The organism is Stenotrophomonas sp. GD03877 (assembly GCF_029840555.1).
GTDB classification, from domain to species: Bacteria; Pseudomonadota; Gammaproteobacteria; order Xanthomonadales; family Xanthomonadaceae; genus Stenotrophomonas; species Stenotrophomonas geniculata.
Genome location: NZ_JAOCCT010000035.1, coordinates 1 through 57,429 on the forward strand (window position 1 = coordinate 1; position 57,429 = coordinate 57,429).

General features: G+C 67.3%; 47 protein-coding genes. 40 read left to right on the top strand and 7 right to left on the bottom strand.

Annotated features, from left to right (window positions below):
• The 18 genes from N5D20_RS20410 to N5D20_RS20495 form a co-directional block, all read left to right on the top strand.
• On the top strand, nt 1-319 hold a 319-nt coding region (locus N5D20_RS20410; protein ID WP_279947603.1), incomplete at its 5' end, for a molybdopterin-binding protein.
• The gene (gene glp / locus N5D20_RS20415) at nt 319-1,572 is read left to right on the top strand and encodes a gephyrin-like molybdotransferase Glp (protein ID WP_279914586.1); all 1,254 of its coding nucleotides are present in this window, start codon (nt 319-321) and stop codon (nt 1,570-1,572) included. The genes N5D20_RS20410 and glp, both read left to right, overlap by 1 nt.
• Entirely contained in the window at nt 1,572-1,832 is a 261-nt protein-coding gene (locus N5D20_RS20420; protein ID WP_019659891.1) for a MoaD/ThiS family protein, read from the top strand. The genes glp and N5D20_RS20420 overlap by 1 nt, the downstream gene beginning before the upstream one ends.
• Nucleotides 1,833-1,835: 3 nt before the next feature.
• On the top strand, nt 1,836-2,336 hold the full coding sequence (locus N5D20_RS20425) for a molybdenum cofactor biosynthesis protein MoaE (RefSeq protein WP_043396281.1): 501 nt from the start codon (nt 1,836-1,838) through the stop codon (nt 2,334-2,336).
• 36 nt (nt 2,337-2,372) lie between these two features.
• A complete protein-coding gene (locus tag N5D20_RS20430) occupies nt 2,373-2,915 on the top strand; it encodes a molybdenum cofactor guanylyltransferase (protein WP_279914583.1) in 543 nt (180 codons plus the stop codon).
• Nucleotides 2,912-3,277, top strand: coding sequence for a hypothetical protein (locus N5D20_RS20435; protein WP_043396276.1), 366 nt, complete (start codon nt 2,912-2,914; stop codon nt 3,275-3,277). The genes N5D20_RS20430 and N5D20_RS20435 overlap by 4 nt, the downstream gene beginning before the upstream one ends.
• 144 nt (nt 3,278-3,421) lie before the next feature.
• Entirely contained in the window at nt 3,422-4,840 is a 1,419-nt protein-coding gene (locus tag N5D20_RS20440; protein ID WP_019337810.1) for a NarK family nitrate/nitrite MFS transporter, read from the top strand.
• A 72-nt stretch (nt 4,841-4,912) separates the two neighbouring features.
• The gene (locus tag N5D20_RS20445) at nt 4,913-8,656 is read left to right on the top strand and encodes a nitrate reductase subunit alpha (RefSeq protein WP_248853587.1); all 3,744 of its coding nucleotides are present in this window, start codon (nt 4,913-4,915) and stop codon (nt 8,654-8,656) included.
• Nucleotides 8,656-10,200, top strand: coding sequence for a nitrate reductase subunit beta (narH, locus tag N5D20_RS20450; protein WP_279914580.1), 1,545 nt, complete (start codon nt 8,656-8,658; stop codon nt 10,198-10,200). Before N5D20_RS20445 ends, narH begins: the two co-directional genes overlap by 1 nt.
• Nucleotides 10,200-10,880: a nitrate reductase molybdenum cofactor assembly chaperone gene (narJ, locus tag N5D20_RS20455; RefSeq protein ID WP_049409452.1), complete on the top strand. Its 681-nt coding sequence runs from the start codon at nt 10,200-10,202 to the stop codon at nt 10,878-10,880. The genes narH and narJ overlap by 1 nt, the downstream gene beginning before the upstream one ends.
• Complete coding sequence (gene narI, locus N5D20_RS20460; RefSeq protein ID WP_010485313.1) at nt 10,877-11,584, top strand: respiratory nitrate reductase subunit gamma; 708 nt, start codon at nt 10,877-10,879, stop codon at nt 11,582-11,584. Before narJ ends, narI begins: the two co-directional genes overlap by 4 nt.
• Nucleotides 11,585-11,587: 3 nt before the next feature.
• Nucleotides 11,588-12,487 carry a peptidylprolyl isomerase gene (locus N5D20_RS20465; protein WP_019337807.1) on the top strand — a complete coding sequence of 300 codons (900 nt, stop codon included), beginning with the start codon at nt 11,588-11,590 and terminating at the stop codon, nt 12,485-12,487.
• A gap of 23 nt (nt 12,488-12,510) precedes the next feature.
• Nucleotides 12,511-13,842: a nitrate/nitrite transporter gene (locus N5D20_RS20470; protein WP_010485315.1), complete on the top strand. Its 1,332-nt coding sequence runs from the start codon at nt 12,511-12,513 to the stop codon at nt 13,840-13,842.
• Nucleotides 13,843-13,984: 142 nt separating this feature from the next.
• Entirely contained in the window at nt 13,985-15,199 is a 1,215-nt protein-coding gene (locus N5D20_RS20475; RefSeq protein WP_019337806.1) for a coproporphyrinogen III oxidase, read from the top strand.
• A gap of 11 nt (nt 15,200-15,210) precedes the next feature.
• Nucleotides 15,211-15,987, top strand: coding sequence for a helix-turn-helix domain-containing protein (locus N5D20_RS20480; protein ID WP_010485317.1), 777 nt, complete (start codon nt 15,211-15,213; stop codon nt 15,985-15,987).
• 19 nt (nt 15,988-16,006) lie between these two features.
• Nucleotides 16,007-16,750: a molybdate ABC transporter substrate-binding protein gene (gene modA / locus N5D20_RS20485; protein ID WP_279948138.1), complete on the top strand. Its 744-nt coding sequence runs from the start codon at nt 16,007-16,009 to the stop codon at nt 16,748-16,750.
• Nucleotides 16,751-16,753: 3 nt separating this feature from the next.
• On the top strand, nt 16,754-17,437 hold the full coding sequence (gene modB, locus N5D20_RS20490) for a molybdate ABC transporter permease subunit (protein WP_005413347.1): 684 nt from the start codon (nt 16,754-16,756) through the stop codon (nt 17,435-17,437).
• Entirely contained in the window at nt 17,427-18,095 is a 669-nt protein-coding gene (locus N5D20_RS20495; protein ID WP_019659884.1) for an ATP-binding cassette domain-containing protein, read from the top strand. Before modB ends, N5D20_RS20495 begins: the two co-directional genes overlap by 11 nt.
• A gap of 93 nt (nt 18,096-18,188) precedes the next feature.
• Here the strand turns inward: N5D20_RS20495 and N5D20_RS20500 are convergent, their stop codons facing one another.
• The 3 genes from N5D20_RS20500 to N5D20_RS20510 form a co-directional block, all read right to left on the bottom strand.
• Nucleotides 18,189-19,718, bottom strand: a complete 1,530-nt coding sequence (locus tag N5D20_RS20500) for a sulfite reductase flavoprotein subunit alpha (protein WP_279915072.1) — start codon at nt 19,716-19,718, stop codon at nt 18,189-18,191.
• On the bottom strand, nt 19,715-20,143 hold the full coding sequence (locus N5D20_RS20505; protein WP_279915071.1) for a PAS domain-containing protein: 429 nt from the start codon (nt 20,141-20,143) through the stop codon (nt 19,715-19,717). The genes N5D20_RS20500 and N5D20_RS20505 overlap by 4 nt, the downstream gene beginning before the upstream one ends.
• 171 nt (nt 20,144-20,314) lie before the next feature.
• Nucleotides 20,315-21,094 (bottom strand): AzlC family ABC transporter permease, encoded by a 780-nt coding sequence (locus tag N5D20_RS20510; RefSeq protein ID WP_345782002.1) that lies wholly within the window; start codon nt 21,092-21,094, stop codon nt 20,315-20,317.
• On the opposite strand from N5D20_RS20510, the gene N5D20_RS20515 reads away from it, so the two are divergent.
• From N5D20_RS20515 to N5D20_RS20585, 15 genes are all read left to right on the top strand, one after another.
• Nucleotides 21,060-21,524 carry an Lrp/AsnC family transcriptional regulator gene (locus tag N5D20_RS20515; protein ID WP_279915069.1) on the top strand — a complete coding sequence of 155 codons (465 nt, stop codon included), beginning with the start codon at nt 21,060-21,062 and terminating at the stop codon, nt 21,522-21,524. The genes N5D20_RS20510 and N5D20_RS20515 overlap by 35 nt on opposite strands.
• A 452-nt stretch (nt 21,525-21,976) precedes the next feature.
• Entirely contained in the window at nt 21,977-22,657 is a 681-nt protein-coding gene (locus tag N5D20_RS20520; protein ID WP_126560974.1) for an STN domain-containing protein, read from the top strand.
• Between the two features lie 16 nt (nt 22,658-22,673).
• A complete protein-coding gene (locus tag N5D20_RS20525) occupies nt 22,674-23,204 on the top strand; it encodes a sigma-70 family RNA polymerase sigma factor (protein WP_094001013.1) in 531 nt (176 codons plus the stop codon).
• Between the two features lie 69 nt (nt 23,205-23,273).
• A complete protein-coding gene (locus N5D20_RS20530; RefSeq protein ID WP_279915068.1) occupies nt 23,274-24,254 on the top strand; it encodes a DUF4880 domain-containing protein in 981 nt (326 codons plus the stop codon).
• 58 nt (nt 24,255-24,312) lie between these two features.
• Nucleotides 24,313-24,864, top strand: coding sequence for a hypothetical protein (locus tag N5D20_RS20535; RefSeq protein WP_049409471.1), 552 nt, complete (start codon nt 24,313-24,315; stop codon nt 24,862-24,864).
• 144 nt (nt 24,865-25,008) lie between these two features.
• Nucleotides 25,009-25,569, top strand: a complete 561-nt coding sequence (locus tag N5D20_RS20540; protein WP_029550786.1) for a hypothetical protein — start codon at nt 25,009-25,011, stop codon at nt 25,567-25,569.
• Nucleotides 25,570-25,626: 57 nt separating this feature from the next.
• The gene (gene gspG, locus N5D20_RS20545) at nt 25,627-26,064 is read left to right on the top strand and encodes a type II secretion system major pseudopilin GspG (protein WP_019337773.1); all 438 of its coding nucleotides are present in this window, start codon (nt 25,627-25,629) and stop codon (nt 26,062-26,064) included.
• A gap of 9 nt (nt 26,065-26,073) precedes the next feature.
• Nucleotides 26,074-26,979, top strand: a complete 906-nt coding sequence (gspK, locus tag N5D20_RS20550) for a type II secretion system minor pseudopilin GspK (protein ID WP_032955269.1) — start codon at nt 26,074-26,076, stop codon at nt 26,977-26,979.
• The gene (gene gspL, locus N5D20_RS20555; RefSeq protein WP_279915067.1) at nt 26,976-28,139 is read left to right on the top strand and encodes a type II secretion system protein GspL; all 1,164 of its coding nucleotides are present in this window, start codon (nt 26,976-26,978) and stop codon (nt 28,137-28,139) included. The genes gspK and gspL overlap by 4 nt, the downstream gene beginning before the upstream one ends.
• Nucleotides 28,136-28,663, top strand: a complete 528-nt coding sequence (gspM, locus tag N5D20_RS20560) for a type II secretion system protein GspM (RefSeq protein ID WP_019337770.1) — start codon at nt 28,136-28,138, stop codon at nt 28,661-28,663. The genes gspL and gspM overlap by 4 nt, the downstream gene beginning before the upstream one ends.
• Nucleotides 28,660-31,041 carry a type II secretion system secretin GspD gene (gene gspD, locus N5D20_RS20565; RefSeq protein WP_279915066.1) on the top strand — a complete coding sequence of 794 codons (2,382 nt, stop codon included), beginning with the start codon at nt 28,660-28,662 and terminating at the stop codon, nt 31,039-31,041. The genes gspM and gspD overlap by 4 nt, the downstream gene beginning before the upstream one ends.
• Nucleotides 31,038-32,471 carry a type II secretion system ATPase GspE gene (gspE, locus tag N5D20_RS20570; RefSeq protein ID WP_279915065.1) on the top strand — a complete coding sequence of 478 codons (1,434 nt, stop codon included), beginning with the start codon at nt 31,038-31,040 and terminating at the stop codon, nt 32,469-32,471. Before gspD ends, gspE begins: the two co-directional genes overlap by 4 nt.
• Before the next feature lie 7 nt (nt 32,472-32,478).
• Nucleotides 32,479-33,678: a type II secretion system inner membrane protein GspF gene (gene gspF / locus N5D20_RS20575; protein ID WP_279915064.1), complete on the top strand. Its 1,200-nt coding sequence runs from the start codon at nt 32,479-32,481 to the stop codon at nt 33,676-33,678.
• Between the two features lie 254 nt (nt 33,679-33,932).
• Entirely contained in the window at nt 33,933-35,123 is a 1,191-nt protein-coding gene (locus tag N5D20_RS20580) for a substrate-binding domain-containing protein (RefSeq protein WP_010485337.1), read from the top strand.
• A gap of 204 nt (nt 35,124-35,327) precedes the next feature.
• Nucleotides 35,328-47,720 carry a filamentous haemagglutinin family protein gene (locus N5D20_RS20585; RefSeq protein WP_279915063.1) on the top strand — a complete coding sequence of 4,131 codons (12,393 nt, stop codon included), beginning with the start codon at nt 35,328-35,330 and terminating at the stop codon, nt 47,718-47,720.
• Nucleotides 47,721-48,064: 344 nt separating this feature from the next.
• On the opposite strand, the gene N5D20_RS20590 is transcribed toward N5D20_RS20585, so the two are convergent.
• Genes N5D20_RS20590 through gspH form a run of 3 tightly spaced genes read right to left on the bottom strand, consistent with a single transcriptional unit; the run spans nt 48,065 to nt 49,481 of the window.
• Nucleotides 48,065-48,679, bottom strand: a complete 615-nt coding sequence (locus tag N5D20_RS20590; RefSeq protein WP_279915062.1) for a prepilin-type N-terminal cleavage/methylation domain-containing protein — start codon at nt 48,677-48,679, stop codon at nt 48,065-48,067.
• Nucleotides 48,676-49,038, bottom strand: coding sequence for a type II secretion system minor pseudopilin GspI (gspI, locus tag N5D20_RS20595; RefSeq protein WP_049480967.1), 363 nt, complete (start codon nt 49,036-49,038; stop codon nt 48,676-48,678). The genes N5D20_RS20590 and gspI overlap by 4 nt, the downstream gene beginning before the upstream one ends.
• Nucleotides 49,035-49,481 carry a type II secretion system minor pseudopilin GspH gene (gene gspH / locus N5D20_RS20600; RefSeq protein ID WP_010485346.1) on the bottom strand — a complete coding sequence of 149 codons (447 nt, stop codon included), beginning with the start codon at nt 49,479-49,481 and terminating at the stop codon, nt 49,035-49,037. The genes gspI and gspH overlap by 4 nt, the downstream gene beginning before the upstream one ends.
• Nucleotides 49,482-49,596: 115 nt before the next feature.
• Between gspH and N5D20_RS20605 the strand changes: the two genes are divergently transcribed.
• Nucleotides 49,597-50,046 (top strand): general secretion pathway protein, encoded by a 450-nt coding sequence (locus N5D20_RS20605; RefSeq protein WP_043396221.1) that lies wholly within the window; start codon nt 49,597-49,599, stop codon nt 50,044-50,046.
• Between the two features lie 100 nt (nt 50,047-50,146).
• On the opposite strand, the gene N5D20_RS20610 is transcribed toward N5D20_RS20605, so the two are convergent.
• Nucleotides 50,147-50,482: a hypothetical protein gene (locus N5D20_RS20610; protein WP_279915075.1), complete on the bottom strand. Its 336-nt coding sequence runs from the start codon at nt 50,480-50,482 to the stop codon at nt 50,147-50,149.
• Nucleotides 50,483-50,683: 201 nt separating this feature from the next.
• Between N5D20_RS20610 and N5D20_RS20615 the strand changes: the two genes are divergently transcribed.
• The 6 genes from N5D20_RS20615 to N5D20_RS20640 form a co-directional block, all read left to right on the top strand.
• A complete protein-coding gene (locus tag N5D20_RS20615) occupies nt 50,684-52,300 on the top strand; it encodes a ShlB/FhaC/HecB family hemolysin secretion/activation protein (protein WP_279915061.1) in 1,617 nt (538 codons plus the stop codon).
• Nucleotides 52,301-52,338: 38 nt separating this feature from the next.
• Nucleotides 52,339-54,123, top strand: coding sequence for a MotA/TolQ/ExbB proton channel family protein (locus tag N5D20_RS20620; RefSeq protein WP_109814251.1), 1,785 nt, complete (start codon nt 52,339-52,341; stop codon nt 54,121-54,123).
• 10 nt (nt 54,124-54,133) lie between these two features.
• Nucleotides 54,134-54,547, top strand: coding sequence for a biopolymer transporter ExbD (locus N5D20_RS20625; RefSeq protein ID WP_005409874.1), 414 nt, complete (start codon nt 54,134-54,136; stop codon nt 54,545-54,547).
• Nucleotides 54,548-54,586: 39 nt separating this feature from the next.
• Nucleotides 54,587-55,252, top strand: a complete 666-nt coding sequence (locus tag N5D20_RS20630; protein WP_164191084.1) for a cell envelope integrity protein TolA — start codon at nt 54,587-54,589, stop codon at nt 55,250-55,252.
• 42 nt (nt 55,253-55,294) lie between these two features.
• Nucleotides 55,295-57,040 (top strand): putative porin, encoded by a 1,746-nt coding sequence (locus N5D20_RS20635; RefSeq protein WP_279915059.1) that lies wholly within the window; start codon nt 55,295-55,297, stop codon nt 57,038-57,040.
• 97 nt (nt 57,041-57,137) lie between these two features.
• A partial coding sequence (locus N5D20_RS20640; RefSeq protein WP_279947587.1) for a hypothetical protein occupies nt 57,138-57,429 on the top strand: 292 nt, incomplete at its 3' end.

Consider the following 57,429-nt stretch of genomic DNA (forward strand, 5'->3'; position numbering starts at 1 on the left):
CCGCCTGCAGGCCTTGGCCGCCGAGGGCGTGCGCCTGTGCCTGTGTACCGGTGGTACCGGGCTGGGCCCGCGTGACCTGACCCCGGAGGCGCTGCGTTCCCTGAACGCGCGGCCGGTACATGGCCTGGCGCAGATGGTGCGGGCACTGAGTGCACAGCACACGCCGATGGCCTGGCTGAGCCGCGCCGAGGTGGTGCAGCTGGGCAACATGCTGGTGTTCGCGCTGCCCGGCAGCCCGAAGGCGGCGGCGCAGTGCCTGGACATCCTGGCGCCGGTACTGGGCCATGCCCTGGCGATGGTCGAGGGTGGTGGCCACTGATGATTGCCTACAGCGAAGCCCTGAAGCACCTGCTGGACGCAGCCACGCCGCTGCCGGCCGAGCGCCTGCCGCTGTATGAGGCCGGCGGCCGTACCCTGGCCAGTGACATCCACAGCGGGCAGTCGTTGCCGCCGTTCGACAACTCGGCGATGGACGGCTTCGCGCTGCGCGCCAACGGCGCGGCGTTCGAGGCCGGTACCGAATTCGCGGTGCAGGGCTGGCAGGCGGCCGGCGATGCCGGCGCCGAAGGCGGCGAGGGTGCATGGGAAATCATGACCGGTGCACGCATGCCGTCCGGGCTGGATACGGTGGTGCCGGTCGAGAACGTGGAGATCCTCGCCAGCGAGGAGGGACGCCCGACCCGCATCGCCTTGAAGGCATCGGTGAAGCCGGGCCAGCATGTGCGCCTGCGCGGCCAGGACGTGAACGAAGGCGAGCGCGTGCTGCGGGCCGGGCAGGTGCTGGATATCAATGCGCGCACCCTGCTGCATGCCATCGGCGTGGGCCAGGTGGCGGTGGTGGCACGGCCGAAGGCGGCAGTGATCGCCACCGGCAAGGAGCTGGTGACCGAGGCGGCGCAGACGCTAGAATCCGGGCAGATCCGTGACAGCAACCGGCCGTACCTGGTCGGCCGCCTGCAGGCCGCCGGTGCCGAGGTGGTCTGGCAGGGCACGGTGGGCGACGACGTGGCCGCGTTCAATGCGGTGCTGGATGAAGCGCTGGCCGCTGGCGCGCAGGTGCTGATCAGCACCGGTGCGGTGTCGGCCGGGCGCTACGATTTCGTTCCCGACGCGCTTCGCGGCCGGGGTGCGCGCATCGTGTTCCACAAGGTGGCGATCCGGCCGGGCAAGCCGTTGCTGTTTGCGGTGCTGCCCAACGGCGCGCTGTATTTCGGCCTGCCGGGCAATCCGGTCTCCGCTGCCGTGGGCCAGCGCTTCTTCATCGAGCCAGTGCTGCGCCGCCTGCTGGGGCTGGCACCGGAGCCGGTGCTGACGTTGCCGCTGCAGGCCGACGTGCGCACGCCGCCGGGCCTGCGCTTCCACGCGCGGGCGCGGGTGGAAGTGGATGCGCAGGGTCGCCTGAGTGCGCGCGTGCTGGCCGGGCAGGAGTCGTTCCGTTTGATGTCCATGCTGCAGGCCAACGCCTGGGTGGTGCTGGAGGCTGAGGGTGACCTGGCCAGCGCCGGCACCTACGTGCGCGTGCAGGGCTGGGGTCACCACGAACCGGTGCAGCTGGTGAGCCAGGAGTCATGATGAAACAGGTGAATCTGCAGTTGTTCGGTGCATTTTCCGATCTGGATGCCAGCCGCGAGATTGCCGTGGATGTGGCCGGTGGCACCGTGGCCGATCTGCGCCAGGCGCTGCGCGAGCTGCTGCCGCTGCGTTGGCCGGGATTCCGTGCCGGCCTGCTGGATTATTCGGCGTTCGCCGACCAGCAACGCGTGCTGCGCGACCACGAGGCGCTGCCCGAGGATGGCCGTGTGGCGATCCTGCCCCCGGTGAGCGGGGGCTGAGCGATGAGCGAGAAGATCATCGCGAAGGTGGTGGACCGCGCGCAGGCGGCGATCGATCCGGCCGAAGGCATCGCGGCGGTATCCGATCCGGGCTTCGGTGGCATCGATGTGTTCATCGGCAAGGTGCGCGACGTCAACATCGGCCGGCCGGTGACCGGGATCACCTACGACCTGTTCGAGCCGCTGGTGTTGAACGAGTTCAAGCGGTTGGCCGCCGAGGTCGAGGCGACGTTTGGCCCGAAGCTGAAACTGTATGTGGCCCATGCCAAGGGCCGGTTGGGCATTGGTGATGTGGCAGTGGTGGTGGCTGCCGGCAGCCCGCACCGCGACGAGGCGTTCCGCGCCTGCCGGCAGTTGATCGAGGTGGTCAAGCACCAGTGCCCGATCTGGAAGCAGGAGCATTACGAGGACGGCGACAGCGAGTGGAGCGAGGGTTGCAGCCTGTGTCACGTGGACAGCGAACCCGGACATGCCGATGACCATGCGCATGATCATCAACATTGATGCCGACGCAGCCACGCATGGCGTGGCTCTACTGCGATGAGCATCAACGGCATCGTACTGGCCGGTGGCCTGTCCAGCCGGATGGGCCGCGACAAGGCGCTGCTGCCGTGGCAGGGCCGCACGCTGCTGGAACACATGCGGGGCCTGTTGATGCAGGCTGGCGCTGAACGGATATGGGTGAGCGGTGACTATCCGGCCTTCGGTGGCATCCCCGATCAGGTTGCGCGCTGCGGCCCACTGGGTGGGTTGCACAGCGTGATGCAGCAGATGCCCGATGGCCAGGCCTGGGTGGTAGCGGTGGACACGCCGTTGCTGGCGCCACGGCTGCTGCAACGGCTGGCTGGCGAGGGGCGGGGCGCGTGCACGATCTTTGACGGGCATCCCTTTCCCATGCTGTTGAATGTGGACAATGCCACTCGTAACGTGCTGGCCGCGATGCTGGATGATGCGGAAGGGCTGCGCTCTGTACAGGCGTTCCAGCGTCGCCTGCAGATGCACGTGCTGGCGCTTGAAAGCGTTGACGAAGCCTGCCTGGTCAACTGCAATACCCCCGAACAATGGGAGGATGTTGCGTCATGAAAGTGCAGTTGCAGGACCAATCGGTACGGCTTCGCCTGGACGAGGCCGAACTGGCTCGCCTGCTGGCCGGTGAATCGGTCGAGAACATGACCCGCTTCGGCGGCATTGAAGGTTGGGGCATGGCGGTCTCGCTGCATGGCGGCGAGCAACCGGTACTGCTCGATGGTGGCACCTTCTGCCGCCTGGTACTGCCGCGCTCGGCAGTCGAGGCCTTGGCGGGACGGCTGCCGTGCCGGGATGGCCTGCCATTCGACATTGCCCTGGAAGATGGCAGCCAGCTTCAGCTGCAGTTCGATGTGGACGTGCGCGATAGCGTGCGCCAGCGCGGAGTCACGCGCCGCAATACCGCTTCATCGGTTTGACATTTGTCAGGGGCAGGGTGGAAACCGGCTCCTGATTGATCCAGATCAACCCCGTCGTAGTTGCTGCACGGCCTAATGGCTGCATGACGACGGGTCACAACTTGAAAGCAATACCCACGTCATTCCACAGCCTTGGAGCCATGTATGACCGTCGGTAGCGATCCTGTTGTCCGCAGCACTGCCCGTCCGGGTCGCGTCATCAGCGACTGGACGCCGGAGGACCCCGGCTATTGGGAGCGCACCGGCAAGCGGGTTGCCACCCGCAACCTGGTCATTTCGATCCCCTCGCTGCTGCTGGCCTTCTCGGTATGGGTGCTGTTCTCGGCGGTGTCGATCAGCCTGCCGAAGATCGGCTTCAACTTCAGTACCGACCAGCTGTTCTGGCTGGTGGCGCTGCCCAGCCTGTCCGGCGCAACCCTGCGCATCTTCTATTCGTTCGTGATCCCGATCTTCGGCGGCCGCCGCTGGACCGCGCTGTCCACCGCGTCGCTGCTGGCGCCGACGCTCTGGCTCGGCTTTGCGGTGCAGGACCCGGCCACGCCGTACTGGGTGTTCGTGGCCATCGCGATCCTGTGTGGCTTCGGCGGCGCGAACTTCTCGTCGTCGATGTCCAACATCTCCTTCTTCTACCCCAAGCAGAAGCAGGGCCTGGCGCTGGGCCTGAACGCCGGCCTGGGCAATGTGGGCGTGTCGGTGGCGCAGGCGGTGATCCCGCTGGTCATCACCGTAGGCGTGTTCGGTGCGCTGGGTGGTGCACCGCAGCCCGCGGTGGAGGGTGGGGCACCGCTGTTCCTGCAGAACGCCGGCTTCATCTGGGTGCCGGCCATCGCGCTGTGCGCCATCGCGGCCTGGTTCGGCATGAACGACCTGACCAGCGCCCGCTCGTCGTTCTCCGAGCAGGCGGTGATCTTCCGCCGCAAGCACAACTGGCTGATGTGCTGGTTGTACATCGGCACCTTCGGTTCCTACATCGGTTTCTCGGCCGGCTTCCCGATGCTGGTGAAGAGCCAGTTCCCGGACGTGAACCCGCTGGCCTACGCCTTCATCGGCCCGCTGCTGGGCGCGCTGATGCGTTCGGTGGGCGGCAGCATGGCCGACCGCTGGGGTGGCGCCCGCCTGACCTTCTGGGTGTTCGCGCTGATGATCGCGGCGGTGTTCGGCGTGCTGCACTTCCTGCCCAGCCATGGCCAGGGCGGCAACTTCCATGGCTTCCTGCTCAGCTTCATGGCGCTGTTCGTGCTCAGTGGCATCGGCAACGGCACCACCTTCCGCATGATCCCGGTGATCTTCCGCACCCTGCATGAGCGCTGGTCGGCCAACGACAACGCCGAGGGCAAGGCCACGGCCGCACACCAGGCCAGCATCGAGTCGGCCGCGGTGGTCGGTTTCTCCGGTGCGATCGGTGCCTACGGCGGTTTCTTCATTCCCAAGAGCTACGGCTCGTCCATTACGTTGACCGGCAGCCCCGACATGGCGCTGTACGGATTCGTTGTTTTCTATGTCACCTGCCTGGCCGTGACCTGGTGGTGGTACTACCGGCGCGGTGCCGAGACACCCTGCTGACGACATGAAAACGCACCGCAGCCAGATGACACACACAGCCACGATGCCGATGTCCGCAAAGGGAGATCCCCGATGAGTTATTTCCTCGATCGCTTGCAGTTCTTCAAGCGTGACCCCCAGACCTTTGCCGATGGCCATGGGTTTGCCAAGAGCGAGGGCCGCGACTGGGAAAACAGTTACCGCGCCCGCTGGCAGTACGACAAGATCGTACGTTCCACACACGGCGTGAACTGCACCGGCTCCTGCAGCTGGAAGATCTACGTCAAGAACGGCCTGGTCACCTGGGAAACCCAGCAGACCGATTACCCGCGCACGCGCCCGGACCTGCCCAACCATGAACCACGTGGCTGCCCGCGTGGCGCCAGCTATTCCTGGTACCTGTACAGCGCCAACCGGCTGAAGTACCCGCTGATCCGCGGCACGCTGCTGCGCCTGTGGCGCGAAGCCCGCAAGAGCAAGGCCCCGGTCGATGCCTGGGCCAGCATCGTGGAGGACAAGGAGAAGGCGCGCTCGTACAAGACCCGCCGCGGCATGGGTGGCTTTGTGCGCCTGCAGTGGGAAGAGGCCAACGAGATCATCGCCGCCTCCAACCTGTACACGGTGAAGCAGTACGGCCCGGACCGCGTGGTCGGGTTCTCGCCGATTCCGGCGATGTCGATGGTGTCCTACGCTGCCGGTGCGCGATACCTGTCGCTGCTGGGTGGCGCCTGCCTGTCCTTCTACGACTGGTACTGCGACCTGCCGCCGGCCTCGCCGCAGATCTGGGGCGAGCAGACCGACGTGCCCGAGTCGGCCGACTGGTACAACAGCCGCTACATCATCGCCTGGGGTTCGAACGTGCCGCAGACGCGTACGCCCGATGCGCACTTCTTCACCGAGGCGCGCTACAACGGCACCAAGACGGTGGCGATCTGCCCGGACTATTCCGAGCTGGCCAAGCTGACCGACCACTGGCTGCACCCCAAGCAGGGCACCGACGCGGCGCTGGCCTTTGCCTTCGGCCATGTGATCCTGCGCGAGTTCCATGTCGATTCGCCCTCGCAGTATTTCCAGGACTACTGCCGCCAGTACTCGGACATGCCGATGCTGGTGCGCCTTGAGCGCCGCGACGATGGCCGCCTGGTGGCGGGCCGCTTCCTGCGTGCCAGTGAGCTGGGCGGGCTGGGTGAAGCCAACAACCCGGACTGGAAGACCCTGGCCTACGACGAGAACAGTGGCCAGATCGTGGTGCCCAATGGCTCCATCGGTTTCCGCTGGGGTGAAAAGGGCCGCTGGAACATCGAAGAGAAGGCCAGCAATGGCGCCGACACACGCCTGCGCCTGAGCTTGTCCGACGCCAACGACGGCATCGAGGCGGTGAGCTTCCCGTACTTCGGTGGCATTGAAAGCGACGGCTGGACTGCCGCGCCGGCCGAAGACGTACTGGACCGCAACATTCCGGTGCGCCGGCTGGTCACGGTCGACGGCGGCGAGACGCTGGTGGCCACGGTCTACGACCTGCTGCTGGCCCAGTACGGCGTGGACCGTGGCTTTGGCGGCGGCAACGTGGCATCGAGCTTCGATGACATGGTGCCGGGCACGCCGGCGTGGCAGGAGCGCATCACCGGCGTGTCGCGCGCCGAGGTGATCGAGATCGCCCGCGAGTTCGCGCGTACCGCCGACAAGACCCATGGCCGTTCGATGATCATCGTCGGCGCGGGCATGAACCACTGGTTCCACAACGACATGAACTACCGCGGCCTGATCAACATGCTGATCATGTGCGGTTGCGTGGGCCAGACCGGTGGCGGCTGGGCGCATTACGTGGGCCAGGAAAAGCTGCGCCCGCAGACCGGCTGGCAGCCGCTCGCGTTTGGGCTGGACTGGAGCAAGCCGCCGCGCCACATGAACGGCACCTCGTTCTTCTACTTCAACACCGGGCAGTGGCGCTACGAGAAGCTGCAGGTGGACGAGCTGCTGTCGCCGCTGGCCGATGCCAGCAAGTACGGCGGCAGCCTGGCTGACCTGAACCTGCGCGCGGTGCGCATGGGCTGGCTGCCGAGCACCCCGCAGCTCGACCGCAACCCGCTGCAGCTGGTACGCGAGGCCGAAGCGGCCGGCGTGGCCCCGGCGCACTACGCGCTGGGCAAGTTCAAGGACGGCTCGCTGGACTTCGCCTTCGCCGACCCGGACGCCAGCCAGAACCACCCGCGCATGATGTTCATCTGGCGCTCGAACCTGCTCGGTTCCTCGGGCAAGGGCCATGAGTACATGCTGCGGCACCTGCTGGGTACGCGCCACGGGCTGCAGGGCAAGGACCTGGGCGAAATGGGCGCAGTGAAGCCGCAGGAGGTGAAGTGGCGCGACGAGGCGCCGGAAGGCAAGCTGGACCTGCTGGTCACGCTCGACTTCCGCATGTGCACCACCGCGCTGTACTCGGACATCGTGCTGCCGACCGCGACCTGGTACGAGAAGGACGATCTCAATACCTCGGACATGCACCCCTTCATCCACCCGCTGTCCAAGGCGGTGGACCCTGCGTGGGAATCGCGCAGCGACTGGGACATCTTCAAGGAGGTGGCCCGCACCGTGAGCGAGATGGCGCCCGGCGTGCTGGGTGTGGAGAAGGATCTGGTGCTGGTGCCGACCCTGCACGACACGCCCAACGAGCTGGGCATGCCGTTCGGCGTGGCCGACTGGAAGAAAGGTGAGTGCGAGGCCATCCCTGGCCAGACCATGCCGTCGATGACGGTGGTTGAGCGTGACTACCCGAACCTGTACCGCAAGTTCACCTCGCTCGGCCCGCTGCTGGACAAGCAGGGCAACGGCGGCAAGGGCATGAGCTGGGATACCAAGCACGAGGTCGAATTCCTCGGCAAGTTGAACCACACCGTGCACGAAGAAGGCGTAAGCCAGGGGCGCCCGGCCATCTCGACCGCGATCGACGCGGCCGAAGTGATCCTGCACCTGGCGCCGGAAACCAACGGCCATGTGGCGGTGAAGGCCTGGGAATCGCTGGGCACCTTCACCGGGCGCGAGCACACCCACCTGGCCGTGGGCAAGGAGCACGAGGCGATCCGCTTCCGTGACATCCAGGCACAGCCGCGCAAGATCATTTCCTCTCCGATCTGGTCGGGCCTGGAAGACGACAACGTCAGCTACAACGCCGGCTACACCAACGTGCACGAGCTGATTCCGTGGCGCACGGTGACCGGTCGCCAGCAGTTCTACCAGGACCACGAGTGGATGATCGACTTCGGCGAGGCCTTCATGAGCTACCGGCCGCCGGTCAACACGCGCACGGTGGAGCCGCTGCTGAACCAGCGCCCGAACGGCAACAAGGAGATCGTGCTGAACTGGATCACCCCGCACCAGAAGTGGGGCATCCACAGCACCTACAGCGACAACCTGATCATGCAGACACTGTCGCGTGGCGGCCCGATCGTGTGGATCAGCGAGGACGACGCGCGCAGTGCCGGCATCGTCGACAACGACTGGATCGAGCTGTTCAACGTCAATGGCGCGATTGCCGCGCGTGCGGTGGTCAGCCAGCGCGTGATGCCGGGCATGGCGATGATGTACCACGCCCAGGAACGCATCATCAACGTGCCGGGCTCGGAGATTTCCGGTACCCGCGGCGGCATCCATAACTCGGTGACCCGCATCGTGCTCAAGCCGACCCACATGATTGGTGGCTACGCGCAGCTGGCCTACGGTTTCAACTACTACGGCACCTGCGGCACCAACCGCGACGAGTTCGTGATCGTGCGCAAGATGGACAAGGTGGATTGGCTAGATGGCGAGGCCGTACCGGCCGCCGCCAAGGAGGTGGTGTGATGAAGGTCCGTGCACAGATCGCGATGGTGCTGAACCTGGACAAGTGCATCGGCTGCCATACCTGCTCGATCACCTGCAAGAACGTCTGGACCTCGCGCGAGGGCGTCGAGTACGCCTGGTTCAACAACGTGGAAACCAAGCCGGGCATCGGTTACCCGAAGGAATGGGAAAACCAGGACAAGTGGAATGGCGGCTGGGTGCGCACCCGCGCCGGCAAGCTGGTGCCGCGTGCCGGTGGCCGCTGGCGCATGCTGGCCAAGATCTTCGCCAACCCGGACCTGCCGCAGATCGACGACTACTACGAGCCGTTCGATTTCGATTACCAGAACCTGCATACCGCCAAGGACAGCCAGCACCAGCCGACCGCGCGCCCGCGTTCGCTGATCAGTGGCGAGCGCATGCAGAAGATCGAGTGGGGCCCCAACTGGGAGGAGATCCTCGGTTCGGAGTTCAGCAAGCGCTCGCGCGACTACAACTTCGACCAGATGCAGAAGGAGATCTACGGCGCCTTCGAGAAGACCTTCATGATGTACCTGCCGCGTCTGTGCGAGCACTGCCTGAACCCGGCGTGCGTGTCGGCGTGCCCGTCGGGTGCGATCTACAAGCGCGAGGAAGACGGCATCGTGCTGATCGACCAGGACAAGTGCCGCGGTTGGCGCATGTGCGTGTCGGCCTGCCCGTACAAGAAGATCTACTACAACTGGAAGAGCGGCAAGTCGGAGAAGTGCATCTTCTGCTACCCGCGCATCGAGATGGGTGAGCCGACCGTGTGCTCGGAAACCTGCGTGGGCCGCATCCGCTACCTGGGCGTGATGCTGTACGACGCCGATCGCATCGCCGAGGCCGCCTCGGTGCCGGCCGAGAAGGACCTGTACCAGGCCCACCTGGACATCTTCCTGGACCCGAACGATCCGGCGGTGATCGCCGCCGCGCGCAAGGAGGGCATCCCGGACAGCTGGCTGGAGTCGGCCAAGCAGTCGCCGGTGTACAAGCTGGCGATCGACTGGAAGCTGGCGCTGCCGCTGCACCCGGAATACCGCACGTTGCCGATGGTCTGGTACGTACCGCCGCTGTCGCCGATCCAGTCCGCCGCCGAGCGTGGCCGTGTGGGCATGAGCGGCGAACTGCCGGACGTGGCGTCGCTGCGCATCCCGATGCGCTACCTGGCCAACCTGCTGACGGCCGGTGACGAGGCGCCGGTGGTACGCGCGCTGGAACGGCTGATGGCCATGCGTGCCTGGCGCCGGGCCAAGAACGTGGACGGCGTGGAAGACACCGCGGTACTGGAGCAGACCGGGCTGAGCATCGCCCAGGTGGAGGAGATGTACCGCTACCTGGCCATCGCCAACTACGAGGACCGTTTCGTGATTCCGACCGGCCACCGCGAGTACGCCAACGACGCCTTCGGTGAGCGCGGCGGCTGCGGCTTCACCTTCGGCAACGGCTGCAATGGTGACAGCCCGGCCGACCTGTTCGGCCAGCGCAAGAGCACCACCTTCGTGGTCGACAACGGTCCCAACCACCGCCGCAAGGAGGTGGTGTGATGAGCGTGCTCAAGCTGGTCGGGGTGCTGCTGGACTACCCCCGTGAAGAACTGTGGCAGCACGGCGAGGAACTGCTCGCCGCCTGCGACGCCCCGGCGTTGAATGCCGCCCGCCGCCAGCAGCTGCGCAGCTTCGTGCAGCAGCTGCTGGCCACCGATGCGCTGGATGCGCAGGCGGCGTGGCTGGCCAGTTTCGATCGCGGCCGCTCGATGAGCCTGCTGCTGTTCGAACACATCCATGGCGAGTCGCGCGACCGCGGCCAGGCCATGGTCGACCTGATCGAAACCTACCGCCGCAACGGCTTCGAACTGGATGCCCGCGAGCTGCCGGACTACCTGCCATTGCTGTTGGAGTTCCTGGCCCATCGCCCCGGCAGCGAGGCCCGCGAGTGGCTGCACCACATCGGCCATATCGCCGGGATGCTGGCGGCGCGTGCCGCCGAGCGTGAGCTGCCGCACCGGGTGCTGTTCGAGATCCTGGTCGAAGCCGGTGACGGCAAGGCCGATCTGCAGGCGCTGCGCCAGCGTGCCAGCGAGGAAGTCCGCGACGATACCGCCGAGGCCATGGATCGCTTGTGGGAGGAGGAGGCGGTGCGCTTCGGCGCCGAAGCCCCCGCCGAAGACTGCAAGCCGCCCGTGCGTTCGCCGGCCCGTCCTTCGCATCGAGAGGTCCAGCCATGAGTTACTCCCTGCATCAATTCGCCTTCCAGTACTACCCGTACATCGCCGTGGCGGTGCTGCTGATCGGCAGCTGGGCCCGCTATGACAAGGCCATGTACACCTGGCGCACCGGCTCCAGCCAGATGCTGTCGGACAAGGGCATGCGGATCGGCAGCAACTGCTTCCACATCGGCATCCTGGCCATCCTCGGTGGTCATCTGGTCGGCCTGTTGACCCCGCACGCGGTGTACGAGCACTTCATCACCTCCTCGCAGAAGCAGATGCTGGCGATGGTGGTTGGTGGTGTGTTCGGCGCACTGTGCTTCATCGGCATCAGCATCTTGCTGGTACGCCGCCTGTTCAACGCGCGCGTGCGGGCCACCGGCAGTTTCGGTGACACCCTGGTACTGGTGCTGCTGTTCGCCCAGCTGTGCCTGGGCCTGTACAGCATCCGCATCTCGTCCGGCCACCTGGACGGCGGGGTGATGGTGCAGCTGGCCGAGTGGGCGCAGCACATCGTGACCTTCCGCGCCGGTGCCGCTGATTACATCGAGGGCGTCAGCTGGGTCTACAAGATGCATATCTTCCTGGGCCTGACCCTGTTCCTGATCGCGCCGTTCACCCGCCTGGTGCACGTGTGGAGCATTCCGATCAGTTACCTGTGGAGGCCGTACCAAGTGGTGCGCCGCCGCCAGGCCACGCTGCGCTACGGTCCGCGGGAGTAAGCCATGGGCAGCCTGCCGAAATTCCTGCCGATCACCGTGATCGACTCCGCCGCACCGGTTCCCGCCGAGGCGCATTCGCACCACCATGACGCGGCGGCACAGGGGCCGCGCTCGCTCGGGCAGCCGGCACCGTGCCGGCTGTTCGTGGACGAGACCGCGATCAGCGAGGCTGACATCGCCCGCGAGATGCAGCACCACCGGGCGATGCGCCCGGAGCAGTCTCGTGCCGAAGCGGCACGTGCACTGGTGGTGCGTGAGCTGCTGCGCCTGGAAGCGCAGCGGCTTGGGCTGCAGGCGCCGGAGGGCAACCGGGTAAGCGACGAGGAAGTGCTGATCCAGCAACTGCTGGAAGATGCGATCGAAGACCGCGTGCCGACCGATGAGGACTGCCGGCGCTACTTCGAGCAGAACCCGGAGCGCTTCCGCTCCCCCGACCGCGTGCGCCTGCGCCATATCCTGCTGGCTGCGCCGGCCGATGATGTGGCCGGGCGCTTTGCCGCACGCACCGAGGGCGAGCGACTGGTCGGGCTGCTGAAGGAGTCGCCGCACCTGTTCGCCGATTTCGCCCTGCGCCATTCGCGTTGCCCATCCAGCAGCGAGGGCGGCGACCTGGGCTGGCTGCAGCGCGGGCAGACCACGCCGGAGTTCGACCGCCAGGTGTTCCGCCTGCGCGAGGGCCTGGCCGGTTTCCCGGTGGAATCACGCTGGGGCTACCACGTGGTCTGCGTCGATGCCCGCGAGGAAGGCCAGCCGCAGCCGTTCGAGGCGGTGCTGCCGCAGCTGCGTGACTACCTGGAGCTGCAGGTGCGCCAGCGTGAAGTGCAGGCCTACCTGCTGCAGCTGCAGGAGCGCTACCCGGTGCGCGGGCTGGATGAGATCGAAGCCGAAGCGGATATCGGCTGAACCCCCTTGAACGAGGAAAATTCATGAACCAGGCCCTTGCCCCCGCCAGTGCCGGGCAGCAGCAACGTGCGCTGTGGCTGAGCACGTTCGCCTTCACCGTGTGCTTCGCGGTGTGGATGATCTTTTCGATCATCGGTATCCAGATCAGTCAACAGCTCGGCTTGAATGACACCCAGTTCGGCCTGTTGATCGCCACGCCGGTGCTGACCGGCTCGGTCAGCCGCGTCTTCCTCGGCATCTGGTCCGACCAGTTCGGTGGCCGCAAGGTGATGGTGCTGGTGATGCTGTGTGGCGCAGTGGCCACCTGGATGCTGACCTACGCACAGACCTACACCCAGTTCCTGATTGCCGCGCTGTGCGTGGGCATCGCCGGCGGTAACTTCTCGGTGGGCGTGGCCTACGTCTCGAAGTGGTTCCCGGCCAGCAAGCAGGGCACCGCACTGGGCATCTTCGGTGCCGGCAACATTGGCTCGGCGGTGACCAAGCTGCTGGCGCCGCTGGTGATGGTGGCGGCCGGCTGGACCATGGTCGCCAAGGTCTGGGCCGTTGCGCTGGCAGTTACCGCGGTGCTGTTCTTCCTCTTCAGCAAGGAAGACCCGTCGCTGGAGCAGCGCCGCCGCGAAGGCGTGAAGCCGGTCCCGTTCGCCGAGCAGATGGCGCCGCTGAAGAACCTGCAGGTCTGGCGGTTCTCGCTGTACTACTTCTTCGTGTTCGGCGGCTTCGTGGCGCTGGCGCTGTGGCTGCCGCACTACCTGGTGGGCGCCTATGGCATGGACGTGGGCCACGCCGGCATGTTGGCGGCGTGCTATTCGATCCCGGCCAGCCTGTTCCGCGTGGTCGGTGGCTGGATGTCGGACCGGATGGGCGCGCGCCGGGTGATGTACTGGACCTTCGGCGTGTCGGCCATCTGCACCTTCCTGCTGGCCTACCCGGATACCGAGTATGTGGTGAAGGGCATCCATGGCCCGATCCACTTCCATCTGGCCATCGGGGTGGTGATGTTCACCGTGCTGGTGTTCGTGCTGGGCTTCTTCATGTCGTTGGGCAAGGCCGCGGTCTACAAGCATATTCCGGTGTACTACCCCAGGCACGTGGGTGCGGTGGGCGGCGTGGTCGGCATGATCGGTGGCCTGGGTGGCTTCATCCTGCCGATCGTGTTTGGCGCGCTGAATGACGCGGTGGGCATCTGGAGCAGCTGCTTCATGCTGCTGTTCGTGCTGGTGGCGGCTGCACTGGCGTGGATGCACTTTGCGATCCGTCGCATGGAACGCCGCCACTTCCCGCAGATCGACCGCGAAACCGATCTGCCCGAAGCCATCGATGCGGCCGCCGCCGAGCGGGTGCGCGGCGGGTGAAGGTGTTTGCCGGCCAGCGGCCGGCACTACCAAATGGTGGGTGAAGGGGTAGTGCCGGCCGCTGGCCGGCAGCAACCATCAGATGCGCCGCGCTTGATTTCAATCAGGGCCACGCGAAGAGGAACGCCCGAAGATGTCTGCCATGAGCTTCCACGTTGACGAGAGCGAGGACACTGCGCTGCAGGCGGCATTGCTGCGGCAGCCCCGGCACGTGCTGTTTCCGCCGGCTGACCAGTTCAGCACCGGCTTTGGCGAAAGCGGGTGGCGCGCCGCCGTGCGCGCCAGCAACGAGCACCTGATCCCGCGTGGCTTGACGCTCGGCTTCCAGGCCGGCCGTGGCGGACGCGATGCGCCACCGCAGGCGTATCTGGATACCCTGCTGCTGGCGCTGCGGCTGCAGGCCGACGCGCTGGCCGAGGACCGTGAAGTGGTGGCGATGGTGCTGCAGCTGGGGCTGGCCGAGACGTTGCCGCCGCCGCAGCTGGGCCAGCTGCTGGATGCGGTGCCGCAGCACCTGCGCACCGTGGCGCGGCCCCAGGTGGAGGTGCGGCTGGACGCAGGCAGCGCGCTGGCGCCGGCGCAGCTGCGTGCGGTGGGCTGCACCCGCTTGAACGTGATCGATCGTGCCGATGCACCGGGGCCGACCCTGCTGGCACAGGCGCGACAGGTGGGCTTCACCGCGCGCTACTACCAGTTGCGGGTACCCGGCAGCGAGGACGCCGGCTTCATTGAACGGCTGCACGAGGTGCTGGCCGAGGCGCCGGAGCGCATCCTGCTGCCGGCGCCGTGTGCGCTGCCGGAACATCCCTCGGCCGTCCATTGGCTGCAGGCCTGGCGCCTGCTGCGCGCTGCGGGTTACGAACCGATTGGTGGCGATCACTATCAGCGCGGCGATCTGCCGAACCCGCACGGTCCGGGCGATGGCCAGCGCCATTGCGATCTTGCCGGTGTGCCACGCCGCGACCGCAGCGATTTCATCGGCCTTGGGCTGTCCGCCTGCAGCCAGATCGGCGAGGTGTTCTACCGGCTGGAGGACGAACTGGGCGAATGGCGTGCGCGGCTGCAGGCCGGGCACATGGGCGTGTCTGCCGGGTTGATCCTGTCCGAGGACGAGCGGTTGGTGGCCGAAGTGGCGCAGAGCATCGCCTGTGACCACGCCCTCGATGCGGCTGCCTTCGAGTGGCGCAACGATGAACCGTTCGAGGAATGTTTTGCCGACCAGCTGCCCGCGTTGTCGCCGTTGCTGGCACGCGGCTGGGCGCAGTGGGATGCGCGCGTACTGCGCCTGGCCGAAGAAGGGCGCCTGCTGTGGCGTATGATGGCCGCATGCTTCCGGCCGGCGGCCGCCATCGCTTGAGTCTTGCACCGATGTCTTCAATTCCGCCTTCGCAGGGCCGTCTCGGCCGGGCCACACCCAACCCCGCCGCCGCCGATGATGGCGACGCACTGCACTTCTGCAGCACCTGTGCGTTCTCCGACGCATGCATGTCGCAGGGTTACGACAAGACAGCACTGGGCGATCTGCACGTGCTGGTGGACCATGTCGGTCCGTTCCATGCGGGTGACTACATTTTCCGCGCTGGCGAATCGTTCGATTCGATTGCTGCGGTGCGCGCTGGCATGGTCAAGACCTTCGTCGATGACAGCCAGGGCAACGAGCAGGTGCTGGGCTTCAGCCTGCCGGGTGAAGTGATCGGCCTCAACGCGATCCACGGTTCACGCTTTCCCTGCAATGCGGTGGCGCTGGACACCGTGCACCTGTGCCGCATCTCGTTCCCCAAGCTCAGCCTGTTGGCCACCCGCATGCCGGGGCTACAGGCCAAGCTGTTCAGCCTGCTCAGCGCGGAGATCGGCAAGGTCGCGACCCTGGCCGCCAACCACCGTACCGAAGAACGCATGGCCGCGTTCCTGCTGGACATGTCCGAGCGCTACGCGCGGCGCGGCTTTTCCGCCACGCGCTTCAACCTGACGATGGCGCGTACCGAGATCGCCAATTACCTGCGGATGGCGCCGGAAACCGCCAGCCGCGTGCTGCGCCGCCTGAGCGATGATGGGATCATCGCGGTGAAGCAGCGCGAGATCCTGTTGCTGCAGCCCGAGCGCCTGGCAGCGCTGGCGGTGGCCGACGAATCCGATCCGAACTGAACCTGGCCGGGAGCCGACGATGAAGCGAGCTGGACTGTTGTTGCTGGGCCTGCTGGCCGCGGTGCCGGCCTGGGCGGCTGAGCTGACGGTGTCGGCGGCATCGAGCCTGACCGAGAGCTTCCGCGAACTGGGCACCGCCTATGAGAAGGCACACCCGGGAACCAAGGTGGATTTCAACTTCGCCGCCTCCGGCGTGCTGCTGCAGCAGATCAGCCGCGGCGCGCCGGTGGATGTGTTCGCCTCGGCCGACGAAACCACGATGGACCAGGCCCAGCAGCAGGACCTGCTGGCGGCCGGTACCCGCGAGGTGTTCGCGGTGAATGCGCTGTGGGTGGTGGTGCCGCCGCAGGCCAAGGCTGCGCCGCATACCTTGAAGGACCTGGCCGGTGCCGGTGTGCAGCGCATCGCACTGGGCAACCCGGACAGCGTGCCGGTCGGCCGCTATGCCAAGGGCGCGCTGGAAGCGGCGGGCCTGTGGCCGTCGGTGCAGGGCAGGATCATCACGACGCAGAACGTGCGCCAGTCGCTGGATTACGTGGCGCGGGGTGAAGTGGATGCCGGCTTCGTCTATGCCACCGATGCGCAGGCGATGCCCAACCGCGTGCGCCGTGCCTTCGCGGTGCCGGTGCCCGGGCGCATTGCCTATCCGCTGGCCGTGATCAAGGCCAGCCCACAGCAGGCGGAAGCCAGGCGCTTCACCGCCTTCTTGCGTTCGGCACAGGGCCAGGCGATCCTGGCCAAACACGGGTTCGGCAAGCCCTGAGGCATGGATCTGGACTGGAGCGCACTGTGGTTGTCGCTGAAGGTGGCCGGCTGGGCCACCGCGATCAATCTGGTGCTGGGCGTGGCACTGGGCGCATTGCTGGCGCGGCGGCGATTTCCCGGCCGTGAGCTGCTGGATTCGCTGCTGACCTTGCCGATGGTGCTGCCACCGACGGTGCTGGGCTATTACCTGCTGGTGCTGATCGGTCGCAACGGCCCGATCGGCGCATGGCTGCAGTCGTGGTTCGGCATCAACCTGGTGTTCACCTGGCAAGCCGCGGTGATCGCCGCGGCGGTGGCTTCGCTGCCTCTGGTGTTCAAGCCGGCGCGCGCGGCGTTCGAGGAAGTGGACGGACAGCTGGAGCAGGCCGCGCGCACGCTTGGCGTGTCCGAAGCAGCGGTGTTCTTCCGCATCACGTTGCCACTGGCCTGGCGCGGCATCCTCGCCGGGCTGCTGCTGGCGTTTGCACGCGCGATGGGCGAGTTCGGCGCGACATTGATGGTGGCGGGCAGCATTCCGGGTCGCACGCAGACGCTGTCGATCGCCATCTACGAGGCGGTGCAGGCCGGTCAGGATGGCAAGGCCAATGCGCTGGTGATCCTGACCTCGGTGGTCTGCATCGTGATCCTGTTACTGGCTGCGCGGCTGGTGGGCGGACGTCGCCGGGAGCTGCGTGATGTGGCTTGACCTGCAGGTGCAGCGCCGCCTGCGGGCGGCCGGCCAGGATTTCGTGTTGGACGTATCGCTGCAGTGCACGCAGCGGCAGGTGGTGCTGTTCGGACCCTCGGGTGCCGGCAAGAGCCTGACGCTGAAGGCGGTGGCCGGGCTGCTGCGGCCCGGGCAGGGACATGTGCGCGTGCAGGGGCAGACCTTGTTCGATGCGGCCAACGGCGTGGATCTGCCGCCGCAGCGCCGCCGGCTGGGCTACGTGTTCCAGGATTACGCGTTGTTCCCGCACCTGAGCGTGCGCCAGAACGTGGCGTTCGGGCTGGAGCGCGGGTGGTTGAATCCGCGCGCGCGCCAGCGCTTCGATGCGGTGGAGCAGTGGCTGCACGCATTCCGCATCGACACGGTGGGCGATCTGCTGCCCTCGCAGGTCTCCGGTGGCCAGCGCCAGCGCACTGCATTGGCGCGCGCCCTGGTGACGCAGCCCCAGGCGCTGCTGCTGGATGAGCCGTTCTCCGCACTGGACCACGACCTGCGCCAGCACCTGCGCCAGGAGCTGGAAACCGTGTTGGACCGGACCGGCATCCCGTTGTTGCTGATCAGCCACGACCCGCAGGACGTGGCCATGTTCGGCCAGCAGGTGGCGCGCGTGGTCGACGGCCGCATCGTCGGCGATTGACCTGCACCTGTAGAGCCGAGCCCATGCTCGGCTGCTCTGCGCGACACCGCCAACAGCAGCCGAGCGTGGGCTCGGCTCTACAGGATCAACGGATCAATACAGTTCACAGTGCGTGCGGCCTTCATTCCGCAGCGCGTCCCATTGCCCTGCACCCGCGACGGCATCGATGGCCTCGCGCACCGCGCCTTCCAGGTGGCGCTTGCTGCCGCACAGGTACAGATGCCCACCGCGGGCCAGGACGTCGCGCACTTCGCTGGCGCGCTGCTGCAGCACATGCTGCACATAGACCTTTTCGGTGCCATCGCGCGAGAACGCGGTATGCAGGCCGGCCAGCACGCCACGCGTGTGCCAGTCCTGCAGCTGGTCGCGGTACAGGTAGTCGTGCTGGCGATGCTTCTCGCCGAACACCAGGTGCACTTCACGTTCGCAGGCGTTGGCCTGCAGTTCCTGCATCAGGCCCATCAAGGGCGCGATGCCGGTGCCGGTGCCGACCAGCAGCAGCGGTGCCTCGCCGGTATCGGGCAGGTGGAAGCCGGGGTTGGAGCGGCAGTACACACGGGCATGGTCGCCGCCATGCAGCAGGCTGCCGGTGGCAGTGCCGAAGCGTTCGCGGCCGCGCAGGGTGTAGCGCACTTCGCGCACGCACAGGCTCAGCTGGTCGTTGAACGGGTGCGAGGCGATCGAATAGGCGCGCGGCAGCCGCGGTGACAGCAGTTCGCGCAGCCTGGCCAGCGGCACGCTGTGCGGCGTGGCGTGGTCCTGCAGCACGTCCAGCAGGTCCAGGCCATGCAGGTAGGCGTCCAGCTCGCGCTTCTGGCTGACCTTCAGCAGGCCCTTCAGTACCTCGCTACCGCCGAGCTTGGCCAGTTCGCGCAGCACGCCCTTGCTCAGCAGGCGCAGCTCGCGGTCGTGCAGGGCGGCCACGGCGGCCGTGTCGCCGTACCAGGTGGCCAATGCCTGCAGCAGGGCAGGATCGTTTTCCGGCACCACGTGCAAGGTGTCGCCGGCACGGTAGGCCATGCCGCTACCGCTGATGTCCAGCTGCAGGTGCCAGGCCGCCGGGTCGCTGCTGTTCAAGCGGCGGCGTTCGAAAATGGGGGCGGAAAAGGCATTGTCTTCGCCATAGGCGGTGATCTGAAGGCGCAGGTCCTGGCCAGCGCTGAGGTCACCATCCAGCACCTGGCCCAGCACCGGCTGCCATTGCTGGAAGAACTGCTCGTAGCCCAGATCGGCGTCCACTCGGTGCAGCAGCGGCTGGGCCTGGCGCTCGCTTAGTGCAACATCCAGCGCCTTGGTGAAGCCGCAGAAACTGGGGTAGCCGGTGTCACCCAGGCCGAACACCGCATAGCGCAGGCCGCGCAGCGTCGGGGTCTGGCGCAGTGTTTCGAAGAACTGCTCGCCATTGGCCGGCGGTTCGCCATCGCCGAACGAGCTGGAGATCGCCAGCAGCACATCGCCGTGGCCGAGACTGGCCACGTCGATGTCGTTGAACGAGAGCACCTGCGGCCCGTGCGGCTGCAGGTCCGCGCCCAAGCGCTGGGCCAGGGCGCGGGCGTTGCCAGACTCGGACGCGAAACCCACCAGCAGGCGGCTGAAGGGCGTACTGGCCGGGAGGGCGTTCACGCGACCTCGTAGAAGTCGTCGAACTTTTCCTTGCTGAACTCGACCAGGTCGTAGTTCTGCATCAGGTCGTTCACCACGCGGCGGATGCTGATGTACGAGGTGATGTTGCCGTCGGCGTCGAACAGCGGCTGCACGGTGGTATCGACCACATAGAGCACGCCGCCCTTGCCGAGGTTGGGCACGATGCCGGTCCAGGTCTTGCCGGCCTTGATGGTGTCCCACATGTCCTTGTAGACCGCCTTGGGCACATCCGGGTGGCGCACGATGCTGTGCGGCTGGCCGATCAGTTCCTCGCGGGCGAAGCCGGTGAGCGTGCAGAACAGGTCGTTGGCGTACGTGATGTTGCCCTGCAGGTCGGTGGTGGAGATCACCATGACGTTCTGCATGGCGTTCAGCAGCTGGGCGTTGTCGGGGGTGTAGCTCATCGCAGGGTCCTTGTGGATGCCGGCAGCGCCGGCGTGTTCGGGTCCTGCATAGAAATACGCCCGCGCGGCGGCGGGCGGTTTGACATTGATCAAGTGGGTGATGCGATGGCCTGCGACCGGGTGTCGCAGGGAGATGCCATGTAGAACCGAGCCCACGCCAGAGCGAGCGCCTCAGCCCATCAGATAACGCAACACCCCGGCCGAGACCACGCCGATCAGCACCGTCGGCAGCATCGACAGCCGCGTGGCGGCCAGCAGGGTGATCGCCAGCGCGCCGAGGTCGGCGGGCTTGTCGGCGACGAAGTCCGGGGCGATCACCGAGATCAGCACGCAGCCCGGCGCAGCTTCCATCACCGTCACGGCGCGCCTGCTCAACGTGCGGTTGCGCAGCGCGAGGAAGCCGACGATGCGGGTCAGGTAAGTGGCGGCGGCCATCAGCACGATGGTCAGCACCGAGGTCCAGTGGATCAGTAGCGGGGCCAGGCTGGCGCCCATCAGCAGGTGGCGGCTGTTGACCAGCGCGGTGATCGCCACGATCAGTGCGATATGCGGCGGCGAGGTCCACAGTTCGACGGCGGCGAACTCCGAGCCGCCGGCGAAGTTGAGGCCGGTCATCAGCGGCACTTCCAGTGCGCTCAGGCCTTTCTGGGCCGCCTGGGCGCCGAGTACCAGGGCGAAGGGAATGAAGCCGATCATCACCGGTACGGCGGCGCGCAGGCCGCGCAGGAATTCGGCACGCGGCGCGGTATCGCAGGCATCGGGCAGGGGGAGGGTGGTAGGGGCGTCCATAGAACGACACAACGAGGTGGGGGTGGCCCATGCTAGCGGTCCGATCGCGAAATCGGGTTGCGTTGATGCCACTTGATTCGGGAATATTGAGATTCCATGCGGCCATGGTGGCCAAGAGTGAAATCCCATGCAGTACCAGCTCGACAACCTCGATCGGCGCATCCTCGACGCCCTGCAGCGCGACGGCCGCCTGCAGAACCTGGAGCTGGCCCGTCAGGTAGGCCTTTCGCCCTCGGCCTGCCTGCGCCGGGTGCGGCTGCTGGAGGAGGGCGGTTACATCGACCGCTACGTGGCCCTGCTGAACGAGGCCAGGGTCGGCCGCGGCTTCACCGTGTTCGTGCGCGTGTGGCTGCGCGGGCAGGACGAGGACACCACCAACCACTTCATCAACAGCATCAAGTCTTTCCCGGAAGTGCTTGAATGCCATCTGATGGCCGGTGACTGCGATTTCCTGCTGCGGGTGGCGGTGGCCGACCTTGATGCCTACCGGCAGTTCCAGATGCAGCACCTGAACCGGATTGCCGGGGTGCAGAACACCAAGACCGAAATTCCGATGCAGCGGATCAAGCAGACGACCCAGTTGCCGCTTTGAGGGGTGGGGTTTGCGGCCGGGTTGCACCCGGCACCGCGGTAGTGCCGGCCGCTGGCCGGCAACCTCAGGAGCAACAGCAACAGCAACAGCGATTCTCCGTGGGGCGGCGGGGCGGTATGGCCAAGCAGGACACGCCGTAAACCCTTCCTTGGGGGCTCGATGGCGCCATCCATGGCGCCAACGGTCCTGCCTGGCCATACCGCCCCGCCGCCTGACAGCTTCCGCGATCTGTCGGGGTCGGATCCCGTGCGCAGATGAACCTGTCTGCTCGGTTCATTGATTCCTGATGCATGACTGGCTCCACGGAGTCTGCCTCGGCGTCAGCCGTGGCGGCGGTCATCGCAATGACATCTGGCACCGGTACGTTTTGAGCCCGCTTGCGGGTCGCGCGCGGGCCGGGGTTCCGGTCGTGGTGCGCGTCCACTGCAGCTGCTGTCGCTGCCGAGGGTCATGTGTTCTACGTCAGGGGGCTGAATGGACACCATGCGGTCAGAACTTGGAAGGTGGCCATCGCCGCATGGCTGCTGCTGTCCTTTGCCGCTGCCGCACAGGACGCTGTTCATGCCTACGATATCCCTGCGCAGCCGCTGGAACAGGCGGTCGAGCGATTCAGTGTCATCAGTGGGTGGTCGGTGATGTACCCGGGCGACCTTGCCGCGGGCCGCAGCAGCCATGCGCTGCGCGCCAGCCTGCCGCCGCTGCCCGCATTGCAGGCGCTGCTGCAGGACTCCGGTATCGAGGCTGAGGTGATCGGCGAGCAGCGCGTGGTGCTGCGCCGGGGCATGGCCTCGGCCGCCGAACCCGGTGTTGGCGCCCAACTTCCCGAGGCCGAACGTCGGCGTCGCTACGGCGGGCTGCAGCAGCGACTGCGTGCGGTGTTCTGTTACGACCCGGAGATCGCGCCCGGCCGCTATGCCGCGACGCTGCGCTTCCGCATCGACGGCGCGGGCAAGGTGAGCGAGCCCGAGCTGCTGTCCGGCAGTGGCAGCGATCGCCGCGATGCTCACCTGCTGCAGGCAATGCAGGGCCTGGTGCTGGCGACCGAGACCGCCGCGCTGCCACAGCCGGTGACGCTGCAGATCCGTCCTTCCGGCACCGACCACGACTGTGGCGGGCGCGCGCCCCTTCCATGACTTCAAGGATTCGAACATGAGCAACGGTACGGCTGGGGCAGTTGACCTAATGGACCACCTTCTGGGTGCCTACGATGAGCTGAAGCGCCGGCTGGTGCGCAAGCTGGGCTCGGAAGAGCTGGCCGGCGACGCGCTGCAGGACACCTGGATGCGCCTGAGCGCGCGGCGTGATCGCCTGGACGCCGTACAGAACCCCGCGGCCTACCTGCTGCGCATGGCGATGAATACCGTGATCGACCGCCAACGTGCAGACCACCGCCTGCTGAGCCTGGAGGAGGTGGATACGCTGATGGACATGGCCGACCCGGCACCCGGCCCGGCGCAGGTGGCCGAACTGGACTTCGCGCTGGAAGACATGGTCGGCCTGCTGCAGCGCATGCCCGAGCGCCGTCGCCGCATCCTGCTGGCAATCCGCGTCGATGGCCTGCAGCAGCGCGACGTGGCCGACCACCTCGGCGTGTCGCTGCGGCTGGTGCAGCGTGAGCTGAAGGCGGCCCAGGATTACCTGGCCGAGCGCAGCGGGCAGGGGCGCCAGGTGCGGTTCTGAGCGACGGCATCCGTCTACACTTTGACGCCGAGCAGAACCCCGCAGCGTGCGGGTCCGGCATGAGCCCTCATGGATCCTGACGATCGCCCGCAACGCCCGTTGGATGCCGTTGAGCGTCAGGCCCACGCGTGGGTGGTGCGGCTGACCTCGGGCGAGGCGACCGCCGCCGACGGGCGCCGGTTCCGCGCGTGGTGCGAGTCCGACCCGCGTCATCGTGAAGCGTTCGGACGTGCGCGCCGGCAGTGGGAGCAGGTGCGGCTGGCCGGCGAGCAGCTGCCCGCCGCCGCGCGCCAACCGGTCGCGCCGTCGCCGGCCCAGCGCTGGAGCCGGCGTGCCTTCCTGGGCGCGGCGATTGCCGCGCCGGCCAGTCTGGTGGTGGTGGCGGCGATCCGTCCGCCGCTGGGATTATGGCCCTCGGTGACGGCGATGGCGGCCGATTTCCACACCGGCACCGGTGAACGGCTGCAGATTGCACCCTTGCCGCAGCTGAAGATCGAACTGGATACGCAGAGCAGCCTGCGCCGCCGCGCAGACGCGCAGGGCGAAGGCTTCGAGCTGGTACAGGGCCAGGCCGCGATCGAAACCGGGGCTGGTCTGCGCCTCGCGCTGTTCGCGGGCCCGGGTTGCGTGATTGCCGATGAAGGCGCAGTGCGCCTGGATGTGCGCAACACTCACGGCCAGGTACGGGTGACCTGCCTGCAGGGCAGCGCCCGCATCGAGCATCCGCAGGGGCGGCTGCAGCTGCAGCCGGGCCAGCAGACCCAGTACGACGAGCGCCTCAGTGGTGTGGTGGCCGAGGCCGTGGCCTCGGAAGTGAGTGCGTGGACCGAGGGCATGCTGGTGTTCCGTCGCGCACCGCTGCGCGAGGTGGTGGACGAGATCAACCGTTATCGTCGTGGCAAGGTGCTGTTGGGTGAATCGGCATTGGCGCGCGCGCCGGTCAGCGGTCGCTTCCGCATCGATGACCCGGATGCGGCGCTGGAGCAACTGCGACTGACGATGTCGCTGGATCTGCGTCGCTTTCCGGGCGGCATCGCCGTCCTTGGATAGATGAAGACGCTGGCCGTGCGCACCGCGCAGGGCTGTTGCAAGCAAGGAGAAGCCAAGGATGCGCAACGAGACCATCGGTGTGCTGGATCTGCGTCGCAATCTGTCGGCGTTGCTGGAAACAACCCAGCGACGGCCGTTGATGGTGCACCGCTACGGATCGCCATGGGTGTGCGTGGTGTCCGACGCGCAGTGGCAGGAAAAGGCTGTGCTGCTGGACTTCGATCCGCAGTCGCACCCGCTGGCGATGCTGTTGCGCCTGCAGCAGCGGGTGTTGCCACTGGCTGAAACCGGTGCGTTGCCGCCTGCGGCGCTTGCTCGTGCGCTGTTGCTGATGGACATGCATGGCATCGGGGATCTGGCGCAGCTGCATGAGCAGGTGCTGCACCATCGGCTGTGGCACTGGTTCGTGGCCGGTACCCACGGTGTGATGGACAGCTGGCAATTGCCGGCGCTGCGCGTTGCGATGGGGTCATGGTGCGATGACGCGGAGATGACCGATGCGCTGGCCGCGTTCGCCGCGCGCAGCGATGTGGCGATACTGGCGCGCCGTTGCGGGGGCGACGCACCGCGACTGGAGCGCGAAGCCTGCAGGCAGATGACGCTGCGATGACGTTGGCGATGAAGCGCCACGCAGCGCACAGAGCTGCATGTGCGCTGTCGCTTCACCTGCCTTGCTGACGTCTTCTCCAGAGTACGGCGCACCACGCGTCGCGGAGCACGGGCGGCGCCGATGGCAGACAGTCGCAGGATCAGCATGCTGGAGCTGGATCGTCACCTGAGCCAGTCACTGGAGCAGGCGCGGCATACGCCATTGAACGTGCAGCGCTATGGGCACTCCTGGGTCTGGGTGCTGTCCAGTGATGCCTGGGCAGATGCGGCGCGCTGGGCGGCACTGGATGGTAGTGCGCACCCACTGGTGGCGCTGCGAAAAGCCATCGATCTGCAGCTGCGGCCCTGGCCCGAAGCGGCCATGAGCCCGCTGCCGCTTGATGCAGGCGATGCGCGGCTGCTGCAACGCGCGGCCCTGCTGGTGGTCATGCGCGATCTGAATAGTGCCCAGCGCGTGTACGACGACCTGCGCTATCACCAGGCCTATCGGATGTTCATCGGCCTCGATCATGGAACAGCGTGGTCGCCGATGCAGTGCGTGCGGCTGCTGCAGGCCTGTGCGCACCCATTGCTGCGCGGCTGCATCGACGATGCGCTGGCCGGCGTGCCGCGGCACCTGCTCGAGTCTGCATGTGCGCCGGCTGCGCGTGTTGCGCCCGTACAGGCACACGCGCAGCGAATTGCCGGCGGATGTTTATCGTACTGACACATGCACCGCTGACCATGGCGCAGCGGTCTCTTCCAGGATGACGAGGGCGGAACAATGGCAAGGCAGGTTCGTGGTCGCAAAGCTCGGCAGAAGGGTTTCAGCCTGATCGAGATCATGGTGGTGGTGGTGATCATCGGCATCCTCGCCGCGCTGATCGTGCCGCGGTTGATGGACCGTCCCGACCAGGCACGCGTGGTGGCGGCGCGCCAGGACATCGCCGCATTGATGCAGGCCTTGAAGCTGTTCAAGCTGGACAACGGTCGCTATCCCAGTGCCGAGCAGGGCCTGCAGGCGCTGGTGAAGCCGCCGCAGGGCAGCGGTGGGTTGCCGGTGACGCCGTACCTGGATCGCCTGCCGAATGACCCATGGGGCCATCCGTACCAGTACCAGATTCCCGGAACCCATGGCGACGTCGATGTGTTCTCGCTGGGGGCGGACAGCAAGCCCGGTGGCGACGCCGGAAACGCGGATATCGGCTCCTGGCAGCTGTGAGGCGTGCTGATGACAGCCCGGACGCGTTCGGTCTCGTGCACCCGCCAGCGTGGCATGGCGGTGATCGTCGCCCTGCTTGTGGTGGCACTGGTGGCGGTGATTGCCACGGCACTGCTGACCCGGCAGTCGGCCCAGTTGCGTGCGCTGCGTGGTGACCAGCTACGCGCGCAGGTGCGCATGGCGGTGGACGCAACGCTGGAGCGTGCGGCGCAGCAGCTGCGTGAGGATGTAAAGGAACAGCTGACCACGGTGCGCAGCGGGCGCTGGGCGCGCCCGTTGGAACTGCAGGCGCCGTTGCCGGTGCAGCTGCAACTGGTCGATGCGCAGTCGATGTTCAACCTGCGCAACCTGCTGGCACATGGCAGGCCGGACCCCGAGGCGCGGCGCGCGTTCATCGCGTTGTGTGCTGCACAGGGGCTGGGCCAGGGTGCCTGCGCATCCGCGGCGGACCACATCCAGGCGCGCCTGCGCGACGGTGACATCCAGGCACAGGCCCCACTGCCGCGCGAATCACTGATCGCGCAGGCACTGGCCGGTGCCGATCCGGTGGCACTGCAGGCGCTGGCGCGACGCACCGTGGTGCTGCCGGCGCAGACCCTGGTCAACGCCAATACCAGCGACCTGAGCGTTCTGCAGGCGGTGACGCCTGCGGTCGAGCCCGCACGGCTGCAGGCGCTGCTCGGTGAGCGCGACGGCGGTCATTGGCTGCTCAACCGCGGCGACATCGCCAATCGACTTCAACTGAGCAACGAACAGATGGCCGTGCTTCCCCTGGGTATCCATAGCGAGTGGTTCCTGGCAGTCGGCCAGGTGCAGGCTGACGGCAGCGCGGTTGATTTTCGCGCGCTGCTCTGGCGCGAGTACCGCGACGATGGCGTGCGTGTGCAACGCGTGTGGACGAGGATCGGCGCATGACCGTGCAGCTTCGGGTGCGCTTGCCGGCGCTTGAGCGTCTGCGCGCCGACAGCGCGGTGGACTGGGCGCAGCTGCACAAGGGCGAGGTGCTGGCTCACGGCCGCGACACGCTGGCGGCGCTGGGCCTGCGCCATCCGCAGGCTGCGGTGCATGCCTGCCTCGATCCGAACGACCTGATCCTGCTGGAACTGCAGTTGCCACCGTTGTCCGGGCGCCGTCTGCAGTCGGCGCTGCAGGGTGAGGTGGAGGCGATGCTGCTGGATGACCTGCAGGAGGTAGCGCTGGCCCACGGTGTGCAGGCGACGGACGGCACGGTTCCTGTGGCCTGGCTGGGCCAGCAGGCGCTCCTGCAGGCGCAGCAGCTGCTGGCTTCGTGTGCACTGCGGTTGCAGGCGCTGTATCCGACGCCGCTGCTGCTGCCCTGGCAGGACGGTCATGCCACGCTGCAGGCCAGCGGCGAGCACCTGCTGGTACGCAGCGGGCGCGACCGGGGTTTCGTTCAATGGTATGGCGGACGTGATGCCTGTGCGGTGATGCATGCGTTGGCAGTGCGCCTGCAACAGGCCGGCATGCAGGCCGTGCAGTGGATCGATGGTGTGCCGCCCACGTGGCCGGACAGCCTGCCGGCCACCGCCATCCCCCATGAACGGCAGGCCTCTGGCCCCTTGCCAGGCTGGTCATTGCCGCTGCCCGGGGCGAGCCAGAAAGCGCCGCGGCTTGCGATCGGGCTGGCATTGGCGGCGATGTTGCTGGCCGCGCTCGGTCTGCAGCTGCAGGTCTCGCGGTGGCGAAGTGAGGGCGAGGCCCTGCAACAGGACATGGCACGCCAGTTCAGCGCACGCTTCCCGGAGGTCACCGATGTGGTGGACCCGGTGTTGCAGGCGAGGCGAGCACTTGCGGTGCCACCGCCGGCGCCGCCATTGCCGCCGCTGCAGCGCCAGGTTGCCAGCACGCTGCAGGCGGTCCCGGAGCTGGCGGGGCAGGTGCGCAGCCTGCATTACCAACCGGGCCAGCTGGACATGGAGCTGGATGCCGATGCCCAGGCATTGGCCGATGATCCACAGCGACTTGAACGCTGGCAGCAGGCGGTGCGGGCGCAGGGCCTGCAGCTGGCGCGCGAAGCCGGTGGACGCCTGCGGGTGAACGGGGCTGGACAGTGACCACCCGAACCTTGCGACTGGGCGAGGGACTGGCAGGCCTGCAGCAACGCTGGCAACGCCTGCCACCGCGCGAGCGGCTGATGCTGTGGGTGATGGTGGTGGCGCTGCTCGCGGCGGGTCTGTGGATGTTGTGGCTGGAGCCGCTGCTGAAGCAGCGCACGCACTGGCAGGCCGAGCTGCCGCGGCTGCAGGCACAGGCGCGTGTACTGGCACCACTGCTGCAGGCACGCGAGCGCCAGCAGCAGACGCAGGGGCAGCGCCCGACGATGGCCGGGTTGCGTGATGGAATCAAGTCAGCCGGCCTCGCCGACGGACTGCATATCGAAGCGCGCGACGGGCGTTGGCACCTGCAGGTGCACGCGGTGCCCGCTGACGCGCTGTGGAACTGGCTGCTGCCCGTGCTGGCCGATCCGGCCATCGAACTGCAGCAGCTGCAACTGACACGCACAGGGGATGCGAACATGCCGGCGGCGCGGATTTCCGGAAACATCGTGATGGCGCTCAACGTGGGTGCCCATCCATGAGGGCGATGCGCAGCCTTGCCTGCAGTACCGCACTGGCCTTGATCGTGTGCATGGCCCACGCACCGGCGTCGGTGCTGGCGCAGGACGCCCGCGATGAGCCGGTGCAGTTGAACCTGGTCGACACCGATATCGGTGGCGTGTTGCGCATGGCCGCACGCTTCACCGGCCGCCAGTTCCTGGTCGACCCACGGGTGACCGGCAAGATGACAGTGGTTTCCGATGGCCCGGTCAGCCGTACCCAGGCCTACCAGTTGCTGCTGGGCGCACTGCGCATGCGTGGCTTCGCCGTGGTAGAGAACGGCGGCGTCAGCCGGGTGGTGCCGCAGGCCGATGCCAAGCTGTTGGGAGGACGCGTCGGCACTGGTGGTGCCAGCGGTGAGGTGACCACCCGCACCTTCGCGCTGCGCTACGAGAACGCAGCGGCGCTGGTGGCGGTGCTGCGTCCGATGATCAGTCCGGACAATCCGATCACCGCCAATCCAGGCAACAACACCCTGGTGATCACCGACTACGCCGACAACCTGGAGCGCATCGCACGGGTGATCGCCAGCGTCGATACACCGGCCGGCATGGATACCGATGTGGTGAAGCTGCAGCAGGGGATTGCCGTTGACGTCGCGGCGATGGTCGCGCCGCTGCTGGATGCGCAGGGCGCCGAGCCCACCCAGAAGGTGGTGGTGATGGCTGACCCGCGCAGCAACAGCGTGCTGCTGCGTTCCAGCAGCCCCGGGCGCACCCGCCTGGCGCGTCAGCTGGTGGAGAAGCTGGACCGCGCGCAGGACGAGTCCGGCAACCTGCATGTGGTCTACCTGCGCAATGCCCAGGCCAACCAGCTGGCCGGTGTGCTGCGTGGCGTGGTGGCCGGGCAGAGCGATGCACCAGCGATGGGCAGCAATGAAGGCATCACGCCACTGCCGGGTGACGCCAATCGTTCCCCGCCAACGCAGCCGTCGCAGCCGCAGCAGGCCAAGACCGGAGGCAATGCGCTGGAATCGCAGCGCCTGGACCCGAGCCGCCGTGACCCGATCGATGCGGGAAGCACCGGCTTCAGCCAGAACGGCATCTCGGTGCAGGCGGACGTGGCCACCAATACCCTGCTGATCTCGGCACCGGAGCCGGTGTACCGCAACCTGCGGCGTGTGATCGACCAGCTCGACCAGCGCCGTGCACAGGTGCTGGTGGAAAGCCTGATCGTGGAGGTCAACCAGACCGACGCGGCTGAGCTGGGCGTGCAGTGGATGCTGGGCAATGGACGCACCTTTGGTGGCACCCACTTCGGTGGTGCCACCGGCGGCAGCGGGCTCAATACCGGCGCGCGTACCACGCTGGACGTGCTGCCCAAGGATGGCCTGAAGATCGGCGTGATCGACGGCACCATCAACCTGCCCGGTGTCGGCCAGATCCTCAACATGAAAGCGCTGGCCAACGCGCTGCAGAGCAAGGGCGGCGCCAACATCCTGTCCACGCCGAACCTGATGACGCTGGACAACGAGGCAGCCAGCATCATGGTCGGCCAGACCGTGCCGTTCGTCAGCGGCCGCTACGTCACCGACGGCGGTGGTGGCAGCAACAACCCGTTCCAGACCATCGTGCGCGAGGACGTGGGCCTGAAGCTGCGGGTGCGCCCGCAGATTTCCGAGGGCGGCACGGTGAAGCTGGACATCTACCAGGAAGTCAGCAGCATCGACGCGCAGAGTGCCAACAGTGCCGCCGGCATCATCACCAACAAGCGTGCGCTGGATACCAGTGTGCTGCTGGACGATGGCCAGATCATGGTGCTCGGTGGCCTGCTGGAGGACAACGTCAGCCATGGCCGTGATGCGGTGCCGGGCCTGGGTAGGATCCCGGTGCTGGGGGCGCTGTTCCGCAGTGATACGCGCAAGCGCTCCAAGACCAACCTGATGGTGTTCCTGCGCCCGCACGTGGTGCGTGACCCCGCCGCCGGCCAGCGTTTGACCCGCGACCGCTACGACTACATGCGCAATGCGCAGGCCGGTGCGCAACCCGTGCAGAGCTGGGCGTTGCCGGCGCTGTCGGCACCGCAGTTGCCGCCGCAGGACCTGTCTGTGCTCGGCCAGGGCAATGCGCGCGATGGCCAGGGCCAGCCGTTGCAGAACACCAGCCTGGCAGCGCTGTATCCGGCCGGTGACGGCGATGCTCAGCTGGTGCAGTTCGCACAGGGGCTGGACCCGGCGCGTGCCAGCCAGGGCGTGGCGCAGGTGCGGGCACTGGGCTTGCAGGCCTATGCCGAAGCGACGCCGGGCGAGAGCGGGCAGCGCCTGCGCGTGCGATTGCCGCGCGATCCGGCAACGCTGGACCCGGCACTGCAGCAGCTGCGTGGGCTGGGCTACACGCCGGAACTGGTGATTGGGCCGTGAGCGCCGCCGCGCCGCTGCCGTACGCCTGGGTGCGCAGCCATGGCGTGATGCTGTCCGAGGCCGGCGGCGAGCCGGTGCTGCTTGGCACCGCCGACACCGCGGCGTGGGCCGTGGCCGAGCTGCGCCGCCGGCATGGACCGCTGCCGTTCCAGACACTGGATGCCGCGACCTGGCAGCAGCGGCTGGGTGAGCAGTACCGTGACGGCGGTGATGCCGCTGCCGTGGTCGGTGCCGCCGAAAGCGAAGTCGACCTGGACCGGCTGATGCAGGACATGCCGGAGGTCACCGATCTGCTGGATGCGCAGGACGATGCGCCGGTGATCCGCATGATCAATGCGCTGCTGGCACAGGCTGCACGCGATGGCGCCAGCGATCTGCACATCGAGCCGTTCGAGACCCATTCGGTGGTGCGCTACCGCGTGGACGGCACGCTGCGCGACATGGTGCAGCCCCGGCGCGCACTGCATGCGGCGCTGGTGTCGCGCATCAAGATCATGGCCCACCTGGACATCGCCGAGAAGCGCCTGCCGCAGGACGGGCGCATCGCGATCCGTGTGGGCGGCCGGCCACTGGATATCCGTGTCTCCACGGTGCCGACGGGGCATGGTGAGCGTGCTGTGCTGCGCCTGCTGGAGAAGGATGCCGGCCGGCTGCAGCTGCAGCGACTCGGCATGGCCGATGACACCCTGGCCACGTTTACCGGGTTGATCCGGCAGCCGCACGGCATCGTGCTGGTCACCGGGCCGACCGGTAGCGGCAAGACCACGTCGCTGTACGCCGCACTGGGCCAGCTCGACAGCAGCACCAGCAACATCCTCACCGTGGAAGATCCGGTGGAGTACGACTTTGCAGGCATCGGCCAGATCCAGGTCAACGCACGCATCGGCATGAGCTTCGGCACCGCGCTGCGCGCGATCCTGCGCCAGGACCCGGACACGATCATGATCGGCGAGATCCGCGACCTGGAAACCGCGCAGATCGCTGTGCAGTCGTCACTGACTGGGCATGGCGTCCTGGCCTCGCTGCACACCAACGATGCGATCTCGGCGGTGACCCGCCTGGCCGACATGGGCGTGGAGCCTTTCCTGCTGGCGTCCTCGCTGCGCGGCGTGCTGGCGCAGCGGCTGGTGCGGCGGCTGTGCACGCAGTGCCGGCGTGCCGAGGTGGACGGCGAGGGTCGTACCGTATGGCGCGCTGTGGGCTGCGCGGCCTGCGGCAATAGCGGCTATCGGGGACGCACTGGCATCCATGAACTGTTCGTGGTCGACGACCGCGTGCGCGCGTTGATCCATGAAGGACAGGGTGAGCCCGCGCTGCGCGAGGCGGCCCGGCGTGCCGGCATGCGGACGTTGCGGCAGGACGGCCAGCGCTGGGTCGACAGCGGGGTGACCACGCTGGAAGAAATCCTGCGCGTCACCGGCGACGACTGAGGTCTGCATGGCACTGTTCGACTACCAGGCTGCCAACGCGCAGGGCCGCATCGAGAAAGGTCAGCTGGATGCCGACAGCCCGCGCGGTGCGCGCCAGCTGTTGCGCGGGCGTGGGCTGACGCCTGTGCAGGTCAGCGCGGCGCGCAGTGCCGGCAGTGGCTGGGGCGCTCGGCGGCTGTCCGCCAGCGAGCTGGCCTGGGCCACGCGCCAGCTGGCCAGTCTGCTGGCCGCCAGCCTGCCGTTGGAAGGCGCATTGAGTGCGGTGATCGAGCAGGCCGAGCGCCCGCACGTGGCCCAGGCACTCACCGCGGTACGCGCCGACGTGCGTGCCGGCCAGCGCCTGACCGTGGCATTGGCCGCGCGGCCGCGCGATTTCCCACCGATTTATCGGGCACTGGTGGGGGCAGGTGAAGACTCCGGCGACCTGGCGCGAGTGATGGAGCGCCTGGCCGACTACATCGAAGAACGCAACGCGCTGCAGGCCAAGGTGCTGACCGCCTTCATCTACCCGGCGGCGATCAGCCTGGTATCGGTGGCGATCGTGATTTTCCTGCTCAGCTACGTGGTGCCGCAGGTGGTGACCGCGTTCGTGCAGGCGCGGCAGACGCTGCCGATGCTGACCCAGGTGATGCTGGCGGCCAGCACCTTCGTGCGCAGCTGGGGCGTGTGGGTAGGGCTGGGCATCGCTGCGCTGGTGGTGGTGTGGCGGCTGGCGCTGCGCCGGCCCGAGCTGCGCCTGCGCTGGGACGCGATGCTCATGCGGGTGCCGATGGTCGGGCGCTTCGTGCTGGGGGTGAACAGTGCGCGCTTTGCTTCGACGCTGGCGATCCTGCTGGATGCGGGCGTGCCGCTGCTGCGCGCGTTGGAGGCCGCGCGGCAGACCCTGGGCAACGCGTTGCTGGCGCGTTGCGCCGACGACGTGTCCGCGCGCGTACGCGAAGGCGCTGCGTTGGGTTCTGCATTGAAAGTACAGAAGGTGTATCCGCCGATCCTGGTGCATCTGGTGGCCAGTGGCGAGAAGACCGGTTCGCTGGCGCCGCTGCTGGATCGCGCTGCGCAGACGATCTCGCGGGAGATCGAGCGTCGCGCAATGGCGCTGACCGCGCTGCTGGAGCCGACCATGATCCTGGTGATGGGGGGCGTGGTGCTGACGATCGTGCTGGCGGTGCTGATGCCGATCATGGAAATGAACCAGTTGGTGCAGTGATGCGCAACGCGCAACACGGGTAGCGCCGGGCCATGCCCGGCGAGCGCGCAGCACGGCGTGCCTTCGATTCTCCACACAATCCTCCACACCTTTTTCCGATCTTCCACAGGTTTCTTAAGCGGCCTGTCATCGGCGCGGACCAGCATGGACACGTCGCCGCAGAGTGGGCTGGGAGGCCCTCGGCGGCAGCAGGCGTGTAGTGACCGTTCCTCCCTTGGTGTTTCCCTTCGCAGTAAACCCTTCAGGAGAAGATCATGAACAAGTACAAGACCCTGGCCGCGCTGGTTGCCACCGCGCTGCTGGCCACTGCCGGTGCCGCTTCGGCCCAGACCGCCGTCACCGGCGGCGGCGCCTCGCTGCCGGCCGACCTCTACAAGGGTTCGGCTGACAGCATCCTGCCGGCCAACTTCAGCTACGCCGTGACCGGTTCGGGCACCGGCAAGAAGGCCTTCCTGGAAAACAACTCGGCGCTGTTCTCCACCACCGGTACCGTGCACTTCGCCGGTAGCGATTCGGTGCTGAGCAGCACCGAGCTGAATACCTACAACAGCACCTACAACGTGTCCGGCGATGCCAACCGCTACGGCGCCCTGGTGCAGATCCCGTCGGTAGCCACCTCGGTCACGATTCCGTTCAACAAGGCCGGTTCGGCCGTTGACCTGTCGGTGACCCAGATCTGCGGCATCTTCTCCGGCAAGATCACCAGCTGGTCGAGCATCGACAGCGCCCGCAGCGGTGCCATCCAGGTGGTCTACCGTGGCGAGAGCAGCGGTACCACCGAGCTGCTGGCCCGCTTCCTGACCAGCGCCTGCAAGCCGGCCGACGTCTCCGGTACCGCGCTGAAGCTGACCAATGGCGTGCCGGCTTTCTCGGTGCAGTCGACCTTCGCCAACCTGTTCACCACGGTTCCGTCGAACTTCGTCGCTGCCCCGGCCACCGGCGGCACCTCGGTGTACAACGCCGTGTACGCTGCCGATGGCCGCATCGGCTACGTCGGCCCGGACGTGATCCCGAGCCTGACCGACGCCACCAAGGTCGCCAAGGTCAAGGGTTTCTCGCCGGACGAAGTGAGCGTGCAGGCGACCTTGGAAACCGTCGCTCCGCCGACCGATGCCGCCGCTGAGAACCCGGCCAACTGGGTGCCGGTGTTCGGCAACCCGAACGCGGGCTACCCGATCGCGGGCTACACCAACTTCGTGTTCGGCCAGTGCTACAAGAACGGCACCGTGGGCGCCAACATCCGCGGCTTCCTGACCCGCCACTACGGCAGCACGGTGATCAACGGCGTGGAGCAGGGCCCGAACGACGCCGCCATCCGCGCGCACAAGTTCATCCCGCTGACCAAGGCCTGGCGTGATGCGATCCGCACCCGCTTTGCGACCGCCACCAACGCCGGGGCCGTGAACAACCCCAGCACCTGCTCGGGCATCGGCCGTCCGCTGTAACTGCGATTGCTTTGGTAGTTGCAGGAAACGTACAAGGGCGCCGGCAGCAATGCCGGCGCCTTCTGCGTATGTCCGCTGCATGACAGTGATGCGCCTGTCGCCTTCACGCCGCCGCCACCGTCTATGAGGTGCAGGGCGTGCCTGGCGCAGGCCCATCCGTACACGCCGCCGCCAGCGCGGCCCATCAGGTTGACGAGGTCCCCGATGTCGCACCCGCATTCGCCCACCGCCCGTTTCCCTGCTGCCCTGTGGCGCAGCCACCCGATGGCCTGGGCCGTCGCAGTGGCCCTGGGCAGCGTGGTGGCTCCGGCCACTCAGGCCCAACAGGCGTTCAGCCCCGGCTGGTTCGCCGAGCGCGGTGCGGCGCAGGGCGCGGCCGCACAGAGCGGGCGCATGCCCAATGGTGTGCCGATCCAGTTCCAGCTACCCGCGCAGCAGCAGGATGCGGCACGGCAGAAGCTGCAGCAGTCGATCGACAACCTTGGTACGGCCGCGCAGGCCATCGCCCTGCAGCAGCGCCTGCAGGAACAGGCACGGCAGGCGCGCCGCGAGGCGGGATTCGTAGTGGCCGATGGCCTGGGCAACGATGGCCTGAAGGTTGACGAGAATCCGTTGACGCGTGGCTGGATCAATGCGCGCGACGCGATCCAGTCGCAGGCGGCCGACGGGCGGGTGCTGGTCAACATCGAGCAGACCGCCGACCAGGCGATCCTGAACTGGGAAACCTTCAACATTGGTGGCAACACCACACTGAATTTCCTGCAGAACCCCGACTGGGCCGTGTTGAACCGGGTCAATGATCCCGCCGCAAGGCCCAGCCAGATCCTTGGCCAGCTGAAGGCCAATGGCACGGTGTTCGTGGCCAACCGCAACGGTGTGGTGTTCGGCAACAACAGCCAGGTCAATGTCCGCAATCTGGTGGCAGCGGCCGCACGCATCAGCGATGCGCAGTTCCGCGAGCAGGGCCTGTACAGTGCCGACGCGAACACCTCGGCGCTGACCGACGCCGTGGGCAAGGTCATGGTCGAACGCGGTGCGCGCATCACCACGCACGAACCGACCACGGCTACACGGGGCGGCGGTTATGTGCTGCTGGCTGGCCACAGCGTGGAAAACGCGGGCCAGATTGAAACCCGCAAGGGACAGACCCAGCTGGCCGCCGGTGACAGTTTCGTGATCCGTCGCGGCGTGGGAACCGCCCAGAACACCGCGTCCACCACCCGCGGCAATGAGATTGCCCCGCGCTTCGTCGCTGACAGCACGGCGGGCAGTGTTCGCAACAGTGGTCTGATCCAGGCGCGCGAAGGCGATGTCACGCTGGCCGGCCGCACCGTCGAGCAGGCCGGCGTTGCGGTTGCGACCACCACGTTGAACCAGCGCGGTACGGTGCACCTGTTGAACTCGGCGTCCGATGCGGCCGGCAGCGTGACCCTGGCCGCCGGCTCGACCACGGCAGTACTGCTGGAAGACGATGGCAAGAGCACGGCGCTGGACAGCCAGCGCAACGCGCTCATCAAGGAATCGGCCGAGCAGGACAAGCTGCGCGGTTCCAGCAACAGTGGCACCTTCGACAATCTCTCGCGCCTGCAGGACCGCCGTGAGCAATCCCGCATCGAAGTCGTCTCCGGCGGCGATGTGAACTTCCAGGCCGGTTCGCTGGCGGTGGCCACCGGCGGCCAGGTGATCGCCGACGCCAGCCGGCGCAGCTATCTGGATGATGGCGCGCGCGTGGACGTCTCCGGTGCGGTGGGTGTGCAGGTGGCGATGGAAAGCAACAACGTCAAGGTGAAGGTGCAGGGCAATGAGTTGCGCGATTCGCCGGACAACCGTGACAGCGGCAAGCTGATCAGCAGCGAGGTGTGGATCGACCGCCGCCAGTTGACCGAAGTTGCCGCCGGTACCGGCGGTTATGAAGGCACGCGCTGGTATGCCGGCGGCGGCCTGCTGGAAGTGGGTGGCTACCTGGACAACCAGGGGCATTCGATCAGCGAATGGGCGGCGCAGGGCGGCACCGTCCAGCTGGCAGGCAAGGAAGTGGTCAGCCACGCCGGTTCGCGCATCAATCTGGCCGGTGGCAGCCTGGATGTGCAGTCCGGCGTGGTGCAGCAGAGCTGGCTGCGTGGCCGCGACGGGCAGTTGTACCGGCTTGATGATGCACCGGCCGAGATGCTGTACGACGGTCTGTACCAGGGCTATGAAGTGAAGCAGGAACGGTGGGGGGTGACCGAATCGTTCCGCAATCCGCTGGTGGCACCCACCCAGCGTTTCGACAATGGCTATACCGTGGGACGCGATGCTGGCCGCCTGTTGATCTCGTCGCCCACGGCCGTTCTGCAGGGCCAGGTGGATACGGTGGCCTTCCAGGGCGCACAGCAGACGCGCCGGCCCGATCAGGAGCAGGAGGGCTACGCGCAGGCACAGACGGCGGCGGCCCGCAACGCCCAGCTCTGGCTCGGGCGTTTCGACAACAGCGGGCGCAGCGCGGTGTTCGACTCGAATGTCCGCATTGGAGCGCTCCAGGCCGACACCCGGCCGTGGACGCTGCAGGCGCCAGTCGGGGAAGCACAGCGCAATACCGTGTGGCTGGACAGTGAGGTGCTGAGCGCCCAGCGATGGGGGCAGGTGGACCTCGCATCGGCCGGTCGTATCGACCTCGACGGCACGCTCAGGTTGCAGGAGGGCGGCCGGCTTGGACTCACCGCAAGCCGCGTCAACTTTGGTGGAACGGTGCAGATTGCCGGCGGGCAGGTGGAAGCCGGAAATCTGCTTGCGGCGCTTGGCGGGCCCACGGCATTGCTGACGTCCGGACGTGGTGCGGTGGATGTTGCGGCCGGCGCACGGATCGATCTTGGCGGCGGTTGGGGCAACGCGCTTGCTGCGCCGGATGGCGGTCCCGCACAGGCGTGGATCGACGGCGGACAGGTGCGCTTCAACAGCAGCCACGACATCCATGTGGGCGAGCGGGCCGCGATTCTGGTCGATGCCGGCGGCGCGATCGATGCCAGTGGCAAGGGGCGCGTAGGCAAGGGTGGCAGTGCCAGCCTGCTCGCGGCCAGCACCGAGGTTGGCACTGACGGCAGCGGACGGATCCGTATCGGCGAGGACGCACGCTTCAGCGCGCTCGGCAATGGCAGCGGCAACTTCACGTTGGCAACCGGCGGTGTGGTGTCCATCGGCGCGCCTGGCACGGATGCATCGGCGGCGTCGTTGCGATTGCAGCCAGCACTGTTCAGGAGTGGCTTCGCCGGCTATGACATCGCCGGTCACAACGGCTTGACGGTTGAAGAGGGTACCCAGCTGCAGGTCGAACGACCGGCGCTGCGCCTGGCCGAGGGCGCACAGCAGGCACTGGCCCGCGAGCAGGGCGTTCAGGCCTGGACGCCGTCGCTGTATGAGGCGGATCCGGCCAGCGGGCGTGTATCGCAGCGCGGCGGCGCGAGCTTGGCACTGCGCGCAGGGCATCTGCTGTCCACGGCCGATCTGCGCGTTGGCAAGGGTGCAAGGATCGAGGTCGATGCCGGCCAGTCGATCGAACTGTTCAGCGCCGGCAACCTGGACGTGGCTGGCGGTCTGAAGGCGGCCGGCGGCCGCATCCGCCTGGATGAGGCATTCGATCCGTCGGGCGTACGCGGCGATGCACGCCGCGAGCGCCAGTGGACAATCGCTGAAGGCGCACTGCTTGACGTGAGTGGCGATAGCGTTTCCCTGCCCGACGCGCGCCGGACATTGCGCGGACAGGTGCGCAAGGGTGGAACGATCGAGATCGGGGGGGCGCTGGACTGGGAAGACCAGGACAACGTACGCCACCTGCCGCCCGATACCTTCGTGGTGGTGGAGCGCGGTGCGCGGCTGGACGCGTCCGGTGCTTCGGCGCTGCTGGACATTGATGGCAGCGGGCGCACCCGGGTGGACAGCGATGGCGGCAGCATCGTGCTGCGCGCGGGCAATGCGCTGTACCTGCAGGGCGAACTGGACGCAGCAGCGGGCGGCGACGGCGCGCGCGGCGGCACCCTCGGTGTTGCCTTTGGGGGCGGCACCTACGGCAGAACGGCATTGGGCAAGGACGTGCTGGCGCCGCGGGTGATCTCGCTGACCCAGCACGCCGCGCAGACGGCGGACCTGCCTGCACGCCTTGAGTACGGCCATGCGGCACTGTCGGTGGAGCAGATCGAGGCCGGTGGTTTCGATCATCTGGCCCTGTTCGGCGACTTCCGCGCCCAGGGAGATGTCAATCTGCGCATGGACCAGAGCCTGCGCATCCATGGCATGAATGAGCGCGCCCTGGGGTTTGCGGAAGGCAACAGCGAGGGCAGCCGCCTGTTGCTGAGCGCGCCCTACGTGCGCCTTGCGCAGGGACGCTGGTGGCAGCCGGCGGGGGAGGGCACGCTGCGGCCGGTCGAGGCGCGGTTCGACGAAGGGAAGCAACATCGTTTCGATGTGAAGGCGAACCTGATCGACCTGCGCGACGTTAGCTGGCTGGCGGGCTTCGACCATGTCAACCTGGACAGCCGTGGCGACATCCGCCTGCTGGCACCGGGAGCCAGCAGCGCCCAGGAAACTTCGTTATCGTCCCCGGGTTCGATCGATATCAGTGCAGCCCGTCTGTACCCGGCGGCCCGGGCGCGCGGGCGCATCGTCGCTGGCGTTGCGGACATCGGTCCGTCGGGACAGCCTGCCTGGCAGAACCCGGAGGCTGTATTGCGCATCCACGGCGTTGGCAGTGCCACGCAACCGGCACCGGATTCGGCATTCGGCCGCCTGGAACTGGTCGCGGCGACGGTGGTGCAGGGCGGCAACGTGCAGGCGCCGTGGGGCCGCGTCCAACTGGGTGGCGGTGAAAGAAGCACCAATCGCGCCAGCCGCGTCGACCTGCTGGGTGGCAGCGTGACCTCGATCAGTGGCGCCGGCCTGGCGCTTCCGTTTGGCGGTACCGTGGACGGTGTGACATGGCGCCGGAACGGCGCCGAGTTCGATGTGCTGGTTCCTGGATCGATCGATGCCCCGATCGGTGTGGACATCGTCGCCAACGCCTTCAACGGTGCCGCAGGCAGCATCGTGGATGTCTCCGGCGGAGGTGAGTTGACCGGCGCTGCGTTCGTCGCCGGGCGCGGTGGCTCGGTCGATGTCCTGCGGCATTCGTTGGCGGATGCCAATCCACGCTATGGCTTCAGTCGCGCGGGCAATGCGGTCTACGCAATCGTGCCGGGCCGAGCGGACGTGCAGGCACCGCTGGCGACCGGTGACGGTAGCGTCGATCCCCGTGTCGGCCAGGAGATCGTCATTCCGGACGGCGTGCCTGGACTCCCGGCGGGAACCTACACGTTGCTGCCGGCGAACTACGCATTGCAGAAGGGCGCATTCCGCGTCGAGATCGGCGCCGAGAGCGCGATGGGCAACGTCTCGCCGGTGGCGACCGGCACCGGCTCCTGGCGCATCAGCGGGCACCGCGCGCAGGGCCTGGGCGGGGCGGTGTCGCCGTTGCTCACCGACCTGGTGCTGACACCAGCGGAGGCGGTTCGCCGCCACGCCGGCTACAACGAAACCTCCTACAACGCGTTCGTGCACGGCGTGGCCGAGCGGCGTGGCGAAGCGCTGCGCTGGCGGACGGTGGATGCCGGGAGCCTCAACCTGGTGTTCGGTGAAGGCGCAGGACGGTCGGGTACCCCGGCGGCAACCTTCCTCGGCCTGTCCCGCTTTGGCGCCGGCAGCAGTGACGGGCTCGGCGGCACGCTCTCGGTCAATCTGCGTGTCTCCAATGGTGCAGCGCTGGAGATCGCCAGCGAGGGCGCCGATGCCGCCAGCGGGCGCGGCGCTACCGTCTCCGATACCACGCTCAATGCATTCCGTCCGGTAACGATGCTGATCGGCGGCACGCTGCGGCGCGATGCAACCACCTATGCGCTGGAGGGCGGCGCACAGCACATCGTGGTGCGCAACGGCGTCAACCTGACGGCGCAGGAAGTGCTGCTGTCGGCCGCGTTCGGAGGCAGGGGTATCCTGGTCGAGCAGGGCGTTTCGATCGACACCCTGTCCCAGTCGGGCCCGTCGAGCGTGGCGCAGCCCACGGCGCCCTACCTGGTCGCGGGCGGCCTGCTTGCCGTGTCCAACCAGCGCCTGACGGCGCTCAGTGCACAGGGCGGAAGTGCCGGCGGGCCGGTAGCGATCGACATCGGCGGTTGCGAGGCGGACTGCAGTGGGCAGACCCGCTTGCTGTCGGCGGGCAGCATCAACGTGGTCACCGACGGCGCCTTGAACATGGGTGACTCGCTGAGCTATGGCACGCGCCAGCTCGGCCTGGGCATGTCCGCACTCAACCTGGGCAGCACCGAGGCCATTGCGATGGCGTCGGCGGCCGGCGGCCTGCCCACGGGCATGACCATGAACCAGGAGGTGCTGCAGCGGTTGCTGCGCGGAAACACCGCCATCGGCGCTCCCGCACTGGAGGCGCTCAGCCTGACCGCGCGTGATGCCATCAACGTGTTCGGCAGTGTTGACCTGGATACGCGCGATGGCGCGACCGGTCGCAGCAGCCTGCGCAATCTGGTGCTGGGTGCGCCGGCCATCCACGGCTATGCTGCCGCCACCGACCGCGCGCGCATCTTCGCCGACACGCTGGTCTGGGATGGGACATTGGCCGGCACCGACCTGCCCGGCGGCGAGCTGGCACAACCGCCCGGCGAGGCGATGGTGGGCCGGCTCGGCCAAGGGCAGCTGGAGATCAATACACGGGTGCTGGAACTGGGGCGTGCGCCGTTCACCCGCCCCAACTCGTCTGTGGCGGCCGGTCGCCAGGTGCTCGGCTTTGCCGGCGTTACGCTGGCAGCGTCGGACCGCATGCTGTTCTCGGGCAAGGGCAGCCTGGACGTCTTCCAGCGCCAGGGCGACTACGTGGCAGGCAGCGGCTGGCAGTTCAGCGGCGGCGCGCTGGATATCGTCACCCCGCTGCTTACGGGTAACGCGGGTGCGCAGCTGGCCATCCGCAATGGCGGTACGGTGCAGCTGCGCGGCGCCGCGGCGACCGCGGGCAGCGATGCGTTGGGTGCGGAGTTGTCCATCACGGCCGAACGCGTTGTGATCGACAGCAGGCTGGCGCTGGCGTCCGGCAGGTTTGAGGCCAACGCACGCCAGGGCGTGGTGCTTGGCAGCAATGCAGTGCTGGACATGGCAGGGCGCAAGGTCAGCCTGTTCGACGTGGACAAGTACAGCTGGGGCGGTGACGTGGCGCTGTCGAGCCGCGAAGGTGACATCGTTGCCGACGCGGCGTCGCGGATCGATCTTTCCGCCCGCAACAACCGCGGCGGCCGCTTGACCGTTGCTGCGCTGGGCCCGCAGGGCGGCCGTGTCGATCTGGCAGGTTCGTTGCTTGGCGGTGCCAGCGGCCGCTACGACGCCGGTGGCACCGAAGTGCCCTATGACGGTGGCGAAGTGGTGGTGCGCGCACGCCAGTTGCAGGACTTCTCCGGGCTCAATACACGGCTTATCGCCGATGGTATTACCGGTGGCCGGACCTTCCAGTTGAGCGAAGGCGACCTGGTGATCGGCGATGAGGTGAAGGCCCGCAACGTTGATATCAGCGTCGATGGCGGCAGCCTGCAGGTCAATGGCCGCATTGATGCCAGTGGCGAACAGGTCGGCAGCATCCGCCTGTCCGCCCGCGACGTGCTGCGTATCGATGGCACGTTGGACGCGCATGGCAGCGCCTTGCGCGTGGACAGCTACGGCAAGATCATCGACAGCCCGAACCGGGCCATGATCGAACTGACCTCGGCCAACGGCAGCCTGCAGCTGGGTGCGGCTGCCTCGATGGACCTGCGCGCCGGCACGTCGGTGGCCACCGGTAGCGGGCCGGGCCAGAACGACGGCCGCGCACGCGGCAGCGTCAAGCTCAACGTGCCCCGCGTGGGCAGCAACGATGCAGCGATCGAGGTGGCCAGCGGCATCCGCATCGCCGGTGCCGGCGATGTGCAGGTCAACGCCTTCCGCAGCTATGATTCGGCGCCTTTGGCCAGCGCTCCGGACGTGCATGGCCATCGTCCGCAGGTGATCAACCAGCAATGGTTGGATACGGTGGTGGATCCGGACAACAGCCAATGGATGAACGCCGCGCTGGCCAATACCGGATTGCAGCAGCGCATCTCCGCACTGGGCAGCTATCGCCTGCGCCCCGGTGTGCAGATCATGGCGCGAACCAGCAGTGACAACCCGCGCGGTGATCTGGTCGTGGCCGGTGATATCGATCTGTCCGGCTACCGCTACGGACCGCAGTCGAACCGGGCCGATCCTGCGCGCCGTGGCTTCGGTGAGTCGGCCGCGCTGGTACTGCGTGCCGAGGGCGACGTCAATGTCTACGGCAGCATCAACGATGGGTTCGCGCCACCGCCTGCCAATCCCGATGAAGACGGCTGGGTGTTGCTGGAAGGACGCAGTACGGGTTCACCGAACACCGCGTTTGGCGGTGACCTGATCGTGCCGGGCGAGGGTGTCCAGCTCCAGGGCGGCACCGAGTTCCGCGCCGGTGCCACGCTGAATTATGCGCTGCCCTTCGAGGCGGTAACCCTGCCGGCCGGAACCGTGCTACCGGCGGAGATGGTGTTGTCCGGGCCGCTGCTGCTGCCGGCCGGTACCGTGCTGGGCGCGGTAGTGACCACAGACAGCGGACAGGTGATGGTGGCCGGCACCGTGCTGGCACAGGCGCTGGCGTTGCAGTCCGGTGCCCGACTGGGTGCCGGTTTCCGCCTGCGCACGCCGGCGCCGTTGGCCGCACAGGTGTGGCCGGCCGGCGTCGCCCTGCCCATGGCGATGAAGCTTTCAGGCGCGCTGAACCTGCATGCCGGTGCGATCATCCCGTCGATGACCAAGGTGGAGCTGCCAGGCGATGCACCGGTGAAGCTGCGGGCGGCCGATGCCAGCGGACGCCAGGGCCGCAACTGGGCGCTGGCGGCCATGCTGCCCGAAGGCACCACCTCGTGGGACCTGACCGCGGTGGCCGGTGCTGATACGACCGCCGCCGATCCGCGTACCCGGCGCTGGGGGAGTGACGGCAGCATCGTGCTGGCCGACAGCCACTACAGCACCATCGGTACGGTGACCACGACGACGGAATGGAAGGGCGACCGCGTGATCACCGTGGATGGCTCGCTGGATCTATGGGGCGATGAGTCGTGGGTCGGAAAACCCGTAGCGGATCTCGCTCGGGAGCTTGGCATGACCGAGAGCGATGTCTGTGATTCCGGACCCTACTGCGGTCCGGCCCCGCGCCTGGTCGACAAGGAAGGCTCGCTGGCATGGTGGGGCGATGAATCGTGGGTCGGCCGCCCGGCTACGGAGCTCGGGGCCGAGATGGGCATGTCGGAGGAAGAAATCTGCGCGGCGATGGGCTACTGCTATGGCGGCGGCACGTTGACTGAAGTCACGACCTATGGCAAGCGCCTGGGTGCACCGGCCTGGAGCGTCCTGCGCACCGGCAAGGGTGACCTGGCGCTGCTGGCCGCGCAGGATGTGCGCATGAAGTCCGGTTTCGGTGTGTACACCGCAGGTGCGCCGACGGCGCTGGGTGATGGCCGTGACACGCAGTTCACCCCGGGGCGGGCCCCAGTGCCCAGGAACACCGCGCTGCTGGGCCCGGTCCAGGCGTCCGGCCGCTACGATGCCGCCATCGCCACTTACCAGGCGTGGTATCCCGACCAGGGTGGCAATCTGCACGTGCAAGCGGGCCGCGATATCACCGGTGATACCTGGAGCGCGCGCGCAGAGGCGGGCACGCCGCAGCGCGACCAGGCCGGGCATTCCAGCGCCGCGGTGGGCAACTGGTTGTGGCGCCAGGGATCGGGCACGACTGCTGGTGTAGTGCAGAGCGCAACCAGCTGGTGGATCAATTTCGGTACCTACAGCACGGTGGGCCCTGAGCTGGATGCGACGCCTCGCCTGGTCGGCTTTACCGGTTTCGGTACGCTGGGCGGCGGTAATCTGTCCTTGGAAGCAGGCCGCCACTCGGGCGTGATCGCGCCGATGGGCAATGCTCTGGGATTGTTGACGGCGCCCCATTCCAGCGCGATCGTCGCGGCGGTCGGGTCGACCGGACGGGTCAGCAACGGTGAATTGCATCTGACGGGGGGCGGAGACCTGACGCTGCGAAGCGGCGGAGCGGTCAACCCCGGCCTGCGCGCAAGCGCGCAGCAGCCCGAAGGTTTCCAGCAGGATCTGGATCTCAACGGCACCGTGACCAATCTACGCGGCAGCACGCTGCTGCAGGCGGCGCGCATCGGCGGTCTCAGCGCGATACAAAGCAGCTACGGCACGTTGGGCCTGCACAATCCGTTCGTGGCCGACGCACCCGTTGCGATGGCCGGGCCGGTGCTGGCGCTGGGCGATTCCACCGCCCAGGTGCAGGCGCGCGGCGATGTGGTACTGGGTAGTGCCGCCGATCCCGGCCGGGTTCCCGTGGCCAATTTCAACGATATCCTGCTGGAAGGGGGCGGTCACGCGTCGGGCACAAGCTGGTTCTCGCTGTGGACGCCGCGCACCGCGCTCGACCTGTTCTCCGCAGGCGGAAATCTTTCGCCGGGCCTGGTTGGCACGCAGCACACGACCGGCAGCAACCAGGGTAGGGAGGTGATCAGGATCAACCCCAGCAATGGCGATGCCTATCTCAACTACTGGTTGTATCCCTCCCGGTTCACGGCCATCGCGGCCTCCGGGAACATCAATCTCGCCAGTCTGCGCAGTGGCAGCGTGCCCGATGCCCAGGACGTCATCGTGCTGGCGCCCTCGGCGTCGGGTCGGCTGGAGGTATTGGCGGGAGGATCGATCCTGGCTACCGACCGGGCCACTCAGATTGTGCGCTCAAGCAGTGATGCCCGTGTCCCCGGCCCATTCAATCCCGGCTTCATCGCGCAAGGCCCCGGAAACGCGGGAACCGTGCGCAGCAATGTACCCGCGGACGGGAACGGCGCCAGTCCTGGCACTACGCTGCCGTACTTTGCCTTCGGTCCCAATACCGCGCTCGGCGTGCTGTTGCCAACCACACCGACCGTGGCCAGCCGGTTCTATGCAGTGGCCGGCGATATCATCGGGCTGGGAAGCGGCGACAGGCGGCAACTGTCGCGCAATGCCGAGAACGGCGCGCGTACCGTATTCGACTGGTACGAAGCGGGCTCGGCGGTACAGCTGCGCGCCGGTCGCGATGTGATCGGCGCGGATGTCACCGCGCTCAACACCAGCGGTACCGATATCAGCGGGATCGAAGCGGGCCGGGACATCATCCGCAGCAACCTGACGGTTGCCGGCCCCGGCAACGTCGAAGTGAGTGCGGGCCGGCAGCTGCGCCAGGAAGAGGCCGGAAGCATCGTGAGCCTGGGCGGCGTCGTGCAAGGCGATGCCCGTCCCGGCGCCAGCATCGCAGTGACTGCCGGCAACCAGGGCATTGATTTCGATGCACTGCGCACGCACTACCTGGATCCGGCCAACCTCGCCGATTCCTCGCAGTCGTTGGCTGCGCAGCCGGGCAAGGCGGTGAAGATCTACGACAAGGAGTTGAGGGAGTGGCTGCAGCAGCGCTTCGGTCTGGCGGTTGATGGCGCCGAGGCCCTGGCAGCATTCGACCGGCTGCCGAAGGAACAGCAGCGCATCTTCCTGCGCCAGGTCTACTACGCCGAACTGCGTGAAGGTGGCCGCGAGTACACCGATGCCGAAGGCCCGCGTTTCGGTTCTTACCTGCGCGGCCGCGAGGCCATCGCCACGCTGATGCCGGACAAGGATGCGACGGGGGCGACGATCCAGCGCACCGGCGACATCGTGATGTACGGCGGCTCCGGCGTGCGTACCGAAGCCGGCGGCAACATCGAGCTGATGGCGCCGGGCGGGCAGATCGTGGTGGGTGTGCAGGGTGTGGTGCCGCCGGCCAGTGCCGGGCTGGTGACGCAGGGGCAGGGTGACATCCGTCTGTTCAGCCAGGACAGCGTTCTGCTGGGGCTGTCTCGGGTGATGACAACGTTCGGCGGAGACATCCTGGCCTGGTCGGAGCAGGGTGACATCAATGCCGGTCGTGGTTCGCAGACCACGTTGTTGTACACGCCACCGCGTCGCGTCTATGACGGCTGGGGCAACGTGATGCTGTCGCCGCAGGCCCCGGCCAGTGGTGCAGGCATCGCAACGTTAAACCCCATTGCCGAAGTGCTGCCGGGCGACGTCGACCTGATCGCGCCGCTGGGCACCATCGATGCGGGCGAGGCTGGCATCCGCGTCTCGGGCAACATCAACCTGGCCGCGCTGCAGGTGCTCAACGCCGCCAACATCCAGGTACAGGGTGAAAGCAAGGGCCTGCCCGTGCTGGCCACGGTGAACGTCAACGCGCTGGCCTCGGCCAGTGCAGCAGCCAACAGCGCCAGCCAAGCGGCACAGGATGTGATGCGCAAGAGCCAGGATGATGCGCGGCGCAACCAGCCATCGGTGATCAGTGTGCAGATCCTCGGCTTCGGCAGCGGCACCAGCAGCATCAACCCGCCGGCGCGTGGCAATACTGCCAACGCTGGCTATGACGCCAACAGTGCCTTCCAGTTCCCGCAGGCAAGTCGCGACGAGGGCACGCAGCGCCGGTAGGCCTCTTGCAAGCGTGCCGACCAACGGTCGGCACCAAGGTAGATCCACGCCTTGCGTGGATGCGATCGGGCCGGAAGAACGGACAGCATCGGGCCAGCCGCCACGGAGCGGTGGCGGCCCCAGCCAGGACGGCACGGAGGGCAGGGAGCGGCCATCAGCGGTGAGGACCACCGACACAACGCCGCCGGGTGCAGGAGAGTGCCCGGCGGCAGGCGGGGGGATCCATGCAATGCGCGGATTCCGGAGCCAACAACAATGCCGACCAACGGTCGGCACCCACCAAGGCACGGTCGGCACCCACCGTAGATCCACGCCGTGCGTGGATGCTTTGCCTGGGAAGAATCCTACAGCTCCAGCACGCGCCGGTAACTCAACGGCCCACGCCCATCGCGCAGGCCCAGCCGCAGTTCCAGCCCGGTGGCCGGCAGCACTTCGCCTTCGCTCGGCAACGGCGCCCAGCCGGCACCGGGCTGCCATGCCCGCACCTCGAACCGCTGTAACTCGCGCGCCACGGCAATGCCCTTCGACAGATCCGGCGCAGGCAGGGGATACCGATCCGTCGCTGCGCCGCTGGCCCGCCAAAGCGTACTTCCCTGCCGCCACCAGCGCACCCGCTGCCAGCGCAGCCCATCGCTGCCGACACTGCGGGTGATCTCCAGCGCGAAGCTCCCATCCGGATGCCGCTCGCTCACCAGCGAAGGCGGCAGCAGCCGCTGCGGTTGATCGGCCGGCCGCACTGCACCATTCATCAACGCATCGTCTGCGCGCATTTCGATATCACGCTGGAACTGCTGCAGCACGCGCAGCGCCGTCGTGGTTTCTGCATCAGCCTGGCGCAGGCGCTGGTCGCTGTTGGCCACGCTGTCGAGCGCCCGCCAGCAGATCAGTGCCAGTACGCCCATGATGGTGATCGCAATCATCACCTCGATCAGGGTGAAGCCGCGGACGGCGCGCCTCATTGCGCCGCCGTCCATGGCAACTGCATCCGCGCCAGCGACTGCCGAGGAGCGTCCTCGGCAACCACACTCAGTTCCAGCTGCGGCTGGCCATCGTTGCCCGTGCCCAGATGCTGAAGCACCAGGAAGCTGCTGCGCCCCTGCACACAGCGTTGCCGGGCATCCTGCGGTGCCTGTCCGCTCAGGCGCAGTTCCTGCCAGCGATCCTGCGCACACATCAGTGCCAGGCGACGGTCACGCAGCCGTGACTGATCGTCAGTCGCCACTGCCACCGAGCGCATCACCGCCGCCAGTGCAATCGATACGATCGCCAATGCGATCAGCACTTCGATCAGGGTGAATCCGCGCGCCGCCTGCTTCATTGCACGACCTGCAACTGTCCGCTGCCATCATCACGAAGACGCAGTTTGCGACCCTCCAGCGACAATCCAAGCTCCCAGGCGATACCGATCCACTCTGGGCTCAGCTCAATGGGGTTGGCGGGCTGCACCGCAATGCCCGTTGCCTGCCACTTCTGCGGACGCAGCAGATCATCGTGTTCAACGGTCACCCAACCGCTGCCTTCGCGGCGGCTGAAACGATAGCCGTTGGCGTCGGCCTGCCAACGCAGGGGGCGGCCATCGATGCGCGCCTCATCGCGCGCCACCTGCAGGCGCTGCGCCAACCGCTCGGCTTCCTGCCGCAGCTGCCGGCCCGGGTCGAGCAGGCTGCCCAGGCCCAGCCCGATTCCGGCCGTGCAGATGCCGATGATCACCAGCACCACCATCAGTTCCAGCAGGGTGAAACCACGCGGCACGCGCTGCATCGACGTTGCCTCCTGTCCGGGTCGATACCTGCCAGCGTAGGCCGGCATGATGAAACAAAAGCGTCAGCCACAGCTGCTAGCGTGGGCGGACACGAACGTGGCGGTGGTGCGGAACATGGATGGCAGGCGCTGGGATCGCAATCGCATACTGACCCTGCTGGCGGCGACGCTGCTGCTGGCCGTGGTGGCCTATTGGGGTGTCACCCTGTCTGCCGTGGCGCCAGCGGCCGCGGCCAGCGAGGCGAAGGCCGTGGCGCCGGTACGGCCGATGTTCGATGCAGTGGCCAGCCTGCCGCTGGTGCGGCTGCTGTCCCCCGGTGCAGTGCAGACCGAGGTGGTGGTGCTGGGCGTGATGGCCGGTGACCATGCGCCATTGGCCCTGCTCTCGGTGGATGGACGCCCGGCGGAAGCGTATGCGCCCGGCCAACGGCTCGGACCTTGCACGGTGCTGGCCAGCATCAGTGCCAGCGCGGTGGAACTGAACCAGGCCGGGCAATCGCGCAGCTTGCCGGTGCCTGAGCTGCCGCCGGTGCCGATCGATGGCATCGTGCCGGCCGCACTGTAGAGCCGAGCCTACGCTCGGCTGCGCCTGGAAGAACAGTCGAGCATGGCTCGACGCTACAGAATCCTGCCGGGCTGGGGCTTTGCACCGCGACTGTGCAGGCTCAGCGCGCCGGGCGCTGCGGTACCACCGAACGACCAAAGGCATCGCCCATGCGCTGTCGTGTGCCTTCCAGGTTGTACTGCATCAGTTGGTTGCCGGGCTGCCGCATCAGGCGTTCGGCTTCAGGTAGAGCCGGTGACTTCGCCGATTTCGGCGCCGGGGCCAGTTTGCGTTGCAGACACTCCCAGGCGGGGATGCGCTCGCCGTTGACCTGTACTTCGATGCAAGGCGCGGCATCGTCCTGCTTCTTCGCCTCTCCGGCGCGAAGCGGGGCCAACGCCAGCAGCAACGCAAGGGTGAGGGCAGCGCGCAGTTCCGCCATCAATGATTCACGCATCTCGAATCTCCCGCAGCAATCGACGTTCTGCAATGAAGACGTGTGGAGAAGGCAGGGTCCGCCTGCGTGCATTGCGCTGCCGTCAAAAGATGACAGTGCTGTCATAAAACTGTTGGCGGTTTTGACGCGACGTGCACGTCCTGTTGGTAGACCCACGCGCCGCTCCATGGCCATTACCTTCGATACGACGCGATGCCTTCGATGACTCCTGTTCCGTGCCGAGCCGTCCGCCTTCCCTTGCGCCTGCATCCCTTGGTGCTGGCCCTGGCCGCGATGCCGCTGCCGTTGTTCGCGCAGGAGGCAGCGCCTGCGCCCAGCGTGAACATCAATGAATACATCGTACGTGGCAATACCGTGCTCGATCCGCGCCAGATCGAGCGCGCGGTCGAGCCCTTCCTCGGCCCGGGAAAGACCCTGGCCGATGTCGAGAAGGCACGCGATGCAGTCAATGCGCTGTACCAGCAGGCGGGCTACCAGTCGGTCTATGTGGAGCTTCCCGAGCAGCAGGTCAGTGGTGGCGTGGTGCTGCTGAAGGTACAGCAGACACCGATCGGCCAGCTGCGGGTCGTGGGAACGAAGCACGAATCGCCCGAGCGCATCTGCGAACGCGTACCAGCGCTGGCGGAAGGCAAGGTGCCGGACTTCGACCAGGCCCAGAAGGAACTGACCGCGCTGAATGAGGGCGGGCGTCGCCAGGTGATGCCGCTGGTGCGCGAAGGCCAGGTGCCGGGCACGATGGATGTGGACCTGCAGGTCGAAGAAAAGTCGCCGTGGCGTGCCAGCGCGTCACTCAACAACGACCACAGCGCCGACACCGAGAAGCTGCGCCTGAGTGCATCGCTGGCCTACGACAACCTGTGGAAGCGCGGGCACAGCGCCAACATCGGCGTGTATCTGGCACCGGAAGACACCAAACAGGCCAAGGTGTTCTCGGCCTCGTACACGATGCCGTTCGAAGGCACGCCGTGGAGCCTGGAAGCGTCCGGCTACAAATCCGACAGCCGCGTGCTGAACGCGGGTGGGCAGGTGGGTACCGGCACCGGTACCAACGTGATCGGCAACGGTCACTCGATCGGCCTCAAGCTCAACTATCGACTGGCCGGCAGCAGTCAGTGGTGGCGCCAGCTCAGCCTTGGTGTGGATTTCAAGGACACCGAGGAAGATACCCAGATGGGCAAGGACAGCCTGAAGACGCCGCTGAAGTACGCGCCTATCACGCTGGCCTTCGTGGGCGTGCGCCAGGGCGAGCAGGATCAGCTGAGCATCAACACACAGCTGGTGGCCGGCACCCGCCGCCTGTTCGGCTACGGCAGCGACGCCACCGCCTTCGGCCAGAAGCGCTATTGGGCCGACCCGAGCTTCGTGGCCTTCAAGGCCGACGTGGCCAACACCCACACCTTCGGCAACGACTGGCAGTGGTACGCACGTGGCTCACTGCAGGTGACCGACGCGCCACTGGTGTCGGCCGAGCAGTTTGCCGCCGGTGGCATGTACACCGTGCGCGGCTATCTGTCGGCCGAGGCGATCGGCGACTACGGCGGCCTGGCCAGCCTGGAATGGCGCACCCCGGCGTGGTCGCTGTGGAGCGGCACTGATCTGCGCGTCTACAGCTTTGCAGATGCGGCCTACCTGCGCCTGCGCCAGCCGCTGCCCGAACAGCGTGACAAGTACAACCTGGCCTCGGTCGGCCTGGGCGCGCAGATGCGCCTCGGCGAACACCTGCAACTGCGCCTGGACTACGCCTGGCCTTATGCCGATGGCCCGGTCACGCGCAAGGACGACCCGCGCCTGCATTTCAACATCAGCACCAGTTACTGACCCTTCCCTTGAACATGCGTTCTCCGGAGACCCTTCGCATGGACCGTTTGCTTTCCCGAGTGTTGTTGCTGCTGGCCGCGCTGGTTGCGCTGCCGGTCGCTGCGGCCGATGCCAATTGGTGGCAGGCCGAATGGAAATACCGCAAGCCGATCACCGTCGACGCCGGCCCGCAGGGCGCGGGCCTGGCCGGTGACCCGGGTCGCACGCCGCTGCTGCTGCGCCTGCATACCGGCAACTTCGGTTTCGACGGCACCCAGGACGCGGGCAACGACCTGCGCTTCGTCTCGGGTGATGGCCGCACCGTGCTGGCCCACCAGATCGAACAGTTCGATCCCAGGCTGGGCCTGGCCCTGGTCTGGGTGGACGTACCGGCGGTCAGCGCCGCAGCGCCGCAGACGATCTGGATGTACTACGGCAACGAGAAGGCCCCGGCCAGCGGCAATGGCCAGCAGGTGTTCGACCCGGACTACACGCTGGTCTACCACTTTGCCGAGGCCAATGCGCCGGCACGCGACACCACCGCGTATGGAAACAACGCCGGGGCCGTGGCGCCGCCGTCGGAAGGCTCGGTGATCGGCCGCGGCGTTCAGTTGGGCGCAGCCCCGCTGCCGCTGCCGGCCAGCGCATCGCTTGCGCAGGAGGCGGGCGCGCCGCTCACCGTCTCGGCCTGGATCAAGCCGGGCAGCAACAACGCCGCACAGGCGATCTACGCCCGTCGTGACGGTGCTTCCGAACTGGTGCTGGGCATCGAGAACCGGGTGCCGTTCGTGCAGCTCAATGGCCATCGCAGCACGCCGGCACAGCCGATTCCGGAAGGGCAGTGGGCGCATGTGGCGCTGACTGCGGAGAAGGGCGCTCTGCAGCTGTACCTCAATGGCCGCGTGGTCGCACAGCTGAGCGGCGAATTGCCGGCGCTGGGCACCGCCCCGGTGGTGGGCGCCGATGCTCCTGGCGCGGCGCAGCCGCTGGCCAATTTCGAGGGCGCACTGGATGAGCTGCGTATCTCTCGCGTGGCACGACCGGCGGCACTGCTGCTGGCCGATGCCACCGCACAGGGCGCCGACTCGCGCCTGATCAGCTACGGTGCCGACGAGCAGTCCGCCGGTCAGAGCCACTTCGCCTTCATCCTCAAGGCAATGCCGTTCGACGCCTGGGTGGTGGTGGCGATCCTCGGCCTGATGATGCTGCTGTCGTGGGCGATCATGATCGCCAAGGGGCGCCACTTCGGCCGTACCAGCAAGGCCAATGCGGTGTTCACCGAGAGCTTCGGCAAGCTGTCCGGCGTGCCGCTGCGCACCCTGTCCGACATGGACCGCCAGGGCAAGGCGCCGGCCGCGATGCACGACGGTTCGCTGTGGCGGATCTACCAGGTGGCCATCGATGAAATGCAGCAGCGCCACCAGCGCGATGGCAACAGCGGTTACCTCAGTGGCGCCACCATCGCCGCGATCCGCGCCTCGATGGATGCGGTGATGGTGCGCGAGCAGGAAGCGATGGCACGGCGCATGAACTGGCTTTCGACCACCATCGAAGGCGCGCCGTACGTGGGCCTGTTCGGTACCGTGATCGGCATCATGCTGGTGTTCGTGGTGGCGGCGATGGCCGGCGCGGTGGACATCAATTCGGTGGCACCGGGCATGGCCGCGGCGCTGCTGTGTACCGCAGCCGGCCTCGGCGTCGCGATTCCGGCGCTGTTCGGCTACAACTACCTGGGTGCACGTGCCGAGGCGATCGGCGCCGACATGGCGGTGTTCATCGACGAGTTCGCCGCGCGCCTGGCCGAAGAGCAGGACGGGCGCGGCCCGGCCGCGGTCCAGGGCTGAGGGGCGCGCCATGGGCCAGAAGGCGAAGTTCGGCATCAAGAAGCGCGAGAAGGGCATCAACGTAACGCCCTTCGTCGACGTGCTGCTGGTGGTGCTGGTGATCTTCATCCTGACCAGCAACGCCTCCATCCCCGGCATCGAGGTCAACCTGCCGAAGGCCAGCAACAGCGTGGCGCTGGAGAAGCCGAAGACCAAGGCGATCACCATCGACCCCAGTGGTCAGGTGTTCCTGGATGCCTATCCGGTGACGATGGCCGAGCTGGAAGACCGCCTGCGCACCGAGCGCGCGACCACGCCGGATTTTCCGGTGATCGTGCGCGGTGATGCGCAGGTGCAGTACGCCCGTGTGGTCGAGGTGCTGGACCTGCTGCGGCGGCTGGAGCTGGCCCAGGTTGGCCTGGTCACCGGCAAGGCGCAGGGCTGAGGCATGACGGCCCATCAACCCCCTCGGCCGGAGCCCGGCATGCGCGGTCGCCAGTTGCTGGTGACCGTCGCGCTGGTGCTTGCCGCTTTGCTGGTGCTCGGCATCGCCGTGTGGTGGATGCTGTTCAAGGACACCGCCAGCACCCGCAGGCCGGTGGTGCAGCCGCCGATGCTGGCATTGCCGCCACCCCCTCCGCCGCCGCCACCGCCGCCGGAAAAGCCACCGGAGCCGGAGACGCCGCCGGAAGAAACGATGCCCGAACCGGAGCCGCTGGATCAGCCGACGCCCGCTGAAGAGCCCACACCGACGCCGGACAATGCAGACCCGGTGACGATGAATGCCGATGCGCAGGCCGGTGGTGACAACTTCGGCATCCAGTCCGGCAGTGGCGGCGGTTCGTCCGGCGTCGGCCGTGGCGGCGCCGGCAATGCCACCTATGGGCGCTATCTCGGCTACCTGATGCAGCAGGCGATCTCGCGCGACGACAAGGTCAAGCGCCTGGCGTTCCAGCTGCAGGTGAATGTGTGGCTGTCCAACGATGGCCGTCTGGAAAAGGTCGAGCTGGTGCGTGGCAGTGGCAACGAGGAGGCCGACGCGGCCGTGCTCGATGCACTGCGACGCATCGGCAAGGTCGACCAGGCACCGCCGCCGTCGCTCGATTTCCCCGCCCGCGTGCTGATCCAGGGCCGCCGGCCCGGGGCCTGATTCCCGACCTCCGTGATTTCCCTTCTTTCGATGAGAACCGTGATGAACGACCACGTCCGCGCACGAACCGACTCCCGCTGCTCGCGGCCGGCCCGACGGGCGCTGCTGTGCTGCGCCGTGCTGCTCAGCCTGGCCGCCCCGGCCGGTGCGATGGCCGCAGAAACCACCATGGTCAAGCTGATCAAGGGCCTGATCGCCAGCGGCGCGCTGAAGCCAGAAGACGGCCAGGCATTGCTGGTGCAGGCCGAGGCTGAAGCAGCGGCCGCATCGCGCACTACAACCACCGCACCTTCGGCCGCCAGCGGTGGCGTGGCCCTGGAGGCCGGCGACGTGCGCGTGCCCTACGTGCCGCAGAGCGTGCGCGACGGCATCCGTGACGAAGTGCGCCAGGATGTGATGGCGCAGGCCAGGTCCGAGGGCTGGGCGGCACCGAACGAAGTGGCTGAGTGGACCAAGCGCATCAAGGTCACCGGTGACATGCGCGTGCGCAGCGAGTCGCGCTTCTTCTCCGAACGCAACAGCGACATCGTGAGCAACTGGTCGTCGATCAATTCCGGCAACGGCTTCGACACCAACACCAACACCAACCTGCAGCTGCCGCCGCTGCTGAACACCCGCCAGGACCGCCGCAACCTGTGGCGCATCCGCGCCCGCCTGGGCATCGAGGCGACCATCGGCCAGCACACCACGGCCGGTGTGCGCCTGGCCAGCGGCAGCAGCAATGGCCCGGTGTCGACCACCGAGCAGCTGGGCGGTGGCCTGAGCAAGAAGGATGTGTGGCTGGACCAGGCCTGGCTGGCCTACAGCCCGGCCGACTGGGTGACGGTGCGCGGCGGCCGCTTCGGCAATCCGTTCTGGACCAGCGACACGCTGTTCTCCAACGACCTGAACTTCGACGGCCTGGCCGCCAACCTGCAGCATGACTTTGACGGTGGTGACCTCGGCCTGTTCGCCAACCTGGCCGTGGTACCGCTGGAGTACACCTCCGACAGCGCGCCCAGCCAGAGCCGGGTCAAGACCCCGAACGAGAACAAGTGGCTGTCCGGTGCACAGGTCGGCATGAACTGGCGCTTCAACGACGACAATGCGCTGCGTGCCGCACTGGGCTACTACGATTTCAAGAACATCAGCGGCCGCCTGTCCTCGCCGTGCGCGCTATATGCGGGCGCGGCGGGCTGCGATACCGACTGGTCGCGCCCAGCGTTCATGCAGAAGGGCAATACCCTGATGCTGATCCGCGACATCGCGCGCAATCCGCTGGACCCGGCCAACACGCCGACCCCGCAGTATGTCGGCCTGGCCTCGGCATTCCGCCTGGCCACGCTCAACCTGCGCTGGGATACGCAGCTGGCCCAGGGCATCGGCCTGCGCCTGGATGGCGACTACATCCGCAACCTGGCCTACGACAAGCAGGCCATGTTCAGCCGCGCCAACAACGGCATCGTCAACAACTACGGTGCCGGTGGCGCCGCCAGCATCGATACCTTCCGCAGCGGTGACACGGCGTGGATGGTGCAGGCCACCTTCGGTGCGACCGAGCTGAAGGAGAAGGGCCAGTGGCAGGCGCTGCTGGGCTACAAGCACATCGAGGCCGATGCGCTGCCCGACGCCTACAACGATCCGAATTTCCACCTGGGCGGCACCAATGCCCGTGGCTACTACGTGGGCGGTGCCTATGCGCTGGATGCGCGCAGCTGGATCAGCGGCAAGTGGATGGCGGCCAAGGAAGTGTCCGGTGCGCCGCTGTCGATCGACGTGTTCCAGCTGGAGTTCAATACCGGCTTCTGAGTAGCGGCGTGATGCGGATCACGTAGTGCGTGGCGGGGGCGCAGCGATGCGCCCGTCTAAGGAAAGGAGACCACGCGTTGTTCAAAAGGAGAAGTGGATGAGCCGTCGCAAGCTGTTCGAGAGTCCCGAACCGTCCAGCCAGTCGCTGGGCATCGGGCCGGCCTACGTCTCGGTGGAGGGGTTGCGCCAGCACCTGGCGGAGTTCCTGCTGTATGCGGGACGACCGGTGGTGATCATGCGTGGGCGCAGCGAAGTGGGCTATTTCCTGCCGGCGCGCTGCTGGCGCCAGCGTGACGATGATCCGCTGGCGGCGGCCGCCGCCGACCAGCTGCTGGATGCGGCCGGGTTCCAGGCCGAAGACATCCAGCAGGTGGAGCAAGAATTCAACG

What these genes read in the sequence shown, in the direction of transcription:
- glp (WP_279914586.1), top strand. Translation starts at nt 319, where the DNA reads ATGATTGCCTACAGCGAAGCCCTGAAGCACCTGCTGGACGCAGCCACG.
- N5D20_RS20420 (WP_019659891.1), top strand. Translation starts at nt 1,572, where the DNA reads ATGAAACAGGTGAATCTGCAGTTGTTCGGTGCATTTTCCGATCTGGAT.
- N5D20_RS20425 (WP_043396281.1), top strand. Translation starts at nt 1,836, where the DNA reads ATGAGCGAGAAGATCATCGCGAAGGTGGTGGACCGCGCGCAGGCGGCG.
- N5D20_RS20430 (WP_279914583.1), top strand. Translation starts at nt 2,373, where the DNA reads ATGAGCATCAACGGCATCGTACTGGCCGGTGGCCTGTCCAGCCGGATG.
- N5D20_RS20435 (WP_043396276.1), top strand. Translation starts at nt 2,912, where the DNA reads ATGAAAGTGCAGTTGCAGGACCAATCGGTACGGCTTCGCCTGGACGAG.
- N5D20_RS20440 (WP_019337810.1), top strand. Translation starts at nt 3,422, where the DNA reads ATGACCGTCGGTAGCGATCCTGTTGTCCGCAGCACTGCCCGTCCGGGT.
- N5D20_RS20445 (WP_248853587.1), top strand. Translation starts at nt 4,913, where the DNA reads ATGAGTTATTTCCTCGATCGCTTGCAGTTCTTCAAGCGTGACCCCCAG.
- narH (WP_279914580.1), top strand. Translation starts at nt 8,656, where the DNA reads ATGAAGGTCCGTGCACAGATCGCGATGGTGCTGAACCTGGACAAGTGC.
- narJ (WP_049409452.1), top strand. Translation starts at nt 10,200, where the DNA reads ATGAGCGTGCTCAAGCTGGTCGGGGTGCTGCTGGACTACCCCCGTGAA.
- narI (WP_010485313.1), top strand. Translation starts at nt 10,877, where the DNA reads ATGAGTTACTCCCTGCATCAATTCGCCTTCCAGTACTACCCGTACATC.
- N5D20_RS20465 (WP_019337807.1), top strand. Translation starts at nt 11,588, where the DNA reads ATGGGCAGCCTGCCGAAATTCCTGCCGATCACCGTGATCGACTCCGCC.
- N5D20_RS20470 (WP_010485315.1), top strand. Translation starts at nt 12,511, where the DNA reads ATGAACCAGGCCCTTGCCCCCGCCAGTGCCGGGCAGCAGCAACGTGCG.
- N5D20_RS20475 (WP_019337806.1), top strand. Translation starts at nt 13,985, where the DNA reads ATGAGCTTCCACGTTGACGAGAGCGAGGACACTGCGCTGCAGGCGGCA.
- N5D20_RS20480 (WP_010485317.1), top strand. Translation starts at nt 15,211, where the DNA reads ATGTCTTCAATTCCGCCTTCGCAGGGCCGTCTCGGCCGGGCCACACCC.
- modA (WP_279948138.1), top strand. Translation starts at nt 16,007, where the DNA reads ATGAAGCGAGCTGGACTGTTGTTGCTGGGCCTGCTGGCCGCGGTGCCG.
- modB (WP_005413347.1), top strand. Translation starts at nt 16,754, where the DNA reads ATGGATCTGGACTGGAGCGCACTGTGGTTGTCGCTGAAGGTGGCCGGC.
- N5D20_RS20495 (WP_019659884.1), top strand. Translation starts at nt 17,427, where the DNA reads ATGTGGCTTGACCTGCAGGTGCAGCGCCGCCTGCGGGCGGCCGGCCAG.
- N5D20_RS20505 (WP_279915071.1), bottom strand. Translation starts at nt 20,143, where the DNA reads ATGAGCTACACCCCCGACAACGCCCAGCTGCTGAACGCCATGCAGAAC.
- N5D20_RS20515 (WP_279915069.1), top strand. Translation starts at nt 21,060, where the DNA reads ATGCAGTACCAGCTCGACAACCTCGATCGGCGCATCCTCGACGCCCTG.
- N5D20_RS20510 (WP_345782002.1), bottom strand. Translation starts at nt 21,094, where the DNA reads ATGCGCCGATCGAGGTTGTCGAGCTGGTACTGCATGGGATTTCACTCT.
- N5D20_RS20525 (WP_094001013.1), top strand. Translation starts at nt 22,674, where the DNA reads ATGAGCAACGGTACGGCTGGGGCAGTTGACCTAATGGACCACCTTCTG.
- N5D20_RS20530 (WP_279915068.1), top strand. Translation starts at nt 23,274, where the DNA reads ATGGATCCTGACGATCGCCCGCAACGCCCGTTGGATGCCGTTGAGCGT.
- N5D20_RS20535 (WP_049409471.1), top strand. Translation starts at nt 24,313, where the DNA reads ATGCGCAACGAGACCATCGGTGTGCTGGATCTGCGTCGCAATCTGTCG.
- N5D20_RS20540 (WP_029550786.1), top strand. Translation starts at nt 25,009, where the DNA reads ATGCTGGAGCTGGATCGTCACCTGAGCCAGTCACTGGAGCAGGCGCGG.
- gspG (WP_019337773.1), top strand. Translation starts at nt 25,627, where the DNA reads ATGGCAAGGCAGGTTCGTGGTCGCAAAGCTCGGCAGAAGGGTTTCAGC.
- gspK (WP_032955269.1), top strand. Translation starts at nt 26,074, where the DNA reads ATGACAGCCCGGACGCGTTCGGTCTCGTGCACCCGCCAGCGTGGCATG.
- gspL (WP_279915067.1), top strand. Translation starts at nt 26,976, where the DNA reads ATGACCGTGCAGCTTCGGGTGCGCTTGCCGGCGCTTGAGCGTCTGCGC.
- gspD (WP_279915066.1), top strand. Translation starts at nt 28,660, where the DNA reads ATGAGGGCGATGCGCAGCCTTGCCTGCAGTACCGCACTGGCCTTGATC.
- gspF (WP_279915064.1), top strand. Translation starts at nt 32,479, where the DNA reads ATGGCACTGTTCGACTACCAGGCTGCCAACGCGCAGGGCCGCATCGAG.
- N5D20_RS20580 (WP_010485337.1), top strand. Translation starts at nt 33,933, where the DNA reads ATGAACAAGTACAAGACCCTGGCCGCGCTGGTTGCCACCGCGCTGCTG.
- N5D20_RS20585 (WP_279915063.1), top strand. Translation starts at nt 35,328, where the DNA reads ATGTCGCACCCGCATTCGCCCACCGCCCGTTTCCCTGCTGCCCTGTGG.
- N5D20_RS20590 (WP_279915062.1), bottom strand. Translation starts at nt 48,679, where the DNA reads ATGAGGCGCGCCGTCCGCGGCTTCACCCTGATCGAGGTGATGATTGCG.
- gspI (WP_049480967.1), bottom strand. Translation starts at nt 49,038, where the DNA reads ATGAAGCAGGCGGCGCGCGGATTCACCCTGATCGAAGTGCTGATCGCA.
- gspH (WP_010485346.1), bottom strand. Translation starts at nt 49,481, where the DNA reads ATGCAGCGCGTGCCGCGTGGTTTCACCCTGCTGGAACTGATGGTGGTG.
- N5D20_RS20605 (WP_043396221.1), top strand. Translation starts at nt 49,597, where the DNA reads ATGGATGGCAGGCGCTGGGATCGCAATCGCATACTGACCCTGCTGGCG.
- N5D20_RS20610 (WP_279915075.1), bottom strand. Translation starts at nt 50,482, where the DNA reads ATGCGTGAATCATTGATGGCGGAACTGCGCGCTGCCCTCACCCTTGCG.
- N5D20_RS20615 (WP_279915061.1), top strand. Translation starts at nt 50,684, where the DNA reads ATGACTCCTGTTCCGTGCCGAGCCGTCCGCCTTCCCTTGCGCCTGCAT.
- N5D20_RS20620 (WP_109814251.1), top strand. Translation starts at nt 52,339, where the DNA reads ATGGACCGTTTGCTTTCCCGAGTGTTGTTGCTGCTGGCCGCGCTGGTT.
- N5D20_RS20625 (WP_005409874.1), top strand. Translation starts at nt 54,134, where the DNA reads ATGGGCCAGAAGGCGAAGTTCGGCATCAAGAAGCGCGAGAAGGGCATC.
- N5D20_RS20630 (WP_164191084.1), top strand. Translation starts at nt 54,587, where the DNA reads ATGCGCGGTCGCCAGTTGCTGGTGACCGTCGCGCTGGTGCTTGCCGCT.
- N5D20_RS20635 (WP_279915059.1), top strand. Translation starts at nt 55,295, where the DNA reads ATGAACGACCACGTCCGCGCACGAACCGACTCCCGCTGCTCGCGGCCG.